The 43,289-nt window shown below is 58.5% G+C and carries 49 protein-coding genes and 1 tRNA gene (1 of these 50 only partly in view); 32 read left to right on the top strand and 18 right to left on the bottom strand.

Annotation, left to right across the window (positions count from 1 at the left end):
- The 8 genes from AKV04_RS09340 to AKV04_RS09305 all read left to right on the top strand — a co-directional run.
- Positions 1 to 395 (top strand): IS3 family transposase (locus tag AKV04_RS09340; RefSeq protein WP_156317437.1); only part of this gene is annotated, 395 nt, incomplete at its 5' end.
- Positions 396 to 599: 204 nt separating this feature from the next.
- Positions 600 to 2,411, top strand: coding sequence for a site-specific integrase (locus AKV04_RS09335; RefSeq protein WP_235815582.1), 1,812 nt, complete (start codon positions 600 to 602; stop codon positions 2,409 to 2,411).
- Between the two features lie 66 nt (positions 2,412 to 2,477).
- A complete protein-coding gene (locus AKV04_RS09330; protein ID WP_054006172.1) occupies positions 2,478 to 3,692 on the top strand; it encodes a phage portal protein in 1,215 nt (404 codons plus the stop codon).
- Positions 3,685 to 4,017, top strand: coding sequence for a gene transfer agent family protein (locus AKV04_RS09325; protein WP_054006171.1), 333 nt, complete (start codon positions 3,685 to 3,687; stop codon positions 4,015 to 4,017). Before AKV04_RS09330 ends, AKV04_RS09325 begins: the two co-directional genes overlap by 8 nt.
- On the top strand, positions 4,014 to 5,516 hold the full coding sequence (locus AKV04_RS09320) for a phage major capsid protein (protein ID WP_054006170.1): 1,503 nt from the start codon (positions 4,014 to 4,016) through the stop codon (positions 5,514 to 5,516). The genes AKV04_RS09325 and AKV04_RS09320 overlap by 4 nt, the downstream gene beginning before the upstream one ends.
- Before the next feature lie 60 nt (positions 5,517 to 5,576).
- Positions 5,577 to 6,137: a hypothetical protein gene (locus AKV04_RS09315; protein ID WP_162232846.1), complete on the top strand. Its 561-nt coding sequence runs from the start codon at positions 5,577 to 5,579 to the stop codon at positions 6,135 to 6,137.
- 77 nt (positions 6,138 to 6,214) lie between these two features.
- Positions 6,215 to 6,484 (top strand): HNH endonuclease, encoded by a 270-nt coding sequence (locus AKV04_RS09310; protein WP_235815581.1) that lies wholly within the window; start codon positions 6,215 to 6,217, stop codon positions 6,482 to 6,484.
- On the top strand, positions 6,477 to 6,974 hold the full coding sequence (locus tag AKV04_RS09305) for a hypothetical protein (protein ID WP_054006167.1): 498 nt from the start codon (positions 6,477 to 6,479) through the stop codon (positions 6,972 to 6,974). The genes AKV04_RS09310 and AKV04_RS09305 overlap by 8 nt, the downstream gene beginning before the upstream one ends.
- A gap of 76 nt (positions 6,975 to 7,050) precedes the next feature.
- On the opposite strand, the gene AKV04_RS09300 is transcribed toward AKV04_RS09305, so the two are convergent.
- Together AKV04_RS09300 and AKV04_RS26120 are read right to left on the bottom strand one after the other, a co-directional pair.
- Positions 7,051 to 8,124, bottom strand: a complete 1,074-nt coding sequence (locus AKV04_RS09300) for a hypothetical protein (RefSeq protein ID WP_054006166.1) — start codon at positions 8,122 to 8,124, stop codon at positions 7,051 to 7,053.
- Positions 8,125 to 8,225: 101 nt separating this feature from the next.
- Entirely contained in the window at positions 8,226 to 9,158 is a 933-nt protein-coding gene (locus AKV04_RS26120; RefSeq protein WP_156317435.1) for a DUF2971 domain-containing protein, read from the bottom strand.
- Between the two features lie 229 nt (positions 9,159 to 9,387).
- Here AKV04_RS26120 and AKV04_RS09295 point away from each other — a divergent pair, with 229 nt between their 5' ends.
- From AKV04_RS09295 to AKV04_RS27815, 12 genes are all read left to right on the top strand, one after another.
- Positions 9,388 to 9,690, top strand: a complete 303-nt coding sequence (locus AKV04_RS09295) for a head-tail connector protein (protein WP_082351576.1) — start codon at positions 9,388 to 9,390, stop codon at positions 9,688 to 9,690.
- Positions 9,690 to 10,145: an HK97-gp10 family putative phage morphogenesis protein gene (locus tag AKV04_RS09290; RefSeq protein ID WP_054006165.1), complete on the top strand. Its 456-nt coding sequence runs from the start codon at positions 9,690 to 9,692 to the stop codon at positions 10,143 to 10,145. The genes AKV04_RS09295 and AKV04_RS09290 overlap by 1 nt, the downstream gene beginning before the upstream one ends.
- Positions 10,145 to 10,573 (top strand): DUF3168 domain-containing protein, encoded by a 429-nt coding sequence (locus tag AKV04_RS09285; protein WP_054006164.1) that lies wholly within the window; start codon positions 10,145 to 10,147, stop codon positions 10,571 to 10,573. Before AKV04_RS09290 ends, AKV04_RS09285 begins: the two co-directional genes overlap by 1 nt.
- On the top strand, positions 10,573 to 10,884 hold the full coding sequence (locus tag AKV04_RS09280; RefSeq protein WP_054006163.1) for a head-tail adaptor protein: 312 nt from the start codon (positions 10,573 to 10,575) through the stop codon (positions 10,882 to 10,884). The genes AKV04_RS09285 and AKV04_RS09280 overlap by 1 nt, the downstream gene beginning before the upstream one ends.
- On the top strand, positions 10,881 to 11,282 hold the full coding sequence (locus AKV04_RS09275) for a P27 family phage terminase small subunit (RefSeq protein WP_054006162.1): 402 nt from the start codon (positions 10,881 to 10,883) through the stop codon (positions 11,280 to 11,282). Before AKV04_RS09280 ends, AKV04_RS09275 begins: the two co-directional genes overlap by 4 nt.
- A 2-nt stretch (positions 11,283 to 11,284) precedes the next feature.
- Positions 11,285 to 12,916: a terminase large subunit gene (locus AKV04_RS09270; protein WP_054006161.1), complete on the top strand. Its 1,632-nt coding sequence runs from the start codon at positions 11,285 to 11,287 to the stop codon at positions 12,914 to 12,916.
- Between the two features lie 12 nt (positions 12,917 to 12,928).
- Positions 12,929 to 15,298 carry a hypothetical protein gene (locus AKV04_RS09265; protein ID WP_156317434.1) on the top strand — a complete coding sequence of 790 codons (2,370 nt, stop codon included), beginning with the start codon at positions 12,929 to 12,931 and terminating at the stop codon, positions 15,296 to 15,298.
- 446 nt (positions 15,299 to 15,744) lie between these two features.
- A complete protein-coding gene (locus AKV04_RS09260) occupies positions 15,745 to 16,236 on the top strand; it encodes a hypothetical protein (protein ID WP_156317433.1) in 492 nt (163 codons plus the stop codon).
- A gap of 60 nt (positions 16,237 to 16,296) precedes the next feature.
- On the top strand, positions 16,297 to 16,881 hold the full coding sequence (locus AKV04_RS09255; RefSeq protein ID WP_156317432.1) for a hypothetical protein: 585 nt from the start codon (positions 16,297 to 16,299) through the stop codon (positions 16,879 to 16,881).
- Between the two features lie 112 nt (positions 16,882 to 16,993).
- On the top strand, positions 16,994 to 17,161 hold the full coding sequence (locus tag AKV04_RS26115) for a hypothetical protein (protein WP_156317431.1): 168 nt from the start codon (positions 16,994 to 16,996) through the stop codon (positions 17,159 to 17,161).
- A 146-nt stretch (positions 17,162 to 17,307) separates the two neighbouring features.
- Entirely contained in the window at positions 17,308 to 17,628 is a 321-nt protein-coding gene (locus AKV04_RS09250) for a hypothetical protein (protein ID WP_054006157.1), read from the top strand.
- Positions 17,629 to 17,745: 117 nt separating this feature from the next.
- Entirely contained in the window at positions 17,746 to 18,318 is a 573-nt protein-coding gene (locus AKV04_RS27815) for an excalibur calcium-binding domain-containing protein (RefSeq protein ID WP_082351578.1), read from the top strand.
- 172 nt (positions 18,319 to 18,490) lie between these two features.
- Here AKV04_RS27815 and AKV04_RS09245 read toward each other — a convergent pair.
- Positions 18,491 to 18,565 (bottom strand) — tRNA-Gln (locus AKV04_RS09245).
- A 102-nt stretch (positions 18,566 to 18,667) separates the two neighbouring features.
- Between AKV04_RS09245 and AKV04_RS09240 the strand changes: the two genes are divergently transcribed.
- Positions 18,668 to 19,846, top strand: a complete 1,179-nt coding sequence (locus tag AKV04_RS09240; RefSeq protein ID WP_054006156.1) for a BaiN/RdsA family NAD(P)/FAD-dependent oxidoreductase — start codon at positions 18,668 to 18,670, stop codon at positions 19,844 to 19,846.
- Between the two features lie 178 nt (positions 19,847 to 20,024).
- Here AKV04_RS09240 and kdsA read toward each other — a convergent pair whose 3' ends face one another.
- From kdsA to AKV04_RS09225, 3 genes are read right to left on the bottom strand one after another with little or no spacing between them, the layout of a single operon-like run.
- Positions 20,025 to 20,855, bottom strand: a complete 831-nt coding sequence (gene kdsA / locus AKV04_RS09235; protein ID WP_054006155.1) for a 3-deoxy-8-phosphooctulonate synthase — start codon at positions 20,853 to 20,855, stop codon at positions 20,025 to 20,027.
- An 11-nt stretch (positions 20,856 to 20,866) separates the two neighbouring features.
- Positions 20,867 to 22,570, bottom strand: a complete 1,704-nt coding sequence (locus AKV04_RS09230; RefSeq protein ID WP_054006154.1) for a capsule biosynthesis protein — start codon at positions 22,568 to 22,570, stop codon at positions 20,867 to 20,869.
- Positions 22,554 to 23,207 carry an ABC transporter ATP-binding protein gene (locus tag AKV04_RS09225; RefSeq protein WP_054006153.1) on the bottom strand — a complete coding sequence of 218 codons (654 nt, stop codon included), beginning with the start codon at positions 23,205 to 23,207 and terminating at the stop codon, positions 22,554 to 22,556. Before AKV04_RS09225 ends, AKV04_RS09230 begins: the two co-directional genes overlap by 17 nt.
- A gap of 281 nt (positions 23,208 to 23,488) precedes the next feature.
- On the opposite strand from AKV04_RS09225, the gene AKV04_RS09220 reads away from it, so the two are divergent.
- Both AKV04_RS09220 and AKV04_RS09215 read left to right on the top strand, forming a co-directional pair.
- Positions 23,489 to 23,695, top strand: coding sequence for a hypothetical protein (locus AKV04_RS09220; RefSeq protein ID WP_156317430.1), 207 nt, complete (start codon positions 23,489 to 23,491; stop codon positions 23,693 to 23,695).
- A gap of 201 nt (positions 23,696 to 23,896) precedes the next feature.
- Positions 23,897 to 25,540 carry a hypothetical protein gene (locus AKV04_RS09215; protein ID WP_054006151.1) on the top strand — a complete coding sequence of 548 codons (1,644 nt, stop codon included), beginning with the start codon at positions 23,897 to 23,899 and terminating at the stop codon, positions 25,538 to 25,540.
- Here the strand turns inward: AKV04_RS09215 and AKV04_RS09210 are convergent.
- Entirely contained in the window at positions 25,537 to 26,784 is a 1,248-nt protein-coding gene (locus tag AKV04_RS09210; protein ID WP_054006150.1) for a Na+/H+ antiporter NhaA, read from the bottom strand. The genes AKV04_RS09215 and AKV04_RS09210 overlap by 4 nt on opposite strands.
- Before the next feature lie 148 nt (positions 26,785 to 26,932).
- Here AKV04_RS09210 and AKV04_RS09205 point away from each other — a divergent pair, with 148 nt between their 5' ends.
- From AKV04_RS09205 to rpsI, 3 genes are all read left to right on the top strand, one after another.
- Positions 26,933 to 27,724, top strand: a complete 792-nt coding sequence (locus AKV04_RS09205; protein ID WP_054006149.1) for an SseB family protein — start codon at positions 26,933 to 26,935, stop codon at positions 27,722 to 27,724.
- Positions 27,725 to 27,958: 234 nt separating this feature from the next.
- Complete coding sequence (rplM, locus tag AKV04_RS09200) at positions 27,959 to 28,423, top strand: 50S ribosomal protein L13 (RefSeq protein ID WP_054006148.1); 465 nt, start codon at positions 27,959 to 27,961, stop codon at positions 28,421 to 28,423.
- A gap of 2 nt (positions 28,424 to 28,425) precedes the next feature.
- Positions 28,426 to 28,911: a 30S ribosomal protein S9 gene (rpsI, locus tag AKV04_RS09195; protein WP_054006147.1), complete on the top strand. Its 486-nt coding sequence runs from the start codon at positions 28,426 to 28,428 to the stop codon at positions 28,909 to 28,911.
- 142 nt (positions 28,912 to 29,053) lie between these two features.
- On the opposite strand, the gene AKV04_RS09190 is transcribed toward rpsI, so the two are convergent.
- On the bottom strand, positions 29,054 to 29,266 hold the full coding sequence (locus AKV04_RS09190; protein WP_054006190.1) for a DUF1127 domain-containing protein: 213 nt from the start codon (positions 29,264 to 29,266) through the stop codon (positions 29,054 to 29,056).
- Between the two features lie 88 nt (positions 29,267 to 29,354).
- Here AKV04_RS09190 and AKV04_RS09185 point away from each other — a divergent pair, with 88 nt between their 5' ends.
- The 5 genes from AKV04_RS09185 (at position 29,355) to AKV04_RS09165 (ending at position 34,145) form a co-directional block, all read left to right on the top strand.
- Positions 29,355 to 30,755 carry an aminotransferase-like domain-containing protein gene (locus AKV04_RS09185; protein ID WP_054006146.1) on the top strand — a complete coding sequence of 467 codons (1,401 nt, stop codon included), beginning with the start codon at positions 29,355 to 29,357 and terminating at the stop codon, positions 30,753 to 30,755.
- A 127-nt stretch (positions 30,756 to 30,882) separates the two neighbouring features.
- Positions 30,883 to 31,134, top strand: a complete 252-nt coding sequence (locus AKV04_RS09180; protein ID WP_054006145.1) for a hypothetical protein — start codon at positions 30,883 to 30,885, stop codon at positions 31,132 to 31,134.
- 151 nt (positions 31,135 to 31,285) lie between these two features.
- The gene (locus AKV04_RS09175) at positions 31,286 to 32,233 is read left to right on the top strand and encodes an ABC transporter permease (protein WP_054006144.1); all 948 of its coding nucleotides are present in this window, start codon (positions 31,286 to 31,288) and stop codon (positions 32,231 to 32,233) included.
- Complete coding sequence (locus AKV04_RS09170) at positions 32,230 to 33,036, top strand: ABC transporter permease (protein ID WP_054006143.1); 807 nt, start codon at positions 32,230 to 32,232, stop codon at positions 33,034 to 33,036. Before AKV04_RS09175 ends, AKV04_RS09170 begins: the two co-directional genes overlap by 4 nt.
- Positions 33,037 to 33,068: 32 nt before the next feature.
- The gene (locus AKV04_RS09165) at positions 33,069 to 34,145 is read left to right on the top strand and encodes an ABC transporter ATP-binding protein (protein WP_054006189.1); all 1,077 of its coding nucleotides are present in this window, start codon (positions 33,069 to 33,071) and stop codon (positions 34,143 to 34,145) included.
- Positions 34,146 to 34,172: 27 nt separating this feature from the next.
- On the opposite strand, the gene AKV04_RS09160 is transcribed toward AKV04_RS09165, so the two are convergent.
- The 8 genes from AKV04_RS09160 to AKV04_RS09125 all read right to left on the bottom strand — a co-directional run bounded on the left by AKV04_RS09160 (position 34,173) and on the right by AKV04_RS09125 (position 42,004).
- A complete protein-coding gene (locus AKV04_RS09160) occupies positions 34,173 to 34,787 on the bottom strand; it encodes a TetR/AcrR family transcriptional regulator (RefSeq protein WP_054006142.1) in 615 nt (204 codons plus the stop codon).
- Positions 34,784 to 35,656: a polyphosphate kinase 2 gene (ppk2, locus tag AKV04_RS09155; protein WP_054006141.1), complete on the bottom strand. Its 873-nt coding sequence runs from the start codon at positions 35,654 to 35,656 to the stop codon at positions 34,784 to 34,786. The genes AKV04_RS09160 and ppk2 overlap by 4 nt, the downstream gene beginning before the upstream one ends.
- A 28-nt stretch (positions 35,657 to 35,684) precedes the next feature.
- Entirely contained in the window at positions 35,685 to 36,662 is a 978-nt protein-coding gene (locus tag AKV04_RS09150; RefSeq protein WP_082351574.1) for an alpha/beta fold hydrolase, read from the bottom strand.
- Complete coding sequence (gene metA / locus AKV04_RS09145; RefSeq protein WP_054006139.1) at positions 36,637 to 37,554, bottom strand: homoserine O-acetyltransferase MetA; 918 nt, start codon at positions 37,552 to 37,554, stop codon at positions 36,637 to 36,639. The genes AKV04_RS09150 and metA overlap by 26 nt, the downstream gene beginning before the upstream one ends.
- Positions 37,555 to 37,579: 25 nt before the next feature.
- A complete protein-coding gene (locus AKV04_RS09140; protein ID WP_054006138.1) occupies positions 37,580 to 38,464 on the bottom strand; it encodes an ATPase in 885 nt (294 codons plus the stop codon).
- A gap of 112 nt (positions 38,465 to 38,576) precedes the next feature.
- Positions 38,577 to 39,677 (bottom strand): OmpP1/FadL family transporter, encoded by a 1,101-nt coding sequence (locus tag AKV04_RS09135; protein WP_054006137.1) that lies wholly within the window; start codon positions 39,675 to 39,677, stop codon positions 38,577 to 38,579.
- A 126-nt stretch (positions 39,678 to 39,803) separates the two neighbouring features.
- Positions 39,804 to 40,712 (bottom strand): DMT family transporter, encoded by a 909-nt coding sequence (locus tag AKV04_RS09130; protein WP_054006136.1) that lies wholly within the window; start codon positions 40,710 to 40,712, stop codon positions 39,804 to 39,806.
- Positions 40,709 to 42,004, bottom strand: a complete 1,296-nt coding sequence (locus AKV04_RS09125; RefSeq protein WP_082351573.1) for an MFS transporter — start codon at positions 42,002 to 42,004, stop codon at positions 40,709 to 40,711. Before AKV04_RS09125 ends, AKV04_RS09130 begins: the two co-directional genes overlap by 4 nt.
- A gap of 143 nt (positions 42,005 to 42,147) precedes the next feature.
- On the opposite strand from AKV04_RS09125, the gene AKV04_RS09120 reads away from it, so the two are divergent.
- On the top strand, positions 42,148 to 42,747 hold the full coding sequence (locus AKV04_RS09120) for a nitroreductase family protein (RefSeq protein WP_054006135.1): 600 nt from the start codon (positions 42,148 to 42,150) through the stop codon (positions 42,745 to 42,747).
- Positions 42,748 to 42,910: 163 nt separating this feature from the next.
- On the opposite strand, the gene AKV04_RS09115 is transcribed toward AKV04_RS09120, so the two are convergent.
- Both AKV04_RS09115 and guaA read right to left on the bottom strand, forming a co-directional pair.
- Entirely contained in the window at positions 42,911 to 43,189 is a 279-nt protein-coding gene (locus tag AKV04_RS09115; RefSeq protein WP_054006134.1) for a putative quinol monooxygenase, read from the bottom strand.
- Positions 43,186 to 43,289, bottom strand: partial view of a glutamine-hydrolyzing GMP synthase gene (gene guaA, locus AKV04_RS09110; protein WP_054006133.1) — the final stretch only. Its footprint extends 1,453 nt past the window's final position; the window shows 104 of its 1,557 coding nt (coding positions 1,454-1,557); its start codon lies off the right edge, out of view; the stop codon is at positions 43,186 to 43,188. Before guaA ends, AKV04_RS09115 begins: the two co-directional genes overlap by 4 nt.

The raw sequence follows: 43,289 nt of genomic DNA, 5'->3' as shown, positions 1-43,289 counted from the left end.
CCATGCAGGGTCGGACCTATACGGATCTGCCGTTGCAAGCCCTTCTGATGGCCGTCTGGCGCCGCAAACCGAAGACCAAAGTCCAAGTGCATTCCGACCAAGGCTCACAGTTCACCAGCTATGAGTGGCAGGAGTTCCTCGAACAGCACAATCTGACGCAAAGCATGAGCCGACGTGGCAACTGCTGGGACAACGCCGTCGCCGAAAGCTTCTTCAACCTGCTCAAACGCGAACGCATCCGCCGAAGAAAGTATAAAACCCGCAAAGAAGCCCGCCAGGATGTGTTCGACTACATCGAGTTCTTCTACAACCCGCAGCGCAAACACGTTAGGAACGGAATGCTGTCGCCGATCGCATTCGAGCAGCAGCAAAAACTGAAGCTGCAAGGTGTCTAGGAAACTCGGGGCTATTCAAAAGCAGAACCCGCAATGGCATCGCCATCGCTTTCAGCTTCAAACCAAACCTGCAAAGAAGTTGGCTGGGGCGGGAGGGCTTTATTACAATATTTTCTAAGTCCTTATTATTGCGTAACCATATGATAAACATTGCATATACTGAAAGAAACTGTAACACACAGATGTAACACACGACCCCTTCATGTGGAGCATTTCATGGCCCTAGTCAGCAATCTTCTTAGACGCGGTGCAAGCTATTCGGCCCGCATTCGTGTCCCGCTTGATCTGGTGCCGATCTATGGCAAACAGGAACTTGTGAAGGCTCTTGGCACTAGTAATCCCGCCGAAGCAAAGGTGCGGGTTCATCTTGTCGTTGCTGATTGGCAGCGCGAGTTTGACGACCTGCGAGCCCGCCGCCATCTTGCAGCGGGCGACCTAGAGAACGCTGTTTGGGATCACTACGAGGCCGCGCTCGACCGCGATGAATCTGCGCGGTCGATACTACCCGGTCAGGCTGAGATCGAAGTGGCCAAGGCTGATCTTATGGGAAGGGTGGACAGGGGCGAGATCACGGGCATTGATCCACTGACTTTGCTTGATGCGACGCTTGATTTACAGGTGGCGCAACAAATGGGCGAAGTCGCTGCCGATGCCCGAAAGCGTAAGCTGACCGAACTTCGCAAACATCTGGCTAAGGGCGAGACTGCCCTGATTGCCCATGAAGTAGAAGACTACCTGCGCCAAAACCGTCTGCATGTAGACCGATCAACGCCAGACTGGATCAGCCTTGCACGTCGCTTGATGCGGGCCGAGGCTGAGGCCCTAGAGCGCACCCTAGAGCGCGATGCTGGTGATTACTCCGGCCAACCCCGCGACCCGCTGGTAAGGCCCGCCACCGGCCCGCGCAGAGAGACTGCGAAGCCGGGTGAATCTATCATGGAAATTTTCGAGATCTTCGCCAGTGAGAATCCGCGTGGCGTGGCGCAAGATCGTGTCAATCAATGCCGCCGTGATATTGGCACGTTTGTTGAAATGATCGGCGAACGCCACCCCATCGCCAAAATCGACAAGGTGGCAGTGCGCGAGTGGAAACAGCTTCTGGTGAAGTATCCGGTTAAGGCCACCGAAACTGGCGTGTTCGCGGGCATGAATATTCGCCAGATCGTCAAAGCCAATGAAAAGGTAGGCAAGCCGGTGATCGCCGACCGCACTGTGAACCGCTACCTTTCCAGCCTTGGGGCTTTCTTGTCATGGGCGGTGAACAACGGTTATCTGGATAAAAACGCGACCGAGGGCTTGGCGCTTAAGAAGGAAACCAAGACCCCGACTGTGCCTTTCAACGCAGATCAACTCCAGATCCTGTTCAACTCGCCTTGGTTTTCCGGCTGTCAGAGTGATGATGAATGGCGCAAACTTGCTAAACCCGGCAATTTTCTAATTCGAGATCACCGCTTTTGGGTGCCGCTGATAATGCTGTTCTCTGGTGCGCGACCCGCTGAGATTGGTCAGCTTGCCGTTAATGACGTTCGGCAAGAGTTTGGGCATTGGATTATGCACATTACGACCGAGGGTGATAAAACCGATGAAGGTAAGTCGGTGAAAACCGCAGGTTCAATGCGGGTGGTGCCAATCCATCCTGAATTAATCCGGCTTGGGTTTATCCGATACCACGAAAGCCGCGTTAGAGAGGGCGGTAGCGCGCTATTTCCCGGCGCAGTGCGCAATGAGCGCGGGCAAATGTTGGCTGACCTGTCGCGAGAATTTGGCCGCTATCTTACCCGGATTGGCTTAAAAGCGGGCAGGGGGCTTTCACTCTATTCTTTCCGGCATGGTGCCGCCGATGCGCTGCGCCGTGGTGGTTTCTTGGATCAAGAGTTTGGTTTCATTCTGGGCCACACCGAGGGCAGCATGACCGGCAGATATGGGATCATGCCACAAGGGATGATTGAAAGACGGGCGGAACTGGTAAACGCGATAGCTTACCCCGGCTTAAATCTAGATCATGTAATAACATAACATTTCCTCTATTCGGGGAATCCACACTGTGGTATTATGATACCGTAGTGTTGTTATGAGTTCCGCATGGGTATCGCATCTAACCTCGCCCGACTTATCGGGCGAGGTGCTTCTGAAAAGAAATCAATCCGGCTGACAGATCCCGAGGCTTATGCGCTTTTCGGGATTGCTTCCGTGGCCTCGGGTGTGTCGGTGACACGCGAAAGCGCAATGCGTGTTCCTGCTGTGCGCAGGGCCGTGTCGCTGATCGCTGAATCTGTCGCCACGTTACCGTTCAAAGCCTACACCGAGGGCAAAGATCCCGCGAAGGATCATCCGGCTTATGGGCTGGTGCATGATTGGGCGAACGACTGGACTAGCGCAGAAGAGCTGCGCGAACAACTTACCAGTGACGCCCTGCTGACCGGCCACGGTTTCGCGCAGGTCAGCCGCAACGGTGAAGGTAAGGCGGTGGAATTGCACCGCATGGATCCCGGCGCGGTCAGCATTGAATATGATAGCTATGGCGAACCGTCCTACCGTGTTCAGCTTGCGAACGCTGACAATGCCGTGCTGCCGTTTATTGACGTGCTGCACATTCACACCCTGCGCGGTGTGTCGCCTATCACACTCGCCCGTGAAGCAATCGGTCTGGCGCTTGCCGCCGAAGGCCATCTTGCCGGGTTCTTCAAAAATGGTGGCCGACCCTCGGGTGTGATCTTGCATCCGAACAAGCTGGAATCCGACACCTCAAAGAAACTGGCAGGAAGCTGGTTTCAATCGCATGGCGGCGAAAACTCTGGCTCTACCGCTGTTCTTGATGAAGGCATGACCTTTCATGAGATCAACATGAAGCTTGCCGATGCTGAATTTTCCGAAGTTCGCCGCGAACAGGTGCGCGAGATCGCCCGAGCGTTCAACGTGCCGCCCGCGCTGCTTTACGAATTGTCGCGTGGCACTTGGTCAAACTTTGAACAATCGCACCGCGACTTCCTGACCGGCACCCTGCGCCCTTGGATTGCCCGCTGGCAGGCCGCTTACACTCGGGTGTTGTTGGCACCAGAGGAACGCGCCAGCTTCTACATTGAAGCCACGCCAGACGATCTGCTGTCGGTGGAGTTCGCCGCCCGAGCAACCGCTTACAGTCAATACCGCGCGATGGGTGCGATGACCGCCAATGAGGTTCGCGCCGGTCTGAACCTTCCCGCTATGGCCGAAGGCAATGGGCTGCAAAACCCCTTCACCTCGACCGGCACCACGCCAGCGCCAGATCCAGCACCCAAGGAAACCACCGATGAATAGCGAGATCACGCACCGCGCCTTCTTTGGTGATGGTGAACACGACTTCACCCTTACCGACCCGATGCTGGCAGAACTGGAAAAGATCACTGGCCTTGGCGCTGGTGCGCTTTATTTCCAGATGCTGACCTTGGCCTATCCAGCCGAGTATCTGCGCGAAATCATCCGGCTTGGCCTGATCGGTGGCGGTATGAACCCGGAACAGGCCAAGCGACTTTGTGATGCTTACGGCGTGAACCGCCCACTGGCAGAGACGCTGGCGCTTGCATGGGAGATCATGGCCGCGCGCTGGACTGGTGCCGCCAATCAGGCGCAGGTGCCAGCGTGACCGATCATATTGAAATCAAGGCTCTGCTGACCGTATCCGATGCGGGCGAGATCACTGGCACGGCTTGGCCTTTCGGTTCTGCTGATCGTGTTGGCGATGTAATCGAAAAGGGGGCATTCACCAGCCCCGCCATCCTGCCGATGCTCTTTGCACATGATCAGGCGCAGGTGATCGGTGTTTGGGATCAAATTGCAGAAACAGAAACTGGCCTGACCGTCAAAGGCCGCTTGCTGGTGGATGATGTAGAGCGCGCCCGTGAAGTGCGCGCCATGATCAAAGCAGGTGCGGTGACTGGCCTGTCTATCGGCTTTGTCACCAAAGACGCCAAACGCAGCGCCAAGGGCCGCACGATCAGCGCCCTTGAACTGCATGAAATCAGCATTGTTGCAGTTCCGGCCCATCCGGGCGCGCAGATCACCTCGGTAAAATCAGTAATCAGTGAAAGTTTGAACATGGAAAACGAAGATCCCAAGACCCCGGCGAATGCGCCGCTTATCGACACGAAGGCCCATGAGGCCGTGCTGGCGCGGCTGGATAAGCTGGAAGCCAAAGGCCAGCGCCTCGGTGCGCCGGTGATCACCCAGGGCGAAGACACGGTCCGCAAAGCCTTCGTGTCTTTCCTGCAAGGCGCTGACTTCGACAAGAAAGCCCTGACCGTTGCCAATGACGCACCGGCCTATGTGCTAGCACCAGAGGAAACCTCGGGCGAGTTCATCCGCAATCTGGTGGAGTTCAGCCCGATCCGTGCTATCGCCGATGTGCGCACGACCGCCAGCCACACGATCCTGTTGCCGAAGCGCACCGGGATTACCAACGCCCTTTGGGTTGGCGAAACCACCACCCGCACCGGTTCCGAACCGACCTTCGATCAATCCGATATCGTGATCAAGGAACTGGCGACCTTTGTGGATCTGTCGCTTCGGATGCTTGAAGATTCGGCTAACGTCGAAGCCGAAGTGCGCTTGGCGCTTGCCGAAGACTTCGGCGTCAAAGAGGCGCTGTCGTTTGTGAACGGTGCAACCGCCGTTGAACCGACCGGCTTTATGACCGCCGCCGGTATCGCAGAAACCAACAACGGCCACGCCACGGTGCTTTCTGCCGATGCCCTGATCAAGCTGTTCTATGCGATGCCCGCGACCTATCGGAACCGTGGCGCATGGGTGATGAACGGCACGACCCTCGCCGTCATCCGCACTATGAAAGACGGCAACAACAACTATCTGTGGCAGCCGTCCTATCAGGCAGGCCAGCCAGAAACGATCCTTGGCCGTCCGGTTGTCGAAGCGCTGGATATGCCAAACGTCGCATCTGCCGCCACGCCGATCATCTATGGCGACTTCAAAGCGGGCTATCGGATCTATGACCGCGTGTCGCTCGACGTGTTGCCCGATCTGCTGACCCAACGCACCAGCGGCCTTGCCCGCTTCCACGCCCGCCGCCGTGTCGGTGCTGGCGTGGTGCGCAGCGATGTGTTCCGCAAGCTGAAAATGGCTATCTGATCAGCCATGCTAGCGTTGCAGCCCGCTTCGGAGATCCTGCTTTGTCATGGCCCCCATGCCGTGACCTTGCGGGCTTCATTGCGGGCTGCCGTCGCGCTTGAAAATCTGCCGGGCGGAATTGCTTCCCTTTGGGATGATATCGCCCGCCAGAAGCTGACCCCCATTCATGCGGTGATCAGAGCCGCCGCGACCGATCGGCAAGAGGCCGATCGCCTGCTGGCCTACACCGCCACCAAACCGCTTGAGCGCTTCGCGGGCAGCGCACAGGCGGCTTGCCTCGCCCTTCTGTCGGTGATCCTAGCACCGGCACAGGGCGAGGCTACCCCATCTTCTGAACCCGGCCCTGAGATCACGCTGGCGCAGTTTTTCACCGAACTGTTTAGTCGCGCGACAAGCTGGCTTAGCTGGCCCCCGTCCGAGGTTTGGAACGCCAGCGTGGCCGAGATCGTCACCGCGCTGGAAGCCCAAGTCGACCGTGAACTTCGCAGATCCGGTATCAACACACCGAGCAAAGCAAACCCCGCGCGACCGACCAAAGATCAGCTTGCGCGCATTGTTGAACAGGGCTTCGATCCGACCTTTGATCGGCACGGGCTGCAATCACTGAAAGCGAAAATGTAATGAGCCGCCCGCCGCGCCTTTGCCGGTGTGGGGCGATTGTTCCCGCCGATGCTATCTGTGCCTGTCAGGCGGCCACCATGCGCGCCCGTAAGCGCCGCTTCGATGCTACCCGGCCAAACAGCCGCCAGCGTGGCTATACCCGCCAGTGGGAGGCCCTGCGCGTCGAGTTCCTGACCTTGCACCCTGTCTGTGCTTTCGCGGGCTGTGGGGCTGTCGCCGCGCATGTCGATCATATCAAGGCCCATAAGGGCGATAGGGCGTTGTTCTGGAACTGGAACAATCTGCAAGCATTGTGTGCGCATTGCCATAACAGCGTGAAACAGCGGCAAGAGCGGGCCGATGTCTGATCGTGAAGAGAAGCAGAGCCGAGAGCGGGATCTGTGGCGAGAGGTGCTATTTCGCGCCGTGGCGGATGCCGAGCTTGAACCCTCGCAAGACGTGATCGGCGGGCGCGTGGCGAGTGATGTAAGAGACGCCCGCGATTACCTGATAAGACCGAGCAAGGATCTTGGCCTCGTTTGCTCTAACGCCGGTCTGGATATGCAGGCGGTGATTGAGGCCGTAAACAGGCGGCTTGCCCTTGCGGCTACGATTGATCTGAATTTCAGGCCCGATCAAACAGGATTGTCAAAGGGGCATTGTAGAACGGGCAGGCGAGGCCGCAGGGGCCGCACGATCACCCACAACGGCGAAACTCTGACTATACCGGAGTGGTCGAAGCGCACGGGCTTGGGTATGCCCGTGATCTATGCACGGATTAGCAAGGGCTGGCCTGTCGATTCCGTCCTGAACCCCATCGCGTTGCTTGGGCGCAGGGCCAAACTACCCGAGGCTTAGGTGGTGGATCCTATCATACGCCACGGCGATAACCGTGGCGCGCATATGAGAGTGCCGGCAGAATAGCCTACATGAACTAATTGGGCGCGGGCTTTCCAGTCTTAATTACAATGTCAAGGATAGACGTTTCATCTAGTTTCTTTATGTCTGAATTGAGTTCCGATGCCTCCGCTAACCATCCCAACAGGTGCATCGTGTTGTGATATACCTTTGTCATAACATCCAAAACATCTCGAACATCGCTCCCATCCACTAAGATAGGCCGCCAATATTTGAAGTGATTAGGTGTTCCCTCAATCGCCACAATCATCGCTGTTCGTTCTGGATCTCTAGAGCCATAGGGATGTCTATGAACAACGCTGTTTCTTATAGTCGATGCCCATTGCAGCCAGCCATTTGTTTGTATTCTAGATCCAGTGTTGTCAATAATAATAAGTTTGGTTGATAGCAGATGTTCAAGCATTTTATCATGTGGTAGTTTCTTCGGGTTGAGGTTTTTCACCAAGGTTGCCATACTATCTATATCCTTCGAGAGAGAGCAACGGCGTGCAATCAATGTGGCTAGGTAATCTCTTGCTGATCCGAAGTGCAGAAAGAAAGAATGAACATTTGCAATGAAGGCAAAGTCTGACATGTGTGCAAACTTATTTCCAATAGACTTTTCATCGCGCAATGACTGCACCAACTGCCCATTGTAGTGATTGCAAACTGCAGCGATGCTAATATCCATTGATCGCAAACTGGCAGTTAGATAGTGCGCATATCTCTTTAAGATCTCATGTTTCGACCCGGATTCCGCTTTCATATTTCCTGCAATCGTTTGCCAAACATCAGTTGTTGGCAGTGGGTTGCGTTTTGACACTGGATAAACGGACATGAAAGAATTCATTTCGAGGCCGTCGATGGAGCTATGAACCTCATAGCCAATAGGCGCTAACTTCATACCTGCCATCAGCTTCTGAATGTCAGCAAAAGTGAATATTCCGGCCCTGCATGGTTTGCCTTGATGCAAGCTAGGTTCGTATGACCATTCATCGTCACTCAACTGCCAAACCTTGAAGCCGCCAGTGTAGTTGGTGCATTTTGTTTGATGATCATCCTCATGATCTATGATCTGGATATGCTCTACTTTGTAGTGGCTAGTATTCATAAAGGTTTCACCTGTCGCGATCTGGTTGCCCGGTTTTAAGACGTTATCAGAAAATGCCGCAAAGACGGTTTAGGTCATTTCTCAGTATGCGCCCGATCTTCTCAAAATTCTCCGCTGTCAATTATCGATTCAACAATCCTCGGATCACTCCATATTTCGCAACCGACTTCCTCAGCTAATGCGCCCGGTCGATCGGGATCAATCAACAGGATTCTTAACTCCTCTTCATGACTGTAATCAATTGCCTTAACAAACATAAGATTAAGCCATTTATTAACCCTATCCGCTTCTTCGTTTGATATTGTGTGACCGCCAATCACTATTCGGCGGTCTTTCCTCCCATACTGCACTTTTCCAGCAATGGCAGTTAAATGCTTTAAGCGGCTTGTTTCAAGCACATAAGAGCTTATTGCTGCTAAAAGTTTCTTCAAATCATAGACGGCGTAGGCTCCTATATCAGGATTGCCTCTGTCGCGTATTAAACTCGCTCGTTCACGATCAAAAGCGCCAATTGACGAACAGCAACAGTAGTCATTTGCGATATACTCATACACCACGGGTTCGTCCGCTCCCTCTATGGCAATCCCGCTTATACCACCACCTTTACCATCTTCAATATGGTAAAGCCCATCTGAGCTTTCATAAACATCGGTTTGCAAGCCTTCTCTAGTGTCGCTGAATCTTCCTACAAGCGCTTTATCCTTTGGCCGATACTGCGAAACTGTTCCAAACTTAAATCCTCCATCCCGCACTACAGGAAGTAGATTGAGGCAAAAATGACGAGTAATTGTCGCAACACCTCTAGGGAAAATACCCTCTATTTCATTCAACGTTATCTTAGGAGCATTCAGTTGCTCTTTAGTGATGATTGCGGCAAGTGGTCCTGAACCGTCCGTGTGCGATCTAACTCGGACTAGCGTTGTTTGAGCAGACGACGCACTTCTTTTTCTCTGATCAGGCTGCACAATGGACGTGAAGCCGGGTTGCGTTAGCGAAGTAGTTGCCAAAAGAAATCTCAGGAACGGCAGATTCATAGATTACCCTTAATGATTCGATGTTCAATTATTTCTTGTCTATTGCTCGCAGATAGAAAACGCCCACGCAAGATTCGAGGCAGGTGGGGGGGGGGGTATCCCCCAACTTTCACCCTATCAAGGGAACCGGCGTGTGAAGCGTCGCGCAGGATTTTCGATAATATAACTTTCGCAGAGTGGGGTATTATGATACCGTAGTCACAGTTTGTTCCCGCTGTGAGTAACGAGTATGACCCTAGACCTCGACCTAATCCGGTCGCATCTGAATCTTGACGACACGCGCGACGAGGCGCTGCTGACCCACTACGGCAATGTGGCCGAAGCTTGGGTGCAAGCCTACACCGGGCAGCCCTTCACAGTTGATAGCGCCTTGATGGTGCAGGCGGCGCTTCTTCTGATCGCGCACCAATACGAAAGCCGCGAAGCTGTGGCTTTTGCCAGTGCATACCAGTTGCCGTTTGGCGTCACCGATCTGCTTTCACCGCTGAAAGTCCGCGTGACGGGCCACCTGTCCGCGCCCGAGGCGGCATAATGGCTCGCTATGTCGAAGGATCTGAAGCGCTTTCGCGGGCTTTGTTGGGGATGCCACAAGCAATTCTGCTGGCATTGCGTCCGGCGCTGGCAAGATCAGCCGCCGAGATCGCAGGCGATGCCCGCGCGCTGGCTGAAACATCGCGGCGATCTGGCAGCCTGCTAGAGTCCATCGACGCGACCGGACCCGGCGAGACGACCCCGCCTTATGCAGCTAACGGTGGCAGGCGCACCGCCGAGGAAGGTCAGGCGTTTGTTACTGCTGGCGATGGCAATGCCCGCCACGGCCACCTAGTCGAGTTCGGCACCAAAGAGCGCCACCACAAAGACGGCACCAGCACCGGCGCGATGCCTGCGAAACCCTTCCTGTTGCCCGCGTGGCGGCTGAATAAGAAGCGCGTTCTGAACCGGCTGCGCCGGGTGATCCGGGCCGAAATCAAGAAAGGTGCCGAGTGATGCTTGATCCTTCCTTCGCGCTGCAAACTCTGATCGGTGACAGGCTGGCGGCTGATACCCTGATTGCGCAGCATGTCGCGCCCGAGAACATCCGGGCGAGTGCAATCCGGCCCGGTAACATGCCCGCAATCGTGATTGCACCCTCACAGGTTCGACTGCTTGGCCGCGCTGGCAACGGGCAGATCGTGGCCGAGGTGCGCGCCATGCTGCACGTTTGGGCCATTGAAGACGGCTCTACCGTGGCGCAGGCGGTGGCCGGTGCGGTGATGATCGCGATGATGGATGCACCTCCGGCACCAAACGCGGGCTTCACTATCGTTGAATGGGCGCGGCCAGATCTGGTGTGGATGCGAGATCCTGACCCGGCACAGGCTTACACGCAGGGCGTGGTGGCACTGCGCGCGGTGATGCAATGGAGGGCCGATTGATGCTGGCGGGAAAGCTTCGCCATCCTGTAGAACTGCAACGCATGGCCGAAACGCTCGGGCTGGGGCGAAAGGTTCAACAGATCTGGACAACGTATGCCACCGGGCGCGCAGAGCTTCGGCAAGCTGGTGTGTCCGAGTTTCTGACTACCTTCGGCGAAGGCGTGTCGAATAACGCGGTGTTTGTGATCAGGTGGCTGCCCGGTGTGTCGGTATCTGATCGTATTATGCACGGCGGCAAGGCGTGGAATATCGTCGCTATGGCCGAGATCGGGCGCAGGCAGGGGCTTGAACTGCGGGCGGTCGCGGCATGAGTAAACACCTTCGCGGGGTAAAGCCCAAGATCGCCGCCGATCAGGAACCGCTTATCAAGGTTCCGCGCCAGCCGTCCTATTTTAGCACCTATGCCGTGGCCGAGTGGAAGCGGGTTCTGCCGGTGCTGGTGGCGCGCCAAGTGATCTGCACCGCCGACATGGCGCAGGTTGAAACCTATTGCTGCATGGCGGGGCTGGTGCGCCAGATCGAAACCGAACGCCAGCTTGCCGGTGGCGTGGTGGACGTGAAGCTGTTCGGGGTGCAGAACCGGGCCGCGCAGACCGCGCGACAGCTTGCAGCCACGCTCGGGCTTGATCCTGTCAGTCGAGTGCGGATGAAAGGACTCGAACTTTTACCCGGCGATGGCGACACGTCACCGAACCCGCTGGATATCTGATCTTGGGCGCGGCTTCGACTTTTCCGGCGTGGATCTTTGACGCCAGCCCTATCCCTGACCCCCTCGGGCATGGCGAGCGCGCGGTGCAATTCCTGCGCGCCCTGCGCCATATCAAGAGTGATAGGCCGGGGCGGGCGCTTACCCTCTATCCTTGGCAAGAGCGCATTGTGCGCGCGATATATGGGCCGCGCGACGCCGATGGCGACCGCGTTGTGCGCCGCGTGTTCTTCTTCATCCCGAGGGGCAACCGCAAGACCAGCTTAGCCGCTGCGCTGTCTGTTCTTCACCTGATCGGGCCGGAAAAGGTGCCAGGTGGTGAACTGGTGTTCGCGGCCTGCGATAAAAAGCAGGCCAGCATTGCCTTCAAAGAGGCGACCAATATCGTCAAGCTAGATCCGCGCATCGGCGCGGTGACGAAGATTACAGATCAACGCAATGCTGCGAAAGAAATCGAAAGCCATATCAAGGGCTTTGAAAGCAAACTTGAAGTGGTTTCTTCAGATGGTGCGCGCCAGAACGGCGGAACCCCGACCTTCGCGCTGTGCGACGAGATCCACGCTTGGAAAGAAGCCGCCGGTCAAGAAATGTGGGAGGTGCTGGAATCCGGCGTGTCGAAAAGTCGAAACGGGCTGATCGTCACCGCGACAACGGCGGGCCGGGGTGCGGATGGTTTCGCGGCTGATCAATACGCCTATGCCCGCGATGTGGCGCTTGGCAAAGTGCAAGATCCTTCGGTGCTGCCGATCTTGTTTGAACTGCAAGACGGTGACAACTGGACCGATGAAGAGGTATGGCACCGCTGCAACCCCGGCCTGAAAGATGGCTTCCAAGATCTGAAAGACCTTCGGAATAAAGTGAACCGGGCGCGCAACATGCCTTCGGCGGCCTATGGTTTCCAGCAATATCACCTGAACAAGTGGCACGGAAATTCCCGTGATCCATTGTTTGATCTGGCGAGTTACGATGCCCGCAAGCTTGACGATGACGAAACCGACCTTGAAGGGCTGCCCGCTTACATCGGTGTGGATCTGTCGCAAACTGGCGACCTTACCGCCGTAGCTATCGCCTTTCGGCATGGTGACGGCCAAATCACGTTGCGCAATACCTGCTTTGTGCCGACTGCCGATCTGGAAACCAGAGCGCACCGCGACCGCGCACCCTATCAGCAATGGGCCGATCAGAACTTGATCCAGCTTTGCACCGGCGGTGTGATTGATCAGAAGCAAGTCGAAGACCATATCCGCGAATTGTGCGCCACCTATGACGTGCAAGAGATCGCTGTGGACCCGGCGCTTGCAAGGGTGCTGTCGCAGAACCTGACCGATGCTGGCTTGCCAGTATTCACCCATCCGCAAAGCGCGCTGATCATGTCCGAGGCCACCGGCAACCTTGTGCGCGCGGTGAACGGTGAAGTCATCCGCCACAATGGCGACCCGGTGTTGCGCCAGCACTTCGACAACGTGGCCGTATCAAACAACCCGCAATCCGGGCTGATCAGGATGCACAAGGCGCGAAGCACGGGCCGTATCGACGCCGCCGTTGCATCCGCAATGGCAGTTTCACGGGCAGTCACCGCCCATAACAAGAAATCGCGCTATGACGACCCCGAGGTGTTGGGGCTTACAGTGTTTTAAGGAGTAAAGAGTATGTCCGACGTAGATATGATGGGCTTGATCATCAAGCTTGAAGCCCAGACCAAACAGCTTCAACGCGACTTTGCCCGCGCCAACTCGATTCAGGCGAAAGCCTCAAAACAGATGGAGGCGAAAGCAAAGCAGAGTGTCGATAAGATCGCGCAGACCTATGAAGGTTTAGGCGGGCGTGTCGGTGCCGCTTTCAAAACGCTCGCCATGCCGAAGCTGGCGGGATTGGCCGGAACCGTGGCTGGTATCGGTGTGGCCGGGGCTGTGGCGGCTGTGCGCAATCAGGTTCGCGCCATTGCCGATCTTGGCGACGAAGCAAAGCGCGCCGGTATGGAGGTGGAAGCCTTCCAAGAATGGAAATTCGTTGCGGATCAAAACCGCATTGGGATTGATGCCCTGACAGATGGCTTCAAAGAGCTTTCATTGCGCGCCGATGAATTTGTTATCACCGGCACTGGTAGCGCAGCCGAAGCGTTTAAGAGGCTTGGGTTCAGTGCCGAGGAACTGAAAACCAAACTCAAAGACCCGAGCGCCTTGATGCTTGAAATTATCGGGCGGTTGGAAAGTTTGGATAAAGCCGCACAGATCAGGATCAGCGATGAACTTTTCGGTGGCACCGGTGGCGAACAATTTGTGCAGTTACTCGACAAGGGCGCGGCTGGTATTTCTGCACAGATCGCCCGAGCGCGCGAACTTGGCGCTGTCATGGATAGCGATATGGTCGCAAAGGCGGCGGAACTGGATACCAAGTTCCGCGAAGTCGAAACCCGGCTGCAATCAATGTGGCGCAATGGCGTTGTCGGTGCCGCTGAGTTTTTCGGTTTTATCGAAGGTGAGCAAGAGAGGCTGAAATTTGACCCGGTGGATACGGGCCGCTTGTTTGGATCCGGAACAGCCGATGCCTTGGGCAAGCTGCCCGAGGTGCCGCAAGATGCCCTAGCACAAGTCGAAGCGCTAAAGATCGAATACTCCGATTTGGCGACCGAAGCCCGCTTGCTGGTGCCCGCGTTGTCGGAAGCAAGTTCAATGCTGCGCGGCGTTGGCAATGAGGCTGGTGCAACCGCCCTGACTGGCCTTGCGACCCGGATTGGCGATGCAGCCAACGCATTTGAAAAAGGCGAAATCACCGGCGAACAGTATGCGGAGCAGTTGCGCGAAATTGTCACCGAAGCGCAGAACACGATCACCGCCATGTCAGATCTTGATCAGGCGCGATTGGCCGGGGTGATAGGGCAGGTTTCCAGTCTGCTTGACTGGATCCGGCTCTTGCCCGGTGCTGCTGCTGCCGCCCGTGACGAGATCGCCAATCTTGCCATGATGGATACCGGCACGCCCCTCGCCACTGGTGGCGCCGATCTGCTGCCGCCCGAACCGGTCAGCCCTTTGGCACCCGGCACTAGCCAGCGGCCAAAACGCGCGCCCAATGATCCTGACTTCGGCGTGCCGGATATGCCTAAAGCAACAGGTGGCGGTGGTGCTGGTGGCCGTTCTACCGATGGCTTCGCTGCTGCCCTTGCTTCGATCCGCGAAGAAACCGCGGCGTTAGAGCGTGAATCGCTGGTGTTTGTCGCAACCGCGGCGGCGGGAAAAGAGTATGGCGATGCAGTCGAGTTCGCCAAAATCAAAGCTGATCTGCTAAACGAGGCTATCAAGGCGGGTAAGACGATCACGCCCGAACTGACGGCCGACATTGAGCGGCTGGCGCAGGCCCACGTTACCGCTGGCTTGAACGCCGAAAAAGCCGCACAGAAACTTCAGCGGGTTCAGGAAACCGGTGAGAAGGGCGCGCAGACCCTCACGGATCTTTTCATGGGAGTGGCGACTGGCGCGATGACCGCCGGTGAAGCCCTGAAACAGCTTTTGATCGAAATTCTAAAAGCGCAGTTGCAAAAAGGCATTGCGGGTATTTTCAGCGGAGCCAAATCCGGCGGGTTTCTGTCGATGCTCGGCGGGCTATTGGGCTTCGCGTCCGGCGGTTACACTGGTGATGGATCCAAGAATGAACCCGCCGGGGTAGTGCATCGCGGTGAATATGTTTTCAGCGCCGAGACTGTGAAGACCCTCGGGGCGGGCAACCTCGACAGACTCCACCAGAGCGCCCGCAAGGGCTATGCAAGCGGCGGCCTTGTCGGTGACTCGGGCAGGGTGGCACGGGCCACCAGCGCCCTTGCTATGGAGTCTGGCGCGGTATCCGGGCCGGTGATCACGATCAGCGCACCCGTCACGGTGAACGCGACCGGCGGCACGCAGGAACAAAACGCTGATCTGGCGGCACAGGTCGGCAAGACGCTGCGAACCGAGCTGAGCGGCTTGATTCAAGACGAGTTCCGCAAGCAATCCAGATCCGGCGGCATGTTTGGGCGGCAAGCCTGAGAAGCTGTTTCGCGGATGCGTCACGCTTTTCCCTTATAAGAGAAAAGTCGGATGATCACCGCAGCCGGAGCTAACTGAGACGAATCGTCACGATTTTCCCCTATTAGGGGATGTCGGACGATTTCCACAGCCGGAGCGTGGGTAACGCAAATCGTCACGCTTTTCCCTTATTAGAGGAAATCGTGACATTCTTCGCAGCCGGTGCGTCACGATTTTCCCTACTATTAAGAAGAGAAGAAAGAAAGAGAAGAGAAGAGCTGGAAAATCGTGACGCTTTTTCATCCCATACCGGGCGCGGCTAACCCTGATCTATCCCGGATGGAATGAAAGCTGCGCGGACACCGGGCCAGTGTGCCGCCTACGCCGGATGGAAATTCTGAAACGTCGGTTGACAGTCTAGTGAAATTTCACTAAGCTTATTTTTAATGAACGTGAAAGGTTCCCCGATGATGACGACTGACACTTTGAAACCGGCCCGCCAAGGGATCATCAGCCTGCCACCGGCGCGGGTGGAGCAACTCAAGGCCCTGAGCATGGTCTGGTGCTTGCCCGTGGCTGACGTGATTGGGCGCATGATCAAGGAACAAATCAACGCCGGGGTAATCCCTGCGACCATCGCCGGGGTGAACCTGTCGCGCTTTAATGGTGCAATCTTGTTTGGCTTCGACAATGACGACGCCCTTGAAATGACGCCTGATGAAGCCGCCTTTGTTGTGGAGCAACTCCGGATCCGTGCCATGCCGAAAGACAGCACCACGCGCAAAGCGCTGAATGCCGCCGTGGATTTGGTGACGCCGGAGCATGACTTCGGCCTGCGCCCGCTGGCGGTTTCGAAGCGAGGGACCGGGATAAATGTTCGGATCGGCAAGACGATGAAATCTTTCTCGCCCGCCCTTGCGCTGGACTTGGCCGACCTTATTGAATCGACTGCCGCCTGATCACCCTCAAATGATCAAGGGTGAAGCGCGGGAACGCTTCACCCTTGTAGGACAGTATCAATGCGAAACCACTATACCGTAGAAATGCAGGCGCGACAACTCACAGCCGAGGAACTTGACGCTATAGCGGATCTTGATGTTCCGCGCGGGCCAAATTGGTTCCCCGGTCAGGAACAAGTGCAGCCGGGGCAATCAGACGCTTCCTTGGCAGCTTTCCTTGCAAGGTGGATGAAAACCAAGAATCGAAAAGCAGATGCGGCTGTCGCTTGTTACGCCGGAATGATGGGGGCAACTAGCCCGACCCTTTCGGACTTTTCGGACGCTGAGAAACATGCCGACGCCTATCAAGCGTGGTTGGCAAGCTGCACTCCACGGCAAATCGGCATTCTGAATTTTGCCAGCGCCGAAAGGCGGAAACGCCAGCGCGCCCAAGAGCGCGAAGACTACGCGGCTGCGAAGCTGGCGGAAACAGGCCAGTCGGTGCGACCGTATCTGCGCGACAGATCCGACGCAGATAAACGGGCGCTGGATGCAGCGCGCCAACAACGCCGCCGCGATAAGGTGACACTCGAAAAGGCAAACGCCAAAATGGCGAAAGCTGCTGAAGTTACACTCATTTTGGCCGACATTGATCTTGGCGAATAGTGACCGGGAAGAAAGTAAGTCGTTACTTATCAAATACTTACAAAAATATTTTCCTTGCGTTGGATCGCCTGATCAGCTTAGAATCCGGGCATCGCAACCGTAGGAGCCGACCATGCACTTCATCGCTGATAACGAATACGCCAAACTGGTGGCCGATCTGGCCGAAGCCTATATGCGCGCCGCCACCACTACCGGCACAGACCTGCATGACGTGCTGGTGGAGGTGCTGGCCGATGCTGACATCATGCCGGAGCGGTGCAGGGCTGATCTGGCCGCGTAAGGGTGCCAGTTTGTAAGTCTTGGAAGATAATTCCCATTTTTACACAGAATACGAGATTTTGTCCTTTTGGCGTCATTCCCATCATCAGAACGCTATAGGCGAATAACGACGCTATTCGAAACCTGAAATCACTCGGAGATTACAAGATGAAAGACGACGCTATGAATAAGAACAATCGGGCAATCGCTCTGGTGCGCGCACAGTTCACCAACCCTGTCGTTCTGCCGCAGATGGGGCGGAAAGAGTTTGATGACTTCCTTCACGACAAGTTTGGCCGGCCTGACGATGACGTGTGGAAGCGTCCATCCGGCGCGGAGGAATTGAAGGACGATGAAGATTTCTACCTTGTCGAATACTTTAACACGCCAACCGGGTCGCTCATGGCTGCCCATATCAGCGATTTTCCGCAACCTGTCATTGTCGTCATGGACGGGCCAGTGAACCAAGTGAGCGTTGCGGCTAAATAGCTATCACAACAAAACTTTCAAAGCCCGCCCGGTTCAGCGCCGTGGCGGGCTTTTCAACTTCGTGGACTTTCACCTAGGTAAAGCGCAACCTCCGGTCACATTTGGGGGAATCGCTATATGAACCGTCTTTTCTACACCATTTCAATCTTGTTCGGGCTTGCCGCCTGTGGCACGACACCGACAGCGACGCAAGATCCGGCATATTTCACGTCTATGAGCACTAGCGCACTGTGGAGCGCGCAGGCGGCTTCACGATCACCGCTTCAACTTGCGTATGTTGAGGCTGAACTTGGTGGGCGCGGTCAGTCTGCCAGCGGTTCGGCATACCTTGGGCAGCGCACAGCTAGCGCCCTTGGTCGCAAGCTCTATTCCCGGTCAGGCGCAGCGGGCAGTCCAGTTGCTGGCGGCGGCAAGTCTTGTTCTGACTTTGCGAGTTCAGCACAGGCGCAGCGTTACTTCCTCGCTTCTGGTGGCCCGCTTTCCGACGCCTCAAACCTAGATGGCGATGGCGATGGTCTGGCCTGTGAGTGGGGTAAGACAATCGCACGAGTGGCAAAGAGCCATAGGGTCAAGGCAACAACCTATCGCAGCCATACATCGCGCCGCGCATCCAGCGGCTGCTACACAGGACCGAGGGGCGGCACATACACCATAACGTCCAGCGGTAACAAAAACTACGGCGGCTGCTGATCACGATTGAGGCTAGGCCCACTGACAACCAAGCCCGCCCGGTTCACCGTGGCGGGTTTTTCGTTGCACGGATCTGATGTTGTCGAAGGCCCGCGTGTTACACACACACGACTGTAACACATGAGCGGACCGATGGTCCGTTAAGTGCTTGATATTGCACATAAATATAGATTGGCTGGGGCGGGAGGGATCGAACCTCCGTATGTCGGTACCAAAAACCGATGCCTTACCGCTTGGCGACGCCCCAACTGCGGCGGTTATTAGCGAAGCCATCGGGGGGGTGCAAGGGGGTTTTTGCGAAAATCTTCATGTGGTTGTCAGGCGCGAGCTTGGCGGCGTATGAGGGGGCATGGAACAGGTTGATGTCATCGTTTTGGGGGCCGGGGCGGCGGGGATGTTCGCGGCAATTGAGGCCGGACGGCGCGGGCGGCGGGTGCTGCTGGTCGACCATGCCAAGGCGGCAGGCGAGAAGATTCGCATCTCGGGCGGCGGGCGGTGCAATTTCACCAATCTCGGGATCGCGCCGGATCGGTTCATCTCGCAGAACCCGCGCTTTGCTTTGTCGGCGCTTAAGCGGTTCACCCAGTGGGATTTTATCGCGCGGATGGATGGCGCGGGGATTGCTTGGCATGAGAAGGCCTTGGGGCAGCTGTTCTGTGACGGCTCGGCCAAGCAGGTGGTGGATCTGTTGCTAGGCGATATGGCGCGAGTTGGGGTGGCTTTGTGGCTGGGCTGTGGGGTGACGGCGGTGCGGCAGGCTTCTGTGGGGTTTGAGGTCGATACTGCGCGGGGGGGGGTGCGGGCGGCGTCGGTGGTGGTGGCGACCGGGGGCAAGTCGATCCCGAAGATGGGGGCGAGCGGGTTTGGCTATCAGGTGGCGGAGAGTTTTGGGTTGCGGCTGGTGGAGACTCGGCCCGGGTTGGTGCCGCTGACCTTTGCGGCGCAGGAACTTGACTGGATGGTGCCGCTGGCGGGGGTGTCAGTGCAGGGGCGGGTTTCGGTGGGCAAGACCGGGTTTGACGAGGCGGTTTTGTTCACCCACCGCGGGTTGTCGGGGCCGGCGGTGTTGCAGGCGTCGAGCTATTGGCGCGAGGGGGGCGAGGTGAGCTTGGATCTGGCACCGGGGCGGGATGTGGCGGTGGAACTCGGGCAGGCCAAGCGGGAGCAGGGCAAGATGGCGCTGAGAACGGTCTTGGGCAGGATCGTGCCGGAGAAGCTGGCGCGGCATGTGGAGGCCAGTTTGGGCATCACCGTCCCCTTGGCGGAGTTGGGGCGCGCGGAGTTGGAGCGGGTGGCTGCGATGGTGCGGGACTGGCGGCTGCGGCCGGTGGGATCAGAGGGCTACAGGACGGCGGAGGTGACGTTGGGGGGCGTCGATACCGATGGGCTGGATGGACGCACCATGATGGCGCGCGGGGTGCCGGGGTTGTTTTTTGTCGGCGAGGTGGTGGACGTGACCGGCTGGCTGGGGGGGTATAATTTTCAATGGGCGTGGTCGTCGGGATGGGCTGCGGGGCAGGTGGCCTGAGGCGGTCCCAACTCGGGACCATTTTTTGTTTTTTTATATCAGATAGATGACTTTGTGCTGTTAAGGGATTTTTAACGCTTATCGCTAAAATCTGTCTAAAATTGTCATCCTCTGTGCGCAAATATCCTGGGGGTGCGGGGGCTAGCCCCCGCTCCCGATGCCGACAAAGAGCACAAGCTTAGACGTGCAGCGGATCGGCCTTGGCCAAGCGGTCAAACGCCATCAGGCTGGCGACCAAGGCGGCCATCTTGTCGAGTGGGATCATGTTGGGGCCATCGGAGGGCGCGGTATCCGGAGCTTCGTGGGTTTCAATAAACACCCCAGCGATGCCCAAAGACACTGCTGCGCGGGCCATCACCGGGGCAAATTCCCGTTGGCCGCCGCTGGAACCACCAAGCCCGCCGGGTTGCTGCACCGAATGGGTGGCGTCCATGATCACCGGATAGCCGGTGCGCACCATGATCGGCAGGCTGCGCATGTCGGTGACAAGGGTGTTATAGCCGAAACTCGCGCCGCGCTCGGTCAGCAGGATGCGTTCATTGCCGGTGGAGGCGACCTTTTCGGCGACATTTGCCATATCCCACGGGGCCAGAAACTGACCCTTCTTGATATTCACCACCGCCCCGGTTTCGCCTGCGGCCAGCAACAGATCGGTTTGACGGCACAGGAAGGCCGGGATTTGAATGACGTCGGCGACATGCGCCGCCTCGCGCGCCTGAGCAATGTCGTGAATGTCGGTCAGCACCGGGATACCAGAGGCGCGTATAGCCTCCAACACCTTCAGCCCTGCGGCCATCCCCATGCCACGACGGCCCGTGAGCGAGGTGCGGTTGGCTTTGTCATAGCTGGCCTTAAAGACATATTGCGCGCCGACAGCGGCACAGGCCTCGGTCATCACGCCCGCAATCATCTGGGCATGGTCCAGACTTTCCAGCTGACAGGGTCCTGCAATCACCAGCAAGGGCTGATCGTTGCCGACGCGCAAGCCCCCGATGGCGACCTGTTTCATTGCGTTAGGCGTCATCCCGAAGTTACCTGCTCATACAGGATCGCGATGGTCATGGTGATCATCAGATAAATCCCGATCAGGATCAGCATCACCACCAGAGTGCTTTCAAAGGCGCGTGGATAGGCGGCCTCATCGGCGGCGACCGGGTTGACCGAGACGGAAAGGTAACGGGTCTGCCGATTGGCCTCACTGCGCGCCAGTTCGGTGGCTTGCAGCGATTGCGCTAGCATCAACTGCCGGGTTGTGACCTCGGCTTGGGCCACCAGCAATTCGGACTGCACTCGGGCCAAGGATTGGCCGCTTGCGTCATTCTCGGTCAGCTTGGCGCGCAGTTGCGCGATCTGATCGTTCAAAGTGGTGATGCGGCGCTTCACAGGCTCCATCCGCGCCTGGTTGGGGCTGGCATTGGATTCCATCTGCGCCAGCGACAGCCGTTCAGTGGTCAGCTGGGTTTCCAACTGACCAATCTGCGCCGAGATTAGGCTGATTTCGACCTCGGACGACAGAACCTTGGTCTTTTCTTGCAAGCTGACCACCCGTTCATTGGCTTCCGTCAGCTTGACCTCGGCATCATCATAGCTTTCGCGTGCGCCCTTCATCTGATCATCGCGCACCCTCGCTGTCATCAGATCAACGCGTTCTTCAGCATAGCCGAGCAGCGCTTGCGAGAATTTCACCGCGACCTGTGGATCGGCGGCAATCACTTCCATCTTCACCACGCCTTCGGTGGGGTCGTAAGAGATTTTTACAAATTTATGGTAAAGCTTATAGGCCGCCCCCTGCGTGGCATCGGGGGCAAGCCGTTGCAGCGGATCCATGTTCGGGGCCGAGAAATGCGCGCGAAAGCCGAGGTCATGGTCCAAGCGTTCCATCGCGTCTTGGCTTTGCAGGTAGCCCTGCACGGTGATCGAATCCTGCGAGGTGGCCATCGCCGAGCCCTTCAGCATCGAGCTGAGTCCAGAAGGGGCTGCATCGTTCTGCTGGATGACGAATTCGGTGCGGCTGGAGTAGAGCGGCGTCGCGATGGTGTAATAATAGATCGCGGCAAGGATAGTGGGCAGCCCGACGAACACGAACAAACGCGCGGCCAGCAGCAGCGATTTCTTGCGGCGGCGTGCGACGATATCGCGCTGGATTTTGCCAACTTCGGCGAGATGCGCCCGCTCAATTTGTTCTTCGGTGGAGGGCAGCTGGATCGGTTTGATGGTTTGCGGCAGTTGGATGCCATCGCCGCCGGGGGTGACGGTCAGCGCGCGTGAGCCTGAGGGCGGCATTGGCGGGCCATCGCCGGAGGAGACCAGTTCCAGCACCGAATTGGCTTGAAACGGGTCAATGCCGGCGTTGCGCAGCAGCCGCACGGCGTCAAAGTCGGATGTGGCGGGCAGGCCATGCTTTTGGGCGAGGCGGCGGGCCATGCGCAACTGCCGACCCGTCAACCCCTCTTGCCGGATAGTGTCGATATCGGCGGGGGCGCTTTTTTGCGCAGGTTTTTCGGCACCGGGGAAGGTCATGCCAGCAAAGCCGTCTTCCTCATCGGTGGGAAAGAAGGCGCGATCGCCGACGCGGGGTTGCACTGGGGGGGCGGGTTTGGCGGTGGCGGATGTTGGGGCAGGGCTGGCTTTGGCGGCCGCCGTGGTCAGCGGCAAGGGCGCCGGGGCCTCAACTGGATCGGGGCGGCGGGTGCGGAAGCGCTGAACACTAAGTTTGGTAGTCATAAAGCCGCTTCGCCTCTTCTAAAGTTTCAAACATATACAACTGACCATTGCGCAACACAGCGGCCGAGCGGCAGAATTTCTCCAGCGTCGAGGGCTGGTGCGACACCACCACCACGGTGGCATTTTTCAAGCGCTGGCGCAGCACTTGCCCCGCTTTGCGGTTGAATTCAACATCGGTCGAGGACGGCATGCCTTCGTCGATCAGATAGATGTCAAACTCCAGCGCCAGCATCAGCGCGAAGGAAAACCGCGAGCGCATGCCGGATGAAAACGTACCGACCGGCATGTCGAAATATTCGTCGATATTGGACAGCCAGCGGCAGAAGCTTTCGATATAGTCCGGGTCCAGCCCGTAAAGCCGCGCGATATAGCGGGCGTTTTCGGTGGCGGTGTGTTTTGACAGGATGCCGCCCATGAATCCCAGTGGGAAAGAGATCCGCGAGGTGCGCATGATTTTGCCCTCATCCGGTTTCTCAAGCCCCGCCATCATGTTGATGATGGTGGTTTTGCCGGTGCCGTTGCGGGCAAGGATGCCCAGAGAATTGCCGACTTCAACGGTGAATGAGGCGCGGTCAAGGATCACCTTGCGCGACTTACCTGTCCAAAAGGACTTACTGACATTCTCGAACGCGATCATGGCTGCCCTGACGGGTCTGCCTCCTGCCTGTGCACATCGTTATCGGCCAGTGACCCCAGCCCTACCGAAGAAATGTTAACGCTTGGTTCTTGTTGACGCACAAGAGCCGAATACGGGTCTAATCCGGGTTTGAGGCATCATTATGTCGCATCCATGGACAATGGCGCAAGGTGGGGCAGTATTGGGTGGGGAAAATGTGGGCGCGCATGCGGATGTGATGCGTGGCGTGGTGCGGGCGGATAGGGTGGGGAGGCGAATCCTTGCGGTGAGATGTTGTGGTGATGCGGTGGATGTTGGCGGTGCTGTTGGCGGTGATTGCTGCAGGCGCAGAGGCGCGACCGGGTCCAGCGCTGTGTGATGGCAAATATGCGGCGGCGGGCGAGATGCTGAATGCATCCTTCGGGCGGTTTGGCACGCTTTATGCGGGCGGTGCGGATGTGGGGATCGGTCACGAGGTGGGGGCGACGCTGGATCTATATCGACTGTAACATGGCTTGCCAGATTATGGCTTTCGCAATGGGGCGGATTTATACAAACCCGCGTGGATGAAGCATCAGCCACCGGGCGGTCCGTGGAGTTGGGATTATGCTGGTGTTGTCGACGAATGGGCGGATTTTGCGTTGAACCACGCGCTGCCTTACGCGCTGGCCCCAAATGAAACTTACCTTTCGGCGGGCCCGCGTGACTAGGTGGCAAGCACATTGGATGTGCTGACGGTGCCGGGGCCAAGCCCGGATTGGTGGTTTAACCCAGATCGCGCCAAGGATTTGAGCGATACCGAGGCCGTGATCGCTTGGCACGCCCGGTGCTCTGATCTGGTGGATTGGCTTCTGGGGGCCGCCGTGCAATCGGCCTATCCGGTTTTCGCGGCGGATCAGATGCGGAAAGAACAGAACTGGCGGCGGGACAATGACAAGGACTGGGAAATCGCACCACAGTTTGACAGCTTGGGCGCGCGCTATTGGGTGCAGTATCGCCGCTCGGGTGGGACGGAATGGGCGGTCCTCGCCATGCTGTTTCCGATGGCCGAGGATCAGGCCGAAACAGCCGACGGGCTTTACAATATTTGGCTGGTGCGCACGCTGAATTGTGTGGCCTCCCCGGCGGAATACGCGGCTTTCCCGACAGCGTATTTTGAGCGCAGCACGCGCGATGTTTGGGACGCTGGGCTGCCAAAGCCGGATGATCTGATCGAGCTTTTGCCGCCTCGGATGCAGGATGCGATGATTGACCAAGCGGCGCGCGGTTTTCTGGCGCGCAAGACAGCCGCCGGATATTGGCACCGCAAACTGCGGCAGGTTGAGGAGACGCCGCAAGACTTGGCGGCTTTGGCGGCGATGCAGCGCAGCAGGCGCGACGATGCGTCTTATACGCTGAACGAAATGCGCCTGATGTTTGTCGATAACATGGATGCGTTGGCTGACCTGCTGGCAGAAAATGGGTCCGTGCAGTATGCGCGCTCGATTGATTTGCTGTCTGCGGCGCATCTTCGGGCATTGGTGGCGGATACAAGGCTGCCGCAGACGGTGCGAGTCAACTTGGCGCGGGTAGCGTTTCTGCGCTTGCTGGCCTTGGGGAGCATCCGCGAGGCCCAAGCGGCTTTGCGCAACTATCTCGCACTTTATCCAACCGCACGCTTTGACGCCGAGGCCGCGATGGCGAAGGCATCAGAGCCAGAAGTCAAACTCGCCTTGGCGGCACTGACGATGCCGCTTTCGGTGCGCTATTACGGGCATTGGGCTTGGGATATGACTAAAGTTCCGGGCTTTGGAAATTATTTCGGCACAGTTGGTCAATTTAGCGCCGATCTGCCGGATTGGTTGCGCACGGGCGGCGGGTTGCAGGTGGATGTGGAGCGGTTGTTGCAGGTGGGGCAGTTCTGGTTCTCGCAGAAGGGCTACACCGAACGGGGGATCCGGCGGCTGCATGATCGGCGAATGGAGATTGCTTTGCCAGTGCCGCGCTTTGTCGGATTCCCGCCGCAAGGTCCTTACGACCCCGGTGTGCCGTTTGGGCGGTTGGTAGCGTTGGATGAATTGGGGCGGCTCGGGCCGGATACCGGGCTTTCGCAGCGCTTGAGTGAAGTGGTGATCGCTTGGGCGGATGCGGGGTCGGATACGATCCCAGAGATGATCTTGCAGCAGAATGGAGCGATGCCGCAGGCGTTGCGGCAGATTGTGCAGCTGAACCGCTACCGGACGCGCGGCGATGTGGGTGGGGTGTTTGCCGGCAAGGCGGCGTTTCGCTTGCTGCATGATCGGTTCCCGTTGAGTGCTGCGGCGCGAGCGACACCGTATTGGTACAAATGTACCAGCCCCTATTGCGACCGTTAGCGACGTGTCAGGCGCGCGAGCAGCAAGGCGGCGGCTCCGGCGAGGAGCGACAGCGCGAGGCCAAGGCGGGCGGCTTCGGCCATGCCGCCTCCGGGCAGGGCGGTGTCGAGTGCCAGCACCGGGACGGTGAAGCCTAGCCCCAGCAGCATGGCGATCAGCAGCAGTTCGCGCAGGGCGATACCTGCGGGCAGGGTGCGGTGGGTGATGCGGGCGGCAAGCCAGCAGCCGAGCAGAAAGCCTAGGGGTTTGCCGATCCAGAACGCGGCGAGGGTGGTGAACGTGGTCGGGGCGAAGGCCGACAGATCAATACCGCCACGGGTCAGGCCGAACAGGAACAGCACGAGAGCGAGCGGGCGCACCAGCAAATGCGCAAGGCGGTTGAGCGGGTCGTGCAGAAAGTTTTCCGCCTCGGCGAAGAAACCGAAAGAGCGGTCGGCGTGCGGGATGGCCGGGATCACGGGCAACAGGCCAAGCGCCGGGGGTAGGCCAGCCGCCGCGACGCCGATGAAGGAGATTGCTCCGGCAAGGATATAGGGCCAAAGCATCAGGCCACGGCGGCGGGCGGCCTCGGATGCGTTCAGGCGCGGGCGGCGGCCATAGAGCGCCCAGACGCCAAAGCTGGCGAGCAGCGGCAGCGCGAGCCAGCCCAAGCGGAACAACCCCCCGCTGGGGTAGGACAGGCCCAGCATCAAGAGGCCGAGAAAATCGCAGGCGATGGTGACCAGCAGCAGCACATGCAGCGCGGGGTGGTTTGGGCCGAACACCCGGCGACCCAAGACGTAGCCGAGCACCACATCAGAGCCGAGCGGGACTTGCCATCCGATGGCGAGGCTGGATTCGGCGGCGGTCTCGATCAGCGCGCCGGAGAGGATCCAGATCAGGGCGGCTCCGATCGCGGCGCCAATCACGCCGCCGAGGGGCACCAGCGATTGCGGGCCAGACAGCGCGCCACGCTCTAAGATCAAGGCCTCCCACAATTCTTTGCCGACGAAGAACATGAACAACGCCATCAGCCCATGCGAGGTCAGCGAGGCGGGGGTCAGGGCCGGGCTTTGCAGCGACCATTGCGTCAGCCACGCGGGCAGTTGATCAAGGACAAAGGCAGGGGCGTGCAGATCGGCGATGCGCCATTCGATGAAATCATAGTAACCTGCGGCATCAAGGTTAAGCCAAAGCGTGGCCGCAAGGATGCCAAGGCACAGGGCGAGGGCGAAATGGCGCACGAAGGGCGAGACACGATACATAGCGGGATTCCGGGGAGGCGCGGGGTTTATCCCTCACTAACTGGGGGGCAGCGGCGTCACAATCGGGATTTGGCGGAAGTCTGGATGTGTTGCTGCGCTGTTGCGGTGCGGCGGTTGTGGCGGTAGCGATGGGAAAACGGAGGATGTGATGCAAAGTCTCGATCAGGCCTATGGCGCGATGCAGGCGGGGGACGCCTCGGCGGGGTTGCGGTTTTACCGGCTGTTGGCGGATGCCACCTTGTTTTTGCTGCTGGAGCGCGAGGCGGAAGGTGAGCGGGTGGATCCTCGGGTGTTCGATCTGCCGGATGGGCCGGTGCTGCTGGCCTATGATTCCGAGGAACGGTTGGCGGTTTTCGGGCAGGGGCCGCAATCTGGTGCGGGCCTGCCTTATGCAGCACTTCCGGGGCGGTTGATTGCGCAGCAGATGCTGGGGCAGGGGCTGTCTTTGGGGCTGAACTTTGGCACGGGCGCTGCGTCTGAGGTGCTGTTGCCGCCGGAAGCGCTGCGCTGGCTCTGTGAGATGCTGGAGGCGGCTCCGGTGGAGGTCGAGGCGACACCTGTGCAGTTTTTTGCCCCCAAGGGTTTGCCGGAGGCGTTGAGCGATGCGCTGACCTTTACGTTGGGCGGGGCGGCTGGGTTGGCGCGGGCGGCGTTGCTGTCTGGGGTGCGGTATAGCGACGGGCGGTTGGGGCATATGCTGGCGGTGATTGATGCGGCTCCGGGCGCGGAGGAAGCCTTGGCGCGGGCGCTGTCGGAGGCTTTGGTATTCTCGGGGCTGGAGGCGGGGGAGTTGGATGTGACGTTCCTGAGTTCCGGCGATGCGGCTGTGGTCGAGCTTGCGCGGGTGGCGATTGTGTTTGAGGTGCCGGAACTGGTGGCGCAGGCCGCGGTAGAGCGGGCGGCGCCGGGGATGGATGGGAAGCCGCCGCGCTTGCGGTGAAGGCTGGGGGTTTCACACCCCCAGACCCCGGTGGGATATTTGAGCACAGAGGATGATAATTTTAGTCAAACTGTTTGGAGTGGATTTGGGGTATCATATTACCGCATATCGTAACTTGTTGAATTTACTATTTATTATATTCGTCCCGCCGCTTGACGCTGCGCGCTGGTTCAGCGATAAGCCGCCATCCGAAATGCGAGAGGTGACTCTCGCCCTCTCTCTTATGGGTTCAAGATGAAAACCTTCTCCGCTACGCCTGCGGACATTGACAAGAAATGGATCCTGATCGACGCCGAAGGCATCGTTCTGGGCCGTCTTGCAACGATCGTGGCTTCTATCCTGCGCGGCAAAAACAAGCCGACCTTCACCCCCCACATGGACATGGGTGATAATGTTATCGTCATCAACGCGGACAAAATCCAGATGACCGGTAACAAGCGCAACGACAAGATCTACTACTGGCACACCGGCCATCCGGGCGGCATCAAGCAGCGCACCGCCAAGCAAGTCTTGGAAGGTGCTCACCCCGAGCGCGTCGTGATCAAAGCTGTTGAGCGTATGATCACCCGCAACCGTCTGGGCCGCGTTCAGATGACCAACCTGCGCGTTTACGCGTCGGCTGAGCATCCGCATGAGGCGCAACAGCCCACCGTTCTGGACCTTGCGGCCCTGAACCCGAAGAACACCCGGAGCGCATAATCATGTCCGATATCAAATCTCTCGACGATCTGAAATCGGTAGTCAGCGCTGCGGCTCCTGCTGCACCGGCTGCCATTGTGCGTGTGGCTGTGCGTGACAAGTTGGGTCGCGCCTATGCAACCGGCAAGCGCAAGAACGCGGTTGCACGCGTCTGGATCAAACCAGGCTCGGGCAAAGTGGTTGTGAACGGCAAAGAGATGGCGGTTTATTTCGCACGTCCCGTGCTGCAAATGATCCTGCGTCAGCCTTTCACCGTCGCTGGCGTTGAAGGCCAGTTCGACGTGATGGCAACGGTTGCTGGCGGTGGTCTTTCTGGCCAGGCTGGCGCTGTGAAGCATGGCGTTTCGAAAGCCTTGCAGCTTTATGAACCCGCTTTGCGCGGCGCGTTGAAAGCCGCTGGCTTCCTGACCCGCGACAGCCGTGTGGTTGAGCGTAAGAAATACGGCAAGGCGAAAGCCCGTAAGTCGTTCCAGTTCTCGAAGCGTTAAGCTTTACGATCTTGGATTGTGCAAAGGCCCGTGGGAAACCACGGGCCTTTTGTATTGGCCGCGCGGTCGGGCATCTTGGGGCAGGGCATAAAAAAACGGGCCGGAAAAACCGGCCCGAGGTTGGGGAACACGGAGAATGGGGTTAGGCGCGCCAGAACGGCTTTTCAGCCTCGACCTCAGCATGGCTTTCAGACAGGCCAATGTCGCGCAGCATGTGTCTCGGCATCTGCGCCAACTGCTTTCGGGTGCGATAGCGCAACTCCCATGCCGCGACGGTCAGCGCCAACGATACCAGCACGCGCGACAGTGGCGGCAAAGGTTGGGCGTTCAGAGCGAGGGCTTGGTTATACGACATGGCTTCATCCGATTGTATTGATACAAGATGCAGATACCTGCTATGATTGATACAATGCAGGGCCGCGAATCGCCAGAGGAACATTGTTATGAATACAATCTGGGTGCCTGATTTGGCCGGCGACGAAGGTCCGAAGTACTTATCGCTGGCGCGCGCGTTGCGAGACGCGATCCGCACCGCGACTTTGCCACAGGGCACACAATTGCCGACGGTCCGCGATTTGGCCTATCGCTTGGCTGTGACGCCGGGGACGGTCAGCCGGGCCTATCAAATCGCCACGCAGGAAGGTCTGCTCGAGGCGACGGTGGGGCGCGGCACGTTTGTCGCGGCGCGCAAACCAAGGCTGGGGCCGACGCAGCCTTTGTTCACTGACCGCGATCCGGGAGTGGATGACGGTCGGGTCGATCTGCGCTCGCCGCAGCTGCCGGATGTCGGGCAAGTGGCGATATTTGGCGATATTCTGCGCAAGGTTTCTCTGAGCGTCGGCGTGGAATGGCTTGATTACACGCATCAAAGTGGCGAGCGTCCGCTGCGCGCGGCGGTGGTGGGCTGGCTGGCCAACCGGGTGCTGGGGCCGATCAGCGAAGATGATGTGATGCTGACGCATGGCGGGCAAAGCGGCATTGGTTTGATCTTGGACTGCTGCTTGCGCGGCGACCGTCCGGTGGTGCTGATCGAGGATCTGGCCTATCCCGGCTTTCGCTATGCGGCGCGGGCGGCGCGGGCCGAAGTGATCGGGATTGAACTGGACGAGGAAGGTATCCGCCCGGATGCGTTAGAGGCCGCCTGCAAACGCTATGGCGCGCAAGTCTTGTGCCTGACCCCTAGCGCACAAAACCCAACCACGGCCCGGATGAGCCAAGAGAGACAATCGCAAATTGTATCCATCGCGCGGCGCTATGATCTGCAAATTATCGAGGATGAGTGCTATTTCTATTCGGGCGCGCCCGATCCGGCTTTGCGGGCTTTGGCGCCGGAACGGGTGTGGTATGCGGGCAGCCTGTCGAAATCCATCTCGGCGGCATTGCGCTTTGGCTATGTGATCTGCCCGACCGGGATGGGGCCGACGGGGCGGTTGGCTGCCCAACATTCTTTTTTTGCGCTGTCTAAGCCTTTGGCGGAATTTGCGCTGGAATTGTTCAACTCGGGCGCTGCGGATGAAATCCGCGCATCGGTTGAAGCAGAGTTTTCGGAACGTTTGCAGATGGTTGTCAACCGCTTGGGCGCGTTTGATCTGTCGTGGCAGAAGGGCATCCCGTTTGCTTGGCTGCGGCTACCGCAGGGTTGGCGGGCCTATACCTTTACCCGGATGGCCGAGGAGCAGGGGGTTTTGCTGCGCGCGGCGGATCAATATGCGATGAGCAATGGGCGCGCGCCGAATGCGGTGCGGCTGGCGATTGCGGGGGGAATCCCGCGTCAACAGTTGGATGCGGGCCTCGCAGCGATGGGCTACATGCTGCCGCGACCACCGAACGATATGGCGGTTTGAAGGTGTGGCTTTCAGGACTCTGTGGGACACAATCTTGCACGGGCGAATTGACCGAAAGTGTCGCCACGCGCAAGATTCCGCCCAGAGCCTGCAAAACGGGCCAGAGCAGATAAAGAAAGGCCCGCAAATGGGACTTCAAACCACGTTTCACGCGCCGGGGGCCGGTGCGGATTTCCTTGGGATGCGCAAGTCGCGCGCAGGCTTGACCGAGATTGTCTACGATGACGGGGACAAGCAGCGGCTGATCTGGCGGGTGTCGGATGGGGCGGGCGATCAGGTGATCTCGGATGCGTTGCAGGCAGCGGTGGGCGCGCAAAGGGTGCTGGCTTGTCTGTATGATGAGCTTAAAAAGCGGGCGATTCAGATCGAACAGATTTGACCGCTGCGCGTTTCCCTTGCGTGCAGGCCACTTGGCGGTGATGATCAGATAAGATTTACGATCACATAATGCTTGCGCGATTTCGCGCGTTCGGCTTAATTTGATCAAAATACGCCAAAAGCGCCAGTCAAGGTGCAACAAGGGGACCGGGATGCAATCGAAACCAAAGGTGCGCTTCAGGGGATCTGAAGCCGCCAACGGGCTGTTGATGATCAGCCCCACCGCGATTTACGCGATTCTGCTGTTGGCCGCGCCCTTGGCGATGATCTTCGCCTACAGCTTCATGACCGATGGTTATCTGAAGATTATCCCACATTTTCAACTGTGTAACTACATCGGAGAATGTCACTCCTACAAAGATGTCAACGGCGTGATGACCGAGTCTCAGACCTACAAAGGCGTTTGGTCGGACCCGCTGGCGCTGACGCTGATGTGGCGGTCGCTGCTGATTTCAATGGTGGTGACGGCGGTGACGGTGCTGCTGGCGTTTCCGGTGGCCTATTACGTCAGCTTTTACGTCGCGCCTTCGAAAAAGTCGTTGTGGCTGTTTTTGATCACCATTCCGTTCTGGACCAGCTATCTGATCCGGGTGTTCTTGTGGAAGGTGATTTTGGGCACTGGCGGGCCGATCAACTTCGGGTTGCTGGAGCTTGGCCTGATCCAAGAGCCGATCACCTGGCTGCTGTATAACGTCAATTCGGTGGTGATCACGCTGGCGCATGCCTATGCGCCGTTCGCGATCCTGCCGATTTTCGTCTCGCTAGAGAAGATCGACCGTTCGTTCCTAGAGGCGGGGCGTGATCTGGGCGAAAGCCCGTTCATGACCTTCTGGCGGGTGACGCTGCCTTTGGCGATGCCGGGGGTGATTTCCTCGGTGCTGATCGTGTTTATTCCGACCATTGGCGATTATGTGACGCCCAGTCTGGTCGGCGGGCCAGAGGGCAAGATGGTCGCCAACCTTGTCGAGTTGAATTACAAAAAGCTGGACAATTATCCGCTGGGATCGGCGCTGGCGGTGTCTTCGATGGCGCTGGTGATGGCGGTGAGCCTGTTGTTCTTATTCCTGAATCGACGGTTTTTGCGGGGGAACAAGCGATGAAGGGCGGTTGGTTTCGCGGCTATACGATCTTCTATCTGATCTTCCTCTACGCGCCGATCATTCTGCTGCCGATCTTTGCGTTCAACAACGCGACCACGATCGCCTTTCCGCTGAATGGCTTCACCACGGCATGGTTTGGCAAGTTGTGGGACGATCCGGCGCTGCATCACGCGCTGAAAAACTCGCTGATCATCGGCTGTAGTGCGGCGGTGATCTCGACCTGCTTGGGGATTTTCGCCTCGCGCGCCTCCAGCCGTTATACGTTTCCGTTCAAAACCCCGTTGATGGGGCTGATCATGCTGCCCTTGGTGATGCCGGATATCATTTTGGCGGTGGCGCTGCTGACGGTTTTGCTAGGCATCGGCATGCCGCTCAGCCTGTTCACGGTGATCTTGGGCCATGTGCTGGTCTGCACGCCGTTCTCGATCGCGATCCTGTCGGCGGCGTTTCAGTCTTTGGATCAGTCGCTGGAGGAAGCTGCTTATGACTTGGGCGAAACCCCGGTGTCGGCGTTCCGCTTGGTGATCCTGCCGCTGGTGCTGCCCGGCATCATTTCCAGCCTGTTGATCACCTTCACCATCAGTCTTGATGAATTCATCATGGCGTTCTTCTTGGCGGGCAATGAAAACACCCTGCCGGTCTATATCTTTGGCCAGTTCCGCTTTCCGCAGAACGTGCCGGTCATTCTGGCTTTGGGGACGATCCTCGTTTGTCTGTCCATCGCCTTGCTTGCAACCGCAGAATATTTCCGCCGCCGTGGCCTCGCCAAAACCGGTGGTAAGGATACTGGAGGCTTCCTGTGACGTCTGAAAAATCAACTGCTGCCGATCAGACGATGATCGAGTTCAAAGACGTTCATAAGTATTATGGCGATTATCACGCCCTGCGTGGCATCACCGCGACGATCAAGGCGGGCGAGTTTTTCAGTCTGCTGGGGCCGTCTGGCTGTGGCAAGACCACGCTCTTGCGCACCATTGCTGGGTTTGAGGGGATTTCCTCGGGCGTGGTGATGATCGACGGCAAGGATATGGCGAATGTGCCGGCCAATGTGCGGCCAACTAACATGGTGTTCCAATCCTACGCGATCTTCCCGCATCTGACGGTGGAGCAGAATGTGGGCTTTGGTCTGCGCAAAGACCCGCGCTCGGCTGCGGAGAAAGCCAAAGCGGTGGCCGAGGCGTTGGAGATGGTCGGGCTGAAAGGCTACGGCGCACGGGCGGCGCATGCGCTTTCGGGCGGGCAACGGCAACGGGTGGCTTTGGCGCGGGCGCTGATCCTGAAGCCGAAGGTGTTGCTGCTGGACGAGCCTTTGTCGGCGCTGGATAAAAAGATGCGCGAGCAGATGCAGATGGAGCTGATCAAGCTGCAACGGCAGGTTGGCATCACCTTCATTCTGGTGACGCATGATCAGGAAGAAGCCTTGGTGATGTCGGACCGGATTGCGGTGATGTTCGAGGGTGAGATTGCACAACTGGCCGACCCTGAGACGTTGTACAGGCGTCCGAACTCGCGCAAGGTCGCGGATTTCATTGGCACAATGAACTTTTTGCCTGCGGATATTCTGTCGGAGGTGGATGGCAAGGTTGAGGTTGAAGCCAAGGGTTTTGGCCGTCTGACTTTGGACGCCGAGCAGGTTTCGGTGGCTCCGGGAAGCTCCAGCGCCTCGATCGGCTTCCGGCCCGAAACGCTGACGATCCTGTTTGATGGGCAGACAGCAACCGACCGCGAAAGTAAGGCGGAGGTGGTCGAGGTCGTCTATTACGGCGACATGACCTATTACGACATCAAGCTGGAAGGCACGACCGAGCCGATGCGGTTGTCGATGCGCAATGTGTTTGGCCGTCCGGTTCTGGACATTGGCACGCAAACCCGCGTGGCATGGTCCCCGGGGGCGCTGGTTTTGTTCCGCTGAAAATAAAGGCCCCTGCGGGGGCCTTATTTATGTGTCTGGCCGCAACAGCCCCAGCCCGCGCAGATAAATCCCGATCCCTGCCTCCAACAAGTCTTCCGGCGGAAATGGGCTTTTGGCACCCGGCGCGCCACGCATATAAAGTTCCACCACGCCATGGCTCATCGCCCAGATATGCGCCGAGAACATGCTCGACGGCGGGCGTTTGCCGACGGGCAGGTGTTGCGACAGCTTTTCAGCGGCTTGTTCCAGCACCGCGCGGGCTTTTTGTGCGACGATGGCAAGATCGGGATGCGCTTGCAGGCTGAGGCCGGATTCGAACATCGCCATGTAATGACCGGGATATTTGCGCGCGAAGGCCAGATAAGCGCGGCCGGTGGCCTCGAACGCCGCGAGTGCGGTGGGCTGGCCGTTGTTATAGGCAAACTCCATCAATGCTGCGAAAATATCATAGCCTTGGCGGGCGACCTCGGCGATCAGATCGTCGCGGCCGGCGAAATGGCGGTAGACTGCGGCGGGGGTGACATCGGCGGTTTTCGCGGCCTCGGACAGGGTGAACCCGGTCGGGCCTTGGTCGGCGATCAACTCTAGCGCCGCCTCAACCAAGGCCTGCCGCAGATTGCCATGATGGTAGCCACGTTTCACCCTTTTGGCCTCATCTTCGGCCCGCCGCAGATTTTCTCATCAATCTTACCGATCACATTCAGGTCTTTGCCTTTGAAATCCACCGCCAACAGGATGTTTTGTATCGCACAAATCCGGGTGCGCAGCTTGTCATCCGACAAGATCACCGTCCAAGGCGCGTATTTGAAATCGCTTTGCGCGAAGGTTTCATCAATCGCGGTGCAATATTCCTGCCATTTCGCCAAGCCATCAATGTCGATTTGGCTTAGCTTCCATTGCTTCAGCGGGTCTTGCTCACGATCCAAAAACCGTTGCAACTGCTCGGCTTGGCCGACTTCCAGCCAGAGCTTGACCAGCACAATCCCCTCATCCACCAGCATCCGTTCAAATTCCGGCAGTTGTCGGAAGAATTTCGCGCGCTGTTCGGGGGTACAAAAGCCGAAAACATGCTCGACAATGCCGCGATTGTACCAAGACCGATCAAAAAAAGCGATTTCACCCGCCGCAGGCAGCCAATCGACATAGCGCTGGAAATACCATTGTGCGGCCTCGCGCTCGGTCGGTTTCGGCAGCGCCACGATGCCTGCGACGCGGGGGTTGAGATTCATATGCGCGGCAGAGATTGCTCCGCCCTTACCTGCAGCATCGCGGCCTTCAAACACCACCACCATGCGCTTGCCGGTGGCTTTCACATCTGCCGCCATCCGCACCAGCTGTACCTGAAGCGCGTCCATCTGGGCGTTGTAGTCAGCTTTCTTCATCTCGGTCCGGTAGGGGTAATCCTTCCACAGAATCTCGTCTTTGCTGGCCTTTTCGATGGTTTTGCGCACCTCTTTCGGGGCGGCTTCCTTGAAATAGCGGCTGATCGCGCCGTCAAAGGGCAGGTCCATGGTTTCCTCCAGCTTTAGGGTTGCCCCACTATGGCGATTGCGGGCTTGGGCGCAATCCAGAGCGTTCGGCGGCGCGTTCAATCGCCGCTAGTGTCTCAGCGCGATGACTGTAATGCGGCATGTGGCCCGCACCTTCGATCACCGTCAGATGGGCCGATGGCAGGCGTCCAGCCAGCGGTTCGGAATGGATCGCCAGCGGCACGATGGTGTCGGCACTGCCGTGGATCAACTCGATCGGCAGGGTCAATTGCGGGTAGAGCGGCTCTTGCGCGACAATTTCTGGGCGTAGATTGTTCACTTGCGCGAAATTGGCACGCAGCGTGCTGCGGCGCATCGTCAGTTTCGCCGCAATGGCTTTGGCATAGCCGGGCGGCACCGGATCTGGCGCGAAGATGGCGGTGATGGTGGCGTCGAGATAGCTGTCGGGGGTAAACGCCGAGGCCAGCGGCGGGATCAGCGCCGCGCCGATTGTGCTATCGGTCAGGCGGTAGAAGATATCCAAAGCGCCGGGCCACGGCAGCGAGGGGGCCGAGATCAGCACCAAGGCGCGGGGTTTTACGGGGGCGTAAAGCGCCCAAGCCAAGGCGACAGAACCGCCATAGCTTTGGCCGACGATAATGGGATCGTGGACGTTCAACTGTGCGGCGGCGTCCGACAACTGCAGGGCCTGGCCACGCAGAGATTGGTCGGGGATCGGGTCTGACCAACCAAGGCCCGGCCGATCAAAGGCGATGACGCGGTAGGATTTTTCCAGATCGGACGCAAGTGCTACGGTCATGTCACGGGCATTGCCGGATGCGCCGTGGATCAGGATCAGATCGGGGCCTTGGCCTGTGATATAGACATGCACCTGCGCACCGTTCACGGTCAGAAACTGGCCTTCGGGCGGGAATTCGGCGGCAATCGCGGCCTCGCGGGATTGCGCGCGGTACAGCGTCACCGCCGAGACACCGCCCAAAAGGGCCGCCGTTATCAGGATCTTAGCGGCCAATCTCTGCCATGTCATAGGGTGTGCCCTGATAAATCTCGTTGATCCAGTTGCCGTAAAGCAAATGCGCGTGGCTGCGCCAGCGGTTCAACGGAGGTAGGGCAGGATTGTCATTCGGGTAGTAATTATCCGGCACATTGATTGGGGTGCCAGCGGCCACATCGCGGTCATATTCCTGCTTCAGCGTGTCGCTGTCATATTCAAAATGGTTGAAGATATAAAGCGCGCGATGGGCGGGATCCTCGACCAGACAGGGGCCGACCTGATCGCTGCCCAGCAGGGTGCGCAGACCGGGGGCTGCGTCAATCTCGGCCTGTTTCATCTCGGTCCAGCGGCTGACCGGAATGACAAATTCATCTGAGAAGCCGCGCAGGAACGGCGACGTGGGCGCAAGGTTCATGTGCCGGAAACAACCAAACGCCTTGTGATCCAGCATGTGTTTCTTGACGCCATGGAAATGGTTGATCATCGCCATGCCGCCCCAGCAGACGCCGAAGGTGGAGAATACGTTGGTTTGAGTCCAATCCATCACCTCGCAGAGTTCGTCCCAATAGGTGACCTCCTCGAAGGCGAGGTGTTCAATCGGCGCACCCGTGATGATCAAGCCGTCGAATTTTTCATCTTTCACCTCTTGGAACGGGCGATAGAAGGTTTCCATATGCTCGGCGGCGGTGTTTTTAGCTTGGTGTTCGGACATGCGGATCAGTTGCAGATCAATCTGCAATGGGGTCGCGCCGATCAGACGGGCGAATTGGTTCTCGGTCTGGATTTTCTTCGGCATCAGGTTCAAAAGCCCGATGCGCAGCGGGCGGATTTCCTGCGCTTGCGCCCGCTCGGGCGACATCACCATGACGCCTTCGTTCCGCAGAACGTCATAGGCGGGCAGTGAGGCGGGCAGGGTGATCGGCATGGGTTTATCCTGATAAAGCGGGTAGTTAGGCGTTAGTCTGACGGCGATCAAGGGCCGTTGCGATCATATCATCGAAATCGGCGGGGGTTTTCACCTGGGCCACCTCCTCGGCCGTCACCGTGATGCCCCAGCGCGCCATCGCGGCATAGCGTGGCTGGCGATGATCGAGCAGGCGGGCGTAGCCGAAGCGCAGGAAAGCGTCAGGATCGACTTCAGTCGAGGATTTGCCTTCTTTGGCAAGGTATTCGGCCCAAAGTTCGGTCAGAAAATCCGGGCGGTAATACATCGGTTTTGGGCTGCGATCAAAGCGGCGGGCGAGTTCGGCTTTATGGGCGTCGGAGCCTTTGATCCAGACCAGAAGCTGGTTATCCGCCAAGGCCCGCATCACCGGATCGGCGGGGTTTTCGGCATCGACCACCTCGCAGATCGAGCCTGAGGTGTCGCAGATAAAGTTCTGATAGCCATAGATATCTTCCGCGCGCTCGACAAAGCGCGGTACGTCCAACATGGCCGAGATTTCGGCCTGTGCATGTTCGGCCTGACGGCGCTGATATTCCTCAAACGCGATGCCACCGCGCGCCGGATCACCAGGCTTGCCGAGATAGGTCGAGAGCGGGGCCAAGTTGTTGAAGGTGATGTTCGAGGCGATATAGACCGAATCCGACATCAACAGTTCGCGCAGCAGCGGCACTTTCATCGCCTCGCGCTTGAAGTTGTCGGCGATGAATTCGTTCATATAGCGCGTGCCGATGCGGTAATCGACCGAGTAGTGAAACCAGCCGCCATCGCCCGCTTGCCCCGCGTCGCGCAGCATGTTCGAGAGATAGGTTTTGCCCAGGCCCGACATGCCAAACAGCAGCACCCGCTTTTGCTCGGCTGCGCGAAACATTTGTCCTGAGGTGTAAATCATCGCGCCCTCCGCTGGCTTGGCACGGCTTTGTTACAGGCGCAGGCCGGGAGGGGGAAGCGAAAATCAAAGCGGCCCCGCAAGCACTGCGGGGCCGCAAAGTCAAAGTCTCAGATCAGAACGCGTAGGAAATCCGCATGCCGACACCGATCGCCGAATTGTCCGAGAAATTCGACGCCGCAGTGACATCATTCAGCGAGGTCTGCGCATCACCGATGCGGATATAGGACACACCGCCCGAGATTTTCAGCTTGCTTGCGGTGGTATAGGCGGCCCCGATGGTGATGCTGGTTTTGCCATCATGCGGCCCAAGGTTGGAGGCAAACCCCCCGACCTGATCTTCAAAGCCAATCGAGACTGAGCCGGACCAGTTTTCGTTAAACCGACGGCCAACGCCCAAAGTATAGGTCACGGTATCCGAGTCATAAGACACCAGCGGCGACGGGGCTGGATAGCCTGCGGGGTCGATCACGAAAGCTGACCAATCCACCCAACGCACCGAGCCGAACACCAGCGTATCCTTGGCGACACCTGACTGGAATTCGAGGTTCACGCTTTGCGGCGAATCCACCGAGGTCGTGCCCGCCACATCCACGCCACCGGTCAGCAGGCTGGATTCCACCGTGTTGAAATCATGGGTGATTTTCGAGTTATAGGTCAGCGCCACCCGCAAGGCGATCTCTGGTTTTTCATAGGCCACACCGACCAGATAGCCAAGCCCGCTCGACTGATCGGAGTCGACCTTATAGCTTGCCACGAAAGGCACCGAGGCCTTGGCATCCATCAGCTCATAGCGCAGACCGCCGAAAATGCTGATGTTGTTGTCAGTTTTATATTTCAGCACCGTGGTCAGCGCGGTCGTATTCAGTTCCGCCGTGGAGCCTTGGGCAAAGTAATTGGTGCCGGTCGGATAGCTGACTTTCGCGCCGAATGGCTGGTCGAAAATCACGCCCAGATCCCAATGCTCATTCAGCTTGGTTTTCACCGCCATGCCGATCTGATTGTATCCACCCGCCATATCGCCGGAAGAAAACCCGCCCAAAACCGCCACAGCCGTGCCAGAGACATCCGGCGAGACATGGCCGAAGCTGAGTTCAACATAATCGCCTTCCTCAAAGATTGAGGCGATGCTTTGGCCCGAGCGATCAACCCCCCCCGCCTGTGCCAGCGTGGTGCTCATTGCCAATGCGCCAAGCGCGGTGATGATATGCTTCATGGTCTACTCCCCGTAACCGATGCTGCATCTTGGCATGTCCCAACTTTTCCGTGGGTTAATGCGTCTGATGCGGTGATATGTCACGCTAAGCGGAAGCCAGCGCGACGGTCAATCAATGACGCGGCGTCACACGGTTGTGATTGGCTCGATGTGACCTTTGGGTCGGATTTCAGCCCGGATGTTCAACCAAATGCCTGCAAAAATCACCGCGGCGCCAAGGATGACGTAGGGGTCAAGCGGCTCGGCATAAACCAAGGCGCCCACCACGGCGATCAGTGGCAGGCGTAGGAAATCCAGTGGCATGACGTAAGAGGCCGGGGCGAGTTTCAGCGCTGCCGTGATGCAGTAATGCGCGGTCACACCAGCAAGGCCGATCACGCAGAGCCACGGCATTGTGGCGGCGGTGGGCAGATGGAAAATGCCATCTGAAAGCGCTGCGGCAAGACCGAAGAAGAACTGCATCAGCGTTAGCCAGAACAGGATGCAGAGGATCGAGATACCCTTGGTCAGTTTTTTGGTGACCACATTGGTGGTGGCAAAGCAGAAGGCCGAGCCAGCGGCGGCCAGCACGCCGGGGTTCAGATGCGCCAGATCCGGGCGCGCCACGATCAGCACGCCGACAAAGCCCAAAGTGGCGGCGATCAGGCGGATCTTGGTCAGCCGCTCGCCCAGCAGCAGGGCGGCCAGCAGCACCACCCACAAGGGCGAGGTGAACTCGATGGCGAAAAGCTGCGCCAAGGGGATCATCGTCAGCGCCCAGAACCACAGGTTTTGCCCGGTGAAATGGATGACGTTGCGCAGGGCATGGCCGCCGAGATTGCGGGCGGTGATCTCATGCAGCTTGCCGGTGGCCGCGGCCAATGCCAGCACCAGCACAAAGCCCACGGCTGAGCGCACCGTCATGATCTCAAAACTGTCGTGACGCGGGCCAATCTGTTTGGCGGCAATCGCCATCGCCGAGAACGCCAGAATCGAGCCGATCATCCAGAGTGCTGCGCGGATCGCGGGCGAGTTTGGGGCTTTGGGCAGGTTCATTGGCTGACCTGTGAGGTCATCGAATGGGGCTGGAGCGTTTCTCTGTCAGGCTCGATCCCATCCAGACGGTCGGCTTTGCGCAGGGCCGGGAACATCCAGGCCCAAGAGCCGGTGACGATCATGGTGCCGATGCCGCCGAACACCGCCGCCCCGACCGGGCCGAGAAAGCGCGAGACGACGCCGGATTCGAATTCGCCGAGCTCATTAGAGCCCGAGATGAACAGACCTGATACCGACGACACCCGGCCGCGCATGTGATCCGGTGTGACGATCTGCACCAAAGTTTGCCGGACATAGACCGAGATCATGTCCGCAGCCCCCAGCACCGCCAAAGCGCCCACCGAGAGATACATATTCTGCGACAGCCCAAACACCACCGTCGCCAGACCAAACGCGCCCACCGCCCAAAACATCCTGATCCCGGCGCGGCGCTTCAAGGGCCAGCGCGCCAAGGCCAGTGCCACCAGCACCGCGCCGATGGCCGGGCCAGAGCGCAGAATGCCAAAGCCCTCGGGCCCGACATGCAGAATATCGCTGGCAAAGGCGGGCAGTAGCGCTGTTGCCCCGCCCAGCAGCACCGCGAACAGATCCAGCGAGATCGCGCCGAACACGATCTTGTTGTGGAAGGTGTAGGCGAGGCCCTCTTTGATCTGCGTCCATTGGCTACCCGGTTGACGTTCGGGTGTGGTGTTGGCGCGCATCAATAGCAGGATCGCCACGCCAGCGACGTATAGCGCCGCCGTGGTGGCATAGGCGGCGGCGGTGGACATCGCGCACAGCATCCCACCCAGCCACGGCCCAATGATCACAGCCCCTTGCCAGCTGAGCGATTTCAGCGAGATCGCCTGCGGCATGTCGGATTTCGGCACCAGCATTGGCACCAAAGCCGTGGCTGCCGGGGAGAGGAAGGCGCGCGCGGCACCGAACAAAGCCGCGATGGTGAAGATGGCGGTGAAACCGGGTTCAGGGTGCAGGGCCAGCGCCACGAGGCCCAAAACACCCGCGGTTTCGGTCAGTAGCGCCAGCATCACGATCATCCGACGCGAATAGCGATCCGCCAGCGACCCGGCCCACAGGGTCAGCACGAACAGCGGCAGAAATTGGCACAGGCCGACCATGCCGACCAGAAAGGCGCTTTCCTCAATCGACAAGGTGGCGCGGCCAAGGCTGTAAATCTGCCAACCGATGGTCACGGCCTCAACCTGCGCCGCGATATTCACCAAGGCCATGCCGCCCCAGAACAGGCCGAAATCGCGGTGACGGAACAGAAAATTTTGGGACAGCGCACGCATGGCGCAAGGCTTAGCGCTATCAGCGGCGCTTTGCCAGAGATCGATTTGCGTGCATTTAGGCACAACAGCTATGCATTCCGCGCCCTTGCTGCAAGCGCCTGCGACGTTATGTCTGGGGTAGTTTATCTGAAAATGGACCCGTTATGACCGCTCATTCCGCCATCAAAAACCCCCGCACCGCCGATCATCCGATCCATGCGCAATTCACCAGCCGATTTTCGCCGCGTGGTTTTACCGCCAAGACCTTGACCGAGGTCGAGCTGCTGCCCTTGTTTGAAGCGGCACGTTGGGCGCCGTCGTCCAGCAACCATCAGCCTTGGCGCTTTGCTTACGGGCTGCGCGGTGATGCAGCTTTCGGCAAGATCGCCGAGTCCTTGGTGCCGTTCAACCGCTCATGGGCCGAAAAAGCCGCCGCTTTGATTGCGGTGGCGTCGCGCACGACGGTTGAGAAGGATGGTAAAGACCTGCCCAATTCGGCGCATAGCTTTGATGCGGGTACCGCTTGGGGTTACCTCGCGTTGCAGGCGCATCATGTGGGGCTGGTGGCGCATGCGATGGGCGGGTTCGAAGCCGATGTGTTGGCCAAGAACCTGAACCTGCCCGAGGGCTATGTGCTGCATGCTGTGGTCGCGGTCGGTGAGCATGGCGATATCGAGAAATTGCCGGAAGTTCTGCAAGCGCGCGAAGTGCCGAATGGTCGACTGCCGCTGTCGCAGATCGTGGCGCATGGCGGATTTGTTTGACCTGTAAACAGGTGCCGTCGCGCGGGGCATCGAGCCCCTTGCGACGGCGCTGCCGGGGATTGGTTCTGTGATGATGTGCCGCAGAATCGGGCGAAGGGGGGCCAGCCCACCAGCTAAAGCTCCCCCCCGGGATATTTATGCCAATGTGAAATTGGACGGCGGTTTAGTCGCCAATCGCCTCGACGCGGAAATCGCGCAGGATGTTGCGGGTGGCGGTGAACCACTCGGACGCGCGGGTGCGCGCCTGATGGGCGTTGAAATCATCCTGGGTGCGGAAGGTTTCCATCACCTCCCAGACCATCGGGTCATCGGTTGGAGTGACTTCAAACGACAAACAGCCCGGCTCGGCACGGGAAAGCTGCGTGTGCAACGCAACATGGGCCTGCACGGCGGCGGCTTCCTCCGCCGTGACACAGACCAGATGTCCACGCAGCCGGATCATTCGAGTTCAATCGTGCCGGGCGGCTTGGAGGTGATATCATAGAACACCCGGTTAACGCCTTTGACCTCGTTGATGATGCGGGTCATGGTTTCGCCCAAGA

Source organism: Cypionkella psychrotolerans (assembly GCF_001294535.1).
Taxonomy (GTDB): Bacteria; Pseudomonadota; Alphaproteobacteria; order Rhodobacterales; family Rhodobacteraceae; genus Cypionkella; species Cypionkella psychrotolerans.
Note: the sequence above shows the minus strand (reverse complement) of the source record. Positions and strands in the feature narration are given on the sequence as shown.

Coding starts and splice junctions, on each gene's coding strand:
- AKV04_RS09330 (WP_054006172.1), top strand. CDS start 2,478: ATGGGTATCGCATCTAACCTCGCCCGACTTATCGGGCGAGGTGCTTCT.
- AKV04_RS09325 (WP_054006171.1), top strand. CDS start 3,685: ATGAATAGCGAGATCACGCACCGCGCCTTCTTTGGTGATGGTGAACAC.
- AKV04_RS09310 (WP_235815581.1), top strand. CDS start 6,215: ATGCGCGCCCGTAAGCGCCGCTTCGATGCTACCCGGCCAAACAGCCGC.
- AKV04_RS09305 (WP_054006167.1), top strand. CDS start 6,477: ATGTCTGATCGTGAAGAGAAGCAGAGCCGAGAGCGGGATCTGTGGCGA.
- AKV04_RS09300 (WP_054006166.1), bottom strand. CDS start 8,124: ATGAATACTAGCCACTACAAAGTAGAGCATATCCAGATCATAGATCAT.
- AKV04_RS26120 (WP_156317435.1), bottom strand. CDS start 9,158: ATGAATCTGCCGTTCCTGAGATTTCTTTTGGCAACTACTTCGCTAACG.
- AKV04_RS09295 (WP_082351576.1), top strand. CDS start 9,388: ATGACCCTAGACCTCGACCTAATCCGGTCGCATCTGAATCTTGACGAC.
- AKV04_RS09290 (WP_054006165.1), top strand. CDS start 9,690: ATGGCTCGCTATGTCGAAGGATCTGAAGCGCTTTCGCGGGCTTTGTTG.
- AKV04_RS09285 (WP_054006164.1), top strand. CDS start 10,145: ATGCTTGATCCTTCCTTCGCGCTGCAAACTCTGATCGGTGACAGGCTG.
- AKV04_RS09280 (WP_054006163.1), top strand. CDS start 10,573: ATGCTGGCGGGAAAGCTTCGCCATCCTGTAGAACTGCAACGCATGGCC.
- AKV04_RS09275 (WP_054006162.1), top strand. CDS start 10,881: ATGAGTAAACACCTTCGCGGGGTAAAGCCCAAGATCGCCGCCGATCAG.
- AKV04_RS09265 (WP_156317434.1), top strand. CDS start 12,929: ATGTCCGACGTAGATATGATGGGCTTGATCATCAAGCTTGAAGCCCAG.
- AKV04_RS09260 (WP_156317433.1), top strand. CDS start 15,745: ATGATGACGACTGACACTTTGAAACCGGCCCGCCAAGGGATCATCAGC.
- AKV04_RS09255 (WP_156317432.1), top strand. CDS start 16,297: ATGCGAAACCACTATACCGTAGAAATGCAGGCGCGACAACTCACAGCC.
- AKV04_RS26115 (WP_156317431.1), top strand. CDS start 16,994: ATGCACTTCATCGCTGATAACGAATACGCCAAACTGGTGGCCGATCTG.
- AKV04_RS09250 (WP_054006157.1), top strand. CDS start 17,308: ATGAAAGACGACGCTATGAATAAGAACAATCGGGCAATCGCTCTGGTG.
- AKV04_RS27815 (WP_082351578.1), top strand. CDS start 17,746: ATGAACCGTCTTTTCTACACCATTTCAATCTTGTTCGGGCTTGCCGCC.
- AKV04_RS09240 (WP_054006156.1), top strand. CDS start 18,668: ATGGAACAGGTTGATGTCATCGTTTTGGGGGCCGGGGCGGCGGGGATG.
- kdsA (WP_054006155.1), bottom strand. CDS start 20,855: ATGAAACAGGTCGCCATCGGGGGCTTGCGCGTCGGCAACGATCAGCCC.
- AKV04_RS09230 (WP_054006154.1), bottom strand. CDS start 22,570: ATGACTACCAAACTTAGTGTTCAGCGCTTCCGCACCCGCCGCCCCGAT.
- AKV04_RS09225 (WP_054006153.1), bottom strand. CDS start 23,207: ATGATCGCGTTCGAGAATGTCAGTAAGTCCTTTTGGACAGGTAAGTCG.
- AKV04_RS09220 (WP_156317430.1), top strand. CDS start 23,489: ATGCGGTGGATGTTGGCGGTGCTGTTGGCGGTGATTGCTGCAGGCGCA.
- AKV04_RS09210 (WP_054006150.1), bottom strand. CDS start 26,784: ATGTATCGTGTCTCGCCCTTCGTGCGCCATTTCGCCCTCGCCCTGTGC.
- AKV04_RS09205 (WP_054006149.1), top strand. CDS start 26,933: ATGCAAAGTCTCGATCAGGCCTATGGCGCGATGCAGGCGGGGGACGCC.
- rplM (WP_054006148.1), top strand. CDS start 27,959: ATGAAAACCTTCTCCGCTACGCCTGCGGACATTGACAAGAAATGGATC.
- rpsI (WP_054006147.1), top strand. CDS start 28,426: ATGTCCGATATCAAATCTCTCGACGATCTGAAATCGGTAGTCAGCGCT.
- AKV04_RS09190 (WP_054006190.1), bottom strand. CDS start 29,266: ATGTCGTATAACCAAGCCCTCGCTCTGAACGCCCAACCTTTGCCGCCA.
- AKV04_RS09185 (WP_054006146.1), top strand. CDS start 29,355: ATGAATACAATCTGGGTGCCTGATTTGGCCGGCGACGAAGGTCCGAAG.
- AKV04_RS09180 (WP_054006145.1), top strand. CDS start 30,883: ATGGGACTTCAAACCACGTTTCACGCGCCGGGGGCCGGTGCGGATTTC.
- AKV04_RS09175 (WP_054006144.1), top strand. CDS start 31,286: ATGCAATCGAAACCAAAGGTGCGCTTCAGGGGATCTGAAGCCGCCAAC.
- AKV04_RS09170 (WP_054006143.1), top strand. CDS start 32,230: ATGAAGGGCGGTTGGTTTCGCGGCTATACGATCTTCTATCTGATCTTC.
- AKV04_RS09165 (WP_054006189.1), top strand. CDS start 33,069: ATGATCGAGTTCAAAGACGTTCATAAGTATTATGGCGATTATCACGCC.
- ppk2 (WP_054006141.1), bottom strand. CDS start 35,656: ATGGACCTGCCCTTTGACGGCGCGATCAGCCGCTATTTCAAGGAAGCC.
- AKV04_RS09150 (WP_082351574.1), bottom strand. CDS start 36,662: ATGACATGGCAGAGATTGGCCGCTAAGATCCTGATAACGGCGGCCCTT.
- metA (WP_054006139.1), bottom strand. CDS start 37,554: ATGCCGATCACCCTGCCCGCCTCACTGCCCGCCTATGACGTTCTGCGG.
- AKV04_RS09140 (WP_054006138.1), bottom strand. CDS start 38,464: ATGATTTACACCTCAGGACAAATGTTTCGCGCAGCCGAGCAAAAGCGG.
- AKV04_RS09135 (WP_054006137.1), bottom strand. CDS start 39,677: ATGAAGCATATCATCACCGCGCTTGGCGCATTGGCAATGAGCACCACG.
- AKV04_RS09130 (WP_054006136.1), bottom strand. CDS start 40,712: ATGAACCTGCCCAAAGCCCCAAACTCGCCCGCGATCCGCGCAGCACTC.
- AKV04_RS09125 (WP_082351573.1), bottom strand. CDS start 42,004: ATGCGTGCGCTGTCCCAAAATTTTCTGTTCCGTCACCGCGATTTCGGC.
- AKV04_RS09120 (WP_054006135.1), top strand. CDS start 42,148: ATGACCGCTCATTCCGCCATCAAAAACCCCCGCACCGCCGATCATCCG.
- AKV04_RS09115 (WP_054006134.1), bottom strand. CDS start 43,189: ATGATCCGGCTGCGTGGACATCTGGTCTGTGTCACGGCGGAGGAAGCC.